Origin of the sequence: Agromyces sp. CCNWLW203 (genome assembly GCF_036576125.1) — a bacterium.
Lineage (GTDB): Bacteria > Actinomycetota > Actinomycetes > Actinomycetales > Microbacteriaceae > Agromyces.
Genome location: NZ_JAZHYX010000005.1, coordinates 280,885 through 336,629, shown reverse-complemented (window position 1 = coordinate 336,629; position 55,745 = coordinate 280,885). Strand labels below are relative to the sequence as shown.

Sequence of the window (55,745 nt, the reverse complement as noted above, 5' to 3'; positions counted from 1 at the left end):
TCCACCCGAGCTACCTGATCCTGTCGGCGGGCGTCTTCAACGCGTTCATCGCGGGCGACCTGTTCAACCTCTACGTCGGCTTCGAGATCCTGCTGTCGGCAAGCTACGTGCTGCTGACCCTCGGCGGCACGGGCGAGCGCATCCGCGCCGGTGTTACCTACATCATCGTGAGCCTCGTCTCCTCGCTGTTCTTCCTGAGCGCGATCGCCCTCATCTACGGCGCGACGGGCACGGTGAACATCGGACAGCTGTCAGTGCGTCTCGCCGAACTGCCCGCCGAGGTGCAGCTCATGCTCCACCTGCTGCTGCTCATCGCCTTCGGCATCAAGGCCGCGGTCTTCCCGCTCTCGTTCTGGCTGCCCGACTCGTACCCCACCGCGCCAGCACCGGTCACCGCGGTGTTCGCCGGATTGCTCACGAAGGTCGGCGTCTATGCGATCATCCGCACCGAGACGGTGATCTTCACCGAGAGCGACGTGACGGTGCTGCTCATGGTGATCGGCGGGCTCACGATGCTCATCGGCATCCTCGGCGCGCTCACCCAAGCCGACATCAAGCGACTGCTCTCGTTCACGCTCGTGAGCCACATCGGCTACATGATCTTCGGCATCGCGCTCGGCACGCAGCTCGGCTACACGGCGACGATCTACTACGTGGTGCACCACATCACGGTGCAGACGACCCTGTTCCTCACCACCGGACTCATCGAGCGATTCGGCGGCGCGACCTCGATCAACCGGCTCGCGGGCCTCCTGAAGGCCTCGCCGCTCCTCGGCGTGCTGTTCTTCATCCCCGCGCTGAACCTCGGCGGCATCCCGCCGTTCTCGGGCTTCCTCGGCAAGACAGGCCTCTTCGTCGCAGGCGGCGAGGAGGCGGCGGCCGATCCCGCGAACGCATGGCTCGTCTGGATCGTCATCGCCGCCGGCGCCATCACCTCGCTCATCACGCTCTACGCCCTCACCCGCTTCTGGAACATGGCGTTCTGGCGCGGGCGGCATGAGCTCGAGGGCTACGAGTCGGTGCTGCTCGGTTCGGTGCTCGAGGCCCCCGAGGGCGCCACGGTCACCGCGACCCGCACGACGCCGGTGCTCATGGTCGTCGCGACGAGCGCGCTCGTGATGCTCACGATCTGCCTCACGGTGTTCGCCGGCCCGCTCTTCGAGCTCACGGGTCGCGCCGCCGACGATCTGCTCGATGCCGGCGCCTACGTGTCCCTCGTCTTCCCCGGAGGCATCCGATGACGCATGCTGCAGCGGATGTCTCGCGCTGGCGTTCGGTCTGGCGCCAGTTGCCGCTCCTCGTCGCCCTCGTCCTCCTGTGGGTGTTCCTCTGGGACCAGGTCACCGTGCTCACGGTCGTCACCGGCATCCTGCTGGCGATCGGCGTGACCCGCGTGCTCTACCTGCCACCGGTGCTCCTGAGCGGCCGGTTCAACCCGTGGCGGGGTCTGCTGCTCGGCCTTCGCATGATGTTCGACGTCACACTCGCCTCACTGCAGGTCGCGTGGCTCGCGATGGACCCGCGTTGGAAGCCGCTGAACTCGATCATCGCGGTGCAACTGCTCACGCGCTCCGACCTCGTCACGACGCTGACCGCCGAGGCGATCTCGGTCGTGCCGGGCACCGTCGTCGTCGACATCGACCGCGAGCGGGGCCTGCTGTACCTGCACGCCCTCGACACCCGCACGGAGGCCGACATCGATCGGGTGCGCAGCGCCGTGCTCGGCACCGAGGAGCGCATCGTGCTCGCGATCGGCACTCACGCGCAGGCCGTCTCGGTGCGCGAGGCTCGTCGCGAACGCCGGTCGAGTAGCGCGGAGCGCGTATCGAGACCCAGCGGCTCATCGAAGGGATCGGCATCATGACCTTCCTCCAGATCGTCAGTCTGCTGGCCGGCCTGATGTTCGGCATCGGGGCTCTCGCGGCCGTCTACCGCATCATCCGCGGCCCGTCGATCCTCGACCGGGCCCTCGCGACCGACGTGCTGCTGGCCATCGCGATCTGCGCGCTCGGCGCAGAGATGGCGATCAACACGCACACCGACACCCTCGTGGTCATGCTCGTGCTCGCGATGTTCGCGGTCGTCGGCTCGATCTCGATCGCGCGGTTCATGGCGAAGCAGGATGCATCGTGAGCGCCGCCGAGATCGCCGTCGGACTCCTCATCCTGGTGAGCGGATTCCTCTCGATGGCTGCCGGCATCGGCATCGTGCGGTTCCCCGACGTGCTCACCCGGCTGCATGCCGCGACGAAGCCGCAGGTGCTGGGTCTCGCGACCGTGCTCGTCGCGATCGTCGTGCGGGTGCCGACGTGGGGCGTGCTCACGACGGTCGTACTCGTGATGACGTTCCAGCTGCTCACCCAGCCGATGACCGCGCACATGCTCGGCCGCTCGGCCTATCGCAGCGATCACGTGCGCCGCGATCTCCTCATCGAAGACGACCTCGACCGAGACATCGCCGAGCACGACCAGCATTGACGGCCGACGCGACCTCTGCGGGTTGAGGAGGCGCGCCAGCGCCGTCTCGAAACCCTCGCCAGGCGAGTCGGGGTTTCGAGACACTCGCTTCGCTCGCTCCTCAACCCACGGTCCGCTCGTTGCTCGATGCCCGGGGCGTCAGCCGCGCCCAGTGAAGACCGGCTTCCGCTTCTCCTGGAATGCGGCGAAGCCCTCGCGGTAGTCGGCGGTGTCGCAGAGCGCGGCCTGCGCCCGATTCTCCTCGGCCATCGACGCCCAGAGCCCGAGCCGATCGTCTCGGAGCGCGGCGACGAGCCGCTTCGAGGCGACGAAGGCTTGCGTGGCCCCGGATGCCGCGGCGCGGGCCGCGGAGCGGGTGGCATCCGTCACCTCGTCGGCGGGGAAGACCTGCGAGAACAGGCCCGCCGCGACCGCCTCGGCGCCCGACATGAGCCGGCCGGTGACGATGAGGTCCATGGTGCGGTGGGCGCCGAGACGCTCGACGAAGAGGGCGTGCCCGCCCGAGTCGAGCGTCGCCCCGAGGTTCGCGAACGGCGAGCCGACCTTCGCGGTGTCGGCGACGTAGACGATGTCGGAGGCGATGAGGAGGCCGAGGCCCACGCCCAGGCACGCGCCGTGCGCGACCGCGAACGTCGGAACCGGGATGCCGGCCATGCGCTGCAGGAGCGGCTCGACGAGGCCGCCGAGGTAGCCGAGCACGTCGTCCTCACGCGGATCGACGCCCGAGATGTCGCGCCCGGCGCAGAACGCGCGGCCCTCGCCGCGCAGCACGAGGGCACGGATGTCGCCGGCCTGCGCCATCCGCTCGGCCTCGGTGTAGGCGGTGGCGAGCACGCCGATCGCCGCCTCGCCCAATGCGTTGAGCTTGTCTGGGGCGTTCAGCACGACCTCGGCGACGCCGTCGGTCACGGTCAGATCGATCATGATGCTCCGTTCGCCGGGTCTTCGTCGACCCGTTCGCAGGGTATCGGCGTCAGATGTCGTAGTCGACGACGACCCGGTCGGACTTGGGGTGCGACTGGCACGTGAGCACGTAGCCGCGCTCGAGCTCGTCGGGTTCGAGGGCGTAGTTCTCGGTCATCGCGACGCTGCCCTCGATGACACGCGCGCGGCACGTGCCGCACACTCCCCCGGCGCACGCGAACGGCACGTCGGGCCGCACCCGCAGCGCGGCGTTCAGGATCGACTCGTTCGCGCTCACGGGGCTGTCGACGCTCGTCGACTGCCCATCGAGCGTGAACTCGATCGCGACCGTCGGCTCGCCGCGCTCGACGACGACGGGCCGTCCGTGGCGCGGCTCGACACGGTCGGCGTCGGTCGTGAAGAGCTCGTAGCGCACGTGCTTGACGGGCACCCCGCGCGCCTCGAGGGTGTCGCGGGCGAGCTGCACGAGCTCGAACGGACCGCAGAGGAACCACTCGTCGACGGTCTCGGGGCGAATGAGCACGTCGAGCATGCGTTCGAGCTTCTCGCCGTCGATGCGCCCCGACAGGAGCGGCGCCGTACGCTGCTCGCGCGAGAGCACGTGGTGCAGCGCGAGGCGCGACGGGTAGCGGTCCTTCAGCTCGGCGAGTTCCTCGAGGAACATCACGTCGAGCGTCGAGCGGTTCGTGTAGACGAGTTCGAACTCGGATGTCGCCGAGCGCGCCAGTACTGTATGGGCGAGCGCCATGAGCGGGGTGATGCCCGACCCGGCCGCGATGCCGACGATGTGCTTGCCGTCGAGGGCGTCGAGGCTCGAGGTGAAGGTGCCCTGCGGGCTCATCACGTCGAGGGTGTCTCCGGCGACGAGCTCGGTGTTCGCCCACGTCGAGAACTGCCCGCCGAGGTCGCGCTTGATCGCGACCGAGACGCTGCCGCGCACGGGCGGCCGGCAGATCGAGTAGCTGCGGCGCAGCTCGTGGCCGTCGAAGTCCTTGCGGAGCGCGACGTACTGGCCCGGCAGGTAGGTGTACTCGTCGGCGAGCTCGTCGGGCACGGCGAAGGTGACCTCGACGGCGTCGGCGGTGAGCGGGCGCACCTCGGCGACCTCGAGCGAATGGAAGCGCGCGCGGCGGCGCTTCGCAACGTGTTCGCCGCCGACGGTGCTCTGCAGGAACGCCGACGCGACCGCGGCATCGGGCGTCGGGGTCGCCGTCGACCCCAGGTTGCGGGCGGCCATCAGAGCACCTTGAAGTAGTCGAAGGGCTCGAGGCAGTCACGGCACTCGTAGAGGGCCTTGCACGACGTCGAGCCGAAGCGGGCGAGCTCGCGGGTGTTGAGCGAGTCGCAGCGCGGGCACTTCACGGCCAGCTGCACGCGCACCGGGCCCGCCGGGCGGGCGGCGGCGCTGCCCGTCGGCGCCTGGATGCCGTAGCGGCGCAGCTTCTCCTTGCCGGCCTCGCTCATCCAGTCGGTGGTCCACGCGGGAGCGAGCACGAGGTCGACCCGAACATCGTCGTAGCCCGCGTGCGTGAGCGCGAGCAGCACGTCGTCGCGCATGGCGTCGAGCGCGGGGCATCCGCTGTACGTGGGGGTCAACTGCACGCGAACGGCGCCGCCGTCGGCGACCTCGACGGAGCGCAGCACACCCAGGTCCTCGATCGTGAGCACCGGGATCTCGGGGTCGGTCACGGTCGCCGCGACCTCCCACGCGCGCGCGCCGGCGGGGTCGCTCGGCACGGGCCGGGCGACGGTCGCCTCGCGCACCGCGCTCACCACGACGCCCCCGGGTGCGCGCGAGCGAGCACCTGCATCTCGGCGAGGAGCGGCCCGAGGTGCTCGGTGTGGCGGCCGTGGCGGCCGCCGCCGGAGGCGATGAACGCGGTGCGACCGGTCGGACGCTCGAGCGCCGCCTCGGCGAAGACCTCGTCGATGACGGCGTCGAAGGCCGGGCGCAGGGTCGACGGCAGCACCGCGACCTCCGCCGTGGTGAGACGCTCGACGAGCTCGTCGTCGACGAACAGCTCGTCGACGTAGGGCCACGTGTCGGCGATCGCGAGCAGCATGCGTCGGCGCGACTCCTCGGTGCCTCCGGCGAGCCGGAGCACCCACTGCGTCGCGTGGTCGCGGTGGTAGTCGACCTCCTTCACCGACTTCGCGGCGATCGCCGCGAGCGTCGGGTCGGCCGAGGACGCGACCCGCGAGTACAGCTCGAACAGGTAGACGGATGCCGCGAGCTGCCGCGCGATCGTGTGGGCGAAGTCGCCGTTCGGCTGCTCGAAGAGCCAGGCGTTGCGGAACTCGGGCTCGTCGCGCCAGTAGGCGAGGTCGTCTTCGCTTCGCCCTGTCGCGGTGCCGGCGTAGTGCAGCAGCGAGCGGGCGTGCCCGATGAGGTCGAGGGCGATGTTGCCGAGCGCGACGTCCTCTTCGAGCTCGGGCGCGGCGGCGATCCACATGCCGAGCTGCTGGGCGAGCACGAGGGCGTCGTCGCCGAGGCGCAGCGCGTACTCCGCGGCATCCGCTGAGGCGACCGCCGTGCTGCCGTCGGCTGCGGTGCCCGCGAGCTCGTCGGCGAGCGCGAGCCGGTCGACGGAGACGTCACCGTGGGCGTCGCCGTGCGGGTCGAGGTCGGCGCCGCTCACAGGTGCTTCACCCCTTCGCTCTTCGTGTAGTAGACCGCGTGACGATAGTTCTTGCCCACTGGGCTCTCGAAGAACGCGCCCTTCGCGTCGGGGTCGCTCGTCGTGATCGCGTCGGCGGGCACGACCCAGATCGAGATGCCCTCGTTGCGGCGGGTGTAGAGGTCGCGCGCGTTGCGCACGGCCATGTCGGCATCGGGCGCGTGGAGCGATCCGACGTGCACGTGCGAGAGGCCGCGGTTGGCGCGCACGAAGACCTCCCAGAGGGGCCAGGCCTCGGTGCCGGTCTCACCGGGGGTGCTCATGCGGCGACCCGTTCGGCCTGCTTGCGGGCGTACTCGTGGGCAGCCTCGCGCACCCAGGCACCGTCTTCGTGGGCCTCGCGGCGTCGACGGATGCGCTCGGCGTTCGCCGGACCGCGCCCCGCGAGCACCTCGTCGAACTCGGTCCAGTCGATCTCGCTCATGTCGTACTGGCCGGTCTCCTCGTTGAAGCGCAGGTTCGGGTCAGGCAGCGTCACGCCCATGACCTCGGCCTGCGGCACGAGCATGCCGACGAAGCGCTGGCGCAGCTCGTCGTTCGAGAAGCGCTTGATGTTCCACGCCATCGACTGCGCCGAGTTCGGCGACTGGTCGTCGGGCGGGCCGAACATCTGCAGCGCGGGCCAGTACCAGCGGTTCACGGCGTCCTGCGCCATCTGCTTCTGCGCGTCGGTGCCCTGCATGAGCTCGAGCAGGATCTCGAAGCCCTGACGCTGGTGGAACGACTCCTCCTTGCAGATGCGCACCATCGCTCGCCCGTAGGGCCCGTAGGAGGCGCGGCAGAGCGGCACCTGGTTGCAGATCGCGGCGCCGTCGACGAGCCATCCGATCGCACCCATGTCGGCCCATGTCGGCGTCGGGTAGTTGAAGATCGATGAGTAGCGCGCGCGGCCGGTGATGAGCTGGTCCATCATCTCTTCACGCGTGATGCCGAGGGTCTGAGCGGCCGAGTACAGGTAGAGCCCGTGGCCCGCTTCGTCTTGCACCTTCGCCATGAGGATGGCCTTGCGCTTCAGGCTCGGCGCGCGCGTGATCCAGTTCGACTCGGGCTGCATGCCGATGATCTCGGAGTGCGCGTGCTGGCTGATCTGGCGGATGAGCGTCTTGCGGTACGCCTCGGGCATCCAGTCGCGCGGCTCGATGCGCGAGTCGGCGGCGATGAGGTCGTTGAACCGGGCCTCCTCGGCGGAGAGCTCCGGATCGACCACGCTGAGGTCTGCTGGAGAGGTCATCGTCGACTCCTGTGTCTGTGGACTCGGCATTACTAACCGATCGTTCAGTTAGTATATGCTCATCTCGAGCGCCACAGCAACGGCGCGCGAACGCATGAACTCGACGAGGAGCTTCACATGGCGGATGCCGCGACCACCCCCACTCGCGCGATGATGCAGCGCGACCAGGCCTCAGCGGCCCTCGGCATGGTCGTCGAGGTCGACGAGCCCGGCCACGCGGTCGTCTCGATGCGGGTGCGCGACGACATGACGAACGGCTTCCACATCACCCACGGCGGCTTGGTCTTCACCCTCGCCGACACCGCCTTCGCGATCGCCTGCAACGAAGACCACACGATCACCGTCGCTGCCGGCGCCGACATCAGCTTCCTGAAGTCGACCGTCGCCGGGCAGACCCTCACGGCGACCGCACTGCGGCGCGCCCGCAGCGGCCGCACGGGCCTCTACGACGTCACGGTCGTCGACGAGCAGGGCGACGCCGTCGCCGAGTTCCGCGGCCGTTCGATCTCCACCAACCGCACCATCTGACCCGCCACCAGGAGCCACCGTGTCGACGACGACCACCTCCCCCTCCGCTTCCGGCCTCGCGTCCATCTCCGGCCTCGCGCCGGCGGCACCGGCCGACCTCGACTCCGAAGAGCGGATGTCCCGCGCCGAGATCGAGGCGCTCCAGCTCGAACGGCTGCAGCAGACCGTGCAGCACGCGTACGACAACGTGCCCCTCTACACGAGGAAGTTCGACGAGGCCGGAGTGCACCCCCGCGACATCCGCTCCCTCGCCGACGTCGCGAAGCTGCCGTTCACGACCAAGGAGGACCTGCGCCAGACCTATCCGTTCGGCATGTTCGCCGTGCCGATGGAGCAGGTCGCCCGCATCCACGCCTCGAGCGGCACCACGGGCCGGCCGACCGTCGTGGGCTACACGAAGGGCGACCTCGACCGCTGGGCGACGCTCATCGCGCGATCGCTGCGGGCCAGCGGCATCCGCCCGGGCATGAAGGTGCACAACGCCTACGGCTACGGGCTCTTCACCGGCGGCCTCGGCGCGCACGCCGGCATCGAGAAGCTCGGGGCGACCGTCATCCCGATGTCAGGCGGCCAGACCGCCCGCCAGGTGCAGCTCATCCTCGACTTCGAGCCCGACGCGATCCTCTGCACGCCGAGCTACCTGCTGACGATCGCCGACTGCATGGTCGAACAGGGCATCGACCCGCGCTCGACCTCGCTGAAGGTCGCCGTGCTCGGCGCCGAGCCCTGGACGAACGAGATGCGGCACGAGCTCGAACAGCGCCTCGGCGTCGACGCGCTCGACATCTACGGTCTCAGCGAGGTCATGGGCCCGGGCGTCGGCAACGAGTGCCTCGAGACGAAGGACGGCCCGCACCTCTGGGAGGACCACTTCCTGCCCGAGATCATCGACGGCGAGACCGGCGCGCAGCTGGCCGACGGCGAGATGGGCGAGCTCGTCTTCACCTCCCTCACGAAGGAGGCGTTCCCGGTCATCCGGTACCGCACGCGCGACCTCACGCGACTGCTGCCCGGCACCGCCCGGCCCGGCATGCGCCGCATCGAGAAGATCACCGGCCGCAACGACGACATGATCATCCTGCGCGGCGTGAACCTCTTCCCGACGCAGATCGAGGAGATCGTGCTCGGCATCGAGCAGCTCACCCCGCACTTCATCCTCGAACTGCGCCGCACGGGCACCATGGACGACATGACCGTGCGCATCGAACGCCACCCCGACCTCTCGGTCGAGGTCTGCCAGGCCGCCACGGTCGTGCTCGCGAAGCGCATCAAGGAGGGCATCGGCTCGACCGTCGCCGTGCAGCTCGAAGAGCCGGGTGCGCTCCCCCGCAGCGAGGGCAAGTACAAGCGGGTCTACGACCTGCGTGGCCAATGAGCGGATGTCGCGTGGCTCGCGGCGCCCGCACCGGCGAAGTGACGCGAATCGACCTTCGCATCGCGGCGAAACCTCGACTCGCGTCACTTCACGGTGGGGCGCGCCGCGGATGGGAGACTGAGGGCGATGTCTGAGAACGGATCACTTCGACGGGGACGCCCCGGGTACGACCAGCAGGGGATCCTCGAGGTCGCCGTCGCGGCGTTCAATCAGTACGGCTACGACGCGACGTCGATGGGCGTGCTCGCCGATCGGCTCGGCCTCTCGAAGTCGGCGATCTACCACCACTTCGCCTCGAAGGACGAGATCCTCGAACGTGCACTCGACGACGCGCTCAGCGCCCTCGAGGGTGTGCTCGGCGAGTCGACCGCAACGCAGGGCCGCGCCGCCGACCGGCTCGAGGCGGTGCTCGGCGGCGCCGTGCACGTACTCGTCTCGAAGCTGCCGTCGGTCACCCTGCTGCTCCGCGTGCGGGGCAACACCGAGGTCGAGCGGCGCGCGCTCGCCCGGCGTCGCGCGTTCGACCGCGCCGTCACCTCGCTCGTCGAGGAGGCGCAGATCGAGGGCAGCCTCCGCTCCGACATCGACCCGAGCGTCGTCGCCCGCCTCGCGTTCGGCATGATCAACTCGATCGTCGAGTGGTATCGCCCGGGCGGCAAGGAGGACGCCGACCGGCTCGCCGGCGACGTCATCGCCATCGCGCTCGACGGCCTGCGCATGCCGACGTCGAACCGCGTCGAAGAACTCATCGAACGAGGGCGAGCATGATCGAACCGATCGCAGGCCTGCCCGACGGCGTCATCGGCTTCCGCGCCGTCGGCACCGTCGACGCCGCCGACTACCGCGAGGTGCTCATTCCCGCGATCGACGCCGTGCTCGCCGAGCACGAGCACGTCAACGTCGTGGCGGTGCTCGGCGACGACTTCGACCACCTCTCGATCGGCGCCATGTGGGAGGACGCGAAGCTCGTCGGCCTGCCGTTGTCGAGTTGGGGCCGCGCCGCGATCGTGACCGACCACGACGTGCTCGCCGGCGTCGCGACGGCCTTCGGCGGTCTCGTGCCCGGCGGCTTCCGGGTGTTCCCGCTCGGTGAGGAGCGTGCGGCGATCGACTGGGCGGCGGAGTACCCGCCGGCAGAGTAGCCTCCGGTCAGTCCTCGCTGCGCATGCGGTTGCTGCGCGCGAGGAACGTCGCCGCGACGATCGTCACGATGCACAGCACTGCCGGCACGATCGTCTTGCCGACGTCGCCCTGCACCGCACCGATGAACGAGTCGATGCCCTGCACGATGGTCATCGCGACCGCGATGGCGAGCAGGCCCGCGTCGGACCGGAACATCGGTGCCACGAGCGCCAGCACGATGAGTGCGACGCTGCGCGAGGTCGCGTACAGCGCGTCGCTCGCCTCGAGCCCGCCGTCGATCACGGCGAGCACCGAGTACGTGACGCTCACCCCCGCACTGATGACCGTGACCGCGTAGCAGATCCAGAAGGCCGCACCACGAGTGGCGGCGCGCGTCGTTTCGCTCATGGGTTCAGGGTGGTGGGCCCGGGGGCCGCGGTCAAGCGATCACGCCGCGGGGCGCGGCATCCGATTCGTCAGGTGCCGATGGGATGCCGCGTGGCGCGGTGCCCGCCCGGTCGCCGCCGCCCGCACGGCGGCCGAGGCGGCGTCTGCGGCGGCGGTTTCGGAGCGGCGTTCGAGCGCCACGCGACGGCGCTCGAGTTCGCCGGCGATGCGTTCGTCGTTCGCGGCGACGAGGTGGGGAAAGGTGAGTTCCGAAATCAACATGTGTCTGCTCCTGTGGGTCTGCATCGAGACTCCTCGCTAAGGCGGGGGTGAGACATCCGGAGATCGCCGTATATCAGGGCCCGCGCGACGCAAGGGCGGCCTCAGGTGCTTCAGCCGCCTCGGACCCCAGGAGCCTCAGTCACCTGAGAATCTCAGCGGTCGAGCTGCAGCCGCGACCAGGCCAGCGCGGCGAGCGCGCCGAAGGCGACGGGCACGCTCGGCACGATGGCGAGGCTCACGAGCGGCACGGCTGCGGGATCGATCGCCAACAGGGCCGGCGCCACGATCGGCACCCAGGCGCCGATGCCGACCACGGCCATGACCTGGGCGAGCACGAGCAGCACCACGGTGGCGGCGATGCCCGGCAGCAAGCCGCGCCCGAGGGTGGCGATCCACGCTGCGGGCACGGCGATGAGCGCGGTGAGCACGACGAGCACGGGAATGCGCAGGAGCTCGACGACACCCGAGGGGTCGGTGGCGCCGTAGCCGAAGGCGAGGCCGAGGATCGCGACCACCGCGGTGAGCAGCACCGCGACTCCCGCTGCCCAGACGACGTAGACGGCGAGCTTCGCGAGCGCGATGGTCGAGCGCCGCACCGGCAGCGCGAAGAGCCCCCCGATCGTGCCGTCGGCGAACTCGCGACCGAACAGCCAGCTGAGCGCCACCCCGAAGGCGAGCAGGCCGCCCGCCGAGGTGATCTGCGACACGACGCCCACGAGGCCGACCCAGCCGCCCAGCCGGGCGAGCGGTCCGAGCTTGGCGAGCAGCTGTTCGTCGCCCGAACCTGCACCGATCAGCATGCCGAGCGCGAGCAGGGCGACGCCGACCAGGAGGATGACCGTGATCGAGGCCATCACCCGCGACGCCGCGGCCTTTCGGGCCTCGACTGTTATGGCCGTGCCGAAGCCGGCGGTCATGCGGCCGCCTCGCGCTCACGATCGCCCGCTGGGTCGTCCGCACGGTCACGCGCGCGGTCGTCGTCGAGCAGCATCGCGAAGAACGCGCGCTCGAGATCGACCCCGCCCGGGTCGAGCGAACCGATCGTGCGGCCCGCGTTGACGACGGTGATGCGGTCGGCGATGCGCGCGACCTCGTCGAGATGGTGGCTCGAGACGAGGATGCCGGCGTCGGCGCCGGCACGCCGGAGGAGCGCCTCGCGGAGCAGGATCACCCCGGCCGGGTCGAGCGCGTTCGTCGGCTCGTCGAGCACGATGAGCGCCGGATCGTGCTGCAGCGCTGCGGCGAGGCCGAGCCGCTGGCGGTTGCCGAGCGAGAGCCGGCTCGCCCGAACGCTCGCGTAGCGACCGAGATCGAACTCGGCGATGGCGCGGTCGACGAGCGCGCCGGCGGCCCGTCGCTCGGCACCGTGCAGGCGGGCGGCGACGATGAGGTTCGACCGGCCGTCGAGCTCGGCGTAGGCGAGCGGATGCTCCACCAACTGCCCGACGCGCGACCACCTCGAGGCCGCACCCCGCGCGATCTCGATCCCGTCGATGCAGACGCTCCCCGCCGTCGGACGCAGCATTCCGAGCAGCAACCGCATCAGCGTCGTCTTGCCCGCACCGTTGAGACCGACGATGGCATGGATCTCTCCGGGCTCGACCGTGAGGTCGACGCCGTGCACCCCGGCTCCGCCTGCGAACTCCCGCACGAGGCCGCGTGCCTCGAGTCGCGTCGCGACCGGAACGGTCACCGCCGTCATCGCCGCACCTCGATGACATCGAGGGCGTGTTCGATCGCCTCGGCGAGCGAGAGGTCGTCGCGCTCCGCCCACGAGTACAACCCGGCGACGAGCGCAGCGAGCACGGATGCCGCAGCGACGCGTGCGACCTCGAGTGTCGCGCCGTCGACCACCAGCTGCTCGACGATCGCTCGTTCGGTGTTGCCCGTCGATCGCCACATCGCGCCGCGCAGCGATGGCGTCCGTGCGATGATCCGCACCCGCCGCCGGATGATCGGCGTCTCGGGTTCGGGCAACGCCCGCCACGCAGCGCGCACGCCGCCGGCAGCACGCAGGAACGGTGGATCGGTGCGCGCCTGCCGGCCGATGGCCTCGATCAGCACCGGGTCGTAAGGGTCGTCGAGCAGCAGGTGCTCCTTGGCCGGGAAGTAGCGGAAGAAGGTCATCTCGGTGACCCCGGCGGCGCGGGCGATCTGGGCGACCGTCGTCTGCTCGTAGCCGTGCAGCTCGAACAACTCCAGCCCGGCGTCGATGAGCGCCGCGAGCGTGCGCTCCCGCTTCGTGGTGGGCTCGGGGTCGAGGCGCTGCGCGTCGGTCACGGCTAAATGTTAGCCGCTAACATTTAGCCCCGCAAGCGGCTGCTGCTGCTCGGCGTGAGGAAGGCCGGGCCGCGCGTTGGGGGATGCGCGACCCGGCCTTCCGTCGTGGATCGCTACGCGCGGCGGCGGCGAACCGCGGCCATGAGCAGCAGCGCGGCGCCCAGCGCGAGCACGAGTGCACCGCCGACCACCGCCGGCATGACCCCCTCGACGCCCGTCGAGGCGAGTCCTGGCGCCGGGTGCCGCTCGAGCGTGTTGGTCAGCTCGATCTCCGCGACGGTGCCGTCGCCGATCACGACGACATCATCGCTGAACACGGCGCCGGCCCAGTCGGCGCCCTCGACCGCGGCGGGGGCGAGCTCGGTGAGCGTCACCACCGCACCGAACGGAATCGCCTCGCTCGTCACGGCAGCGCCGTCGGCCGACAGCGCGAGGAGGCCGGCACCGCCCGAGAAGCCGGTGCCGGCCGGGTACTCGTAGCGCACGGTGAAGGTGGCATCGCTCGGCAGCATCGAAGCGCCCGAGCCCACGATCGCCTTGCGCACCGAGAGGAACCCGTCGTTCAGGTGCAGGGTGTTCACGGCGAGCACCTCGGTCTGCTCGTCGTGGCCGATGACGAAGGTGTTCGACTCGCTGAACTCCACCAGGTCCCAAGTGCCGCCGACGACGGCGTCCGGTTCCACCTCCCGCACGGTGACGACGGCCCCTGCGGGGATGTCGCCGATCGTCACGGTCGTGCCGTCGGCCGGCACCGCGACCTCGGTCGGCTCGAGCGCGTCGAAGCTCGGGCCGGCGGGGTACTCGTACGTGAACGTGTACTCGCGGTCGGTGCCGACGAGGTGCGATCCGCTCCCCTCGACACGCTTCTGCAGGCTGAACGCGCCGACGTCGCGGGTGATCGTGTTGGTGAGCACGACGTCGACCGTCGTGCCGTCGCCGATCGTCACGCTGTCGGTCGAGAAGACCGGCACCTCGCCCCAGGTTGCGCCGAGCACGGGCTGCGGAGCGAGCTCTGTGAGCTGCAGCACCGCCCCGTAGGGCAGCGGGCCGCTCGTGGCCGTCGATCCATCGGCGCCCACGACGAGCTCGCCGTCACCGGCGGCGAAGCCGATGCCGGCCTCGTAGCGGTAGTGGATGGTGAACGCGTCGGTGGCCGGCACGAGCTTCGCACCGGTCCCCTCGAGCACCTTGCGTGCCGAGAAGTAGCCGGCGTTCAGCGTGAGCTCGTTGTCGAGGTCGATCGTGACGCGGTTTCCCGCGACGACGGTGAACGTCTTCTCGCTGAACACGGGCTCTGCCCACGTGCCGCCTTCGACTCGCTCGAGCACCTCTTCGAGCGTGACCGTCGCACCGGCGGGCAAGTGCTCGACGGCGGCGGGCGCACCGCCGGCGGTCACCTCGACGACGCCGTTGCCTGCTTCGTAGACGCCGCGGTCGGGGTCGGCCGGGTACGACCACTCGACCGTGAAGGTCGGGTCGTCGACGAGACCGGCGGCGTTGCCGTCGAGGCGCTTCACGATCTCGAAGTCGCCGAAGTCACGCATGAGCGTGTTGGTCACGGTGACGTCGACCTCAGCGCTGGAGCCGTCGACGACGACTCGAGCGGGCTCGATCACCGGCGTCTGCCAGCTCGCACCGGGCACTGCGGTCGGCGTGCTCTCGGAGAAGTCGACGACCGCCCCGATGGGAAGGTTCGGGATCTCGATGCGCTCGCCGTCCAACGGAAGCTCGACGGAGCCGCCGCCCTGCGGGATGCCCTTGGCCGCGTCAGCGGCCCAGCGGTAGTTCAGGGTGAACGTCGCGTCGGAGGGGATGCGCATGCCGTCGTCGTTCACCACGGTCTTGTGGGCCGAGAGCGAACTCTTCTGCAGGGTCGCGCGGTTCTGCAGCCGGATCTGCGTGACGGCCCCGAGATTGCCCTCGGCCGACGAGAAGGTGAGCTCGAGGCGCTCGCTCTCGGTGCCGTCTGGCAGCACGAAGACCGGGTCGGCCCACGTGACGTTCGAGGGTTCGTCGGGCGTGATCTCGTCGAGCGTGATGGTGGTGCCCTTGAAGAGCTCATCGCTGAGGAACGACTCGCCCGCGCGCAGCTCGACCGTGCGCCGTTCGGTGACGGTTCCGTCGAGCGTCGCCGTGTAGTTCACGGTGAAGCGGGGCGTCAGGGAGGTGTCGCCCGCGAGCTCCTTGGTGAGCTGGAACTTGCCGAAGTTGCGCCCGACCACGCTGCCCGAGCCCGATACGCGGGTCGCGGTGCCGGTCGTGGTGCCGGGCTCGACGCCCTCGACGCTGTAGTTCGCCGTGTTCTGGTAGATCTTCGCCTTGCCCTCGTCGAGCACCTTCACGGTCCACACGACCTCGTACATCGAGCCGGTGATGCCCTGCTGGCCTTCGGGCGCCCGGTTGCCGAGACCGCGCACCGAGGTGAAGTCGACGCGTAGCCCGTCGGCGGAGACGGTCACCTCCGACGCCGGCTTGGCAGCGAAGACCGGGTTCTGACGGCCGAGGGAATCGTAGGCGAGCGAGCGAGCCTCGTAGACGACGGGGTCGCCGACGAGTTCGAAGGCGCCGAGGTCGAGCTGGTCCTCGACCACGATGTCGCGGCCCGCGGGGATACCGTCTGCGCCGGCCGGCACGCCGACCCACCAGGTGATGGTGTCTTCGAGGTTGCGGTACGAACCACTCTTCCACGCGTCCCAGCCGCCGAACTCGCAGTTCTCGAAGCAGCGGCCCGGGTTCGGGCCGACGATGACGGTGTCGCTGACGTCGCCGAACTCGAAGACCCGCTCCTCGGTCTCGAGGTTCTCGAGCCACACGTTCACCCGGAAGGTGAACTCGCCCCGCATGTCGAGCTCGTGCCCGTCGATGTAGGCGGGGTCGACCGTGCACGTGATGTTCGAGCTCGAGACGACGCACTCGCCCGCGGCCTCGCCATCTGGGTCGATCATGGCGAAGCGGTCTTCATGGCCGCTCAGCCCGTCGGGCAGGTCGACGGTCACGTTGACCGGGTTCGCGGCCTCGCCCGGCACGCTCCACTTGACGGTGATCTCCTGCTGGCTGCCGTCGTCGAACTCGTCGTGCACGAAGGCGACGTCGTCGATCGAGATCGGCGTGCCACCGGCCGCGTGGGCGGCCGTGCCGATCATGAGCACGTTGGCGGCGACACCGAGCACGAGGCAGATCGCGAACGCCAGCAGTGTCTGCAGGCGCCGAGCACGATCTCGGGATGACCCGATCGCGATGTTCATCACTGTTGCTTCCCTTTCTCCACGGACGTCTCACGTGGGGCGCGACGCGGCTGCGCCGGCACCACATCCGGGAGGTCGGGCACGACGGACAGCGCCTGCGCGTCGGGTTCGCGCAAACGTGCCGGTGCAGGGCGCGCGGTGGCGCCGATGCTTGGCGTGCGGTGCACGCCGGTCGGGCACATCCTCTCGGGTGAGGACGGGTGGCGGTTCGTTGCCACCAACCAAGAGATGGCGGATGACGCGATACATGACGTGTGATCAGCTGTGAAACTCCTGACTGCGTCTCCACAGCGTCGGTCTCGGGTGTGCTGGGCTCCCGACATCCGATCGCCCAGCCGTCTGTCGGCGGCGTGCAGCAGAGTGGATCCCATGACCCTTGCCGCGCCGCCCGCCGACACCCGATCCGCGGCACTCGCCGCCCTGCGCGAACTCGTCGGCCGCGACGACGCCGAGTTCCACGATGGGCAGTTCGAGGCGATCGAGGCACTCGTCGAGGGCCGTCGGCGCGCGCTCGTCGTGCAGCGCACGGGGTGGGGCAAGTCGGCCGTGTACTTCGTCGCGACGCTTCTGCTGCGTCGACAGGGCGCGGGGCCGACCGTGCTCGTCTCACCGCTGCTCGCCCTCATGCGCGACCAGATCGCGGCGGCCGAACGCGCGGGTGTGCGCGCCGTCGCCATCAACTCGACGAACGCCCACGAATGGGGCGACGTGCTCGCCCAGCTCGACCGCGACGAGGTCGACGTGCTGCTCGTCTCGCCCGAGCGACTGAACAATCCCGCGTTCCGAGAGCAGCAGCTGCCAGCGCTCGTGCGGCGCATCGGCATGCTCGTGGTCGACGAGGCGCACTGCATCAGCGACTGGGGTCACGACTTCCGGCCCGACTACCGGCGGCTGAGAGATCTCATCTCGCAGATGCCCGCCGAAGTACCGGTGCTCGCGACCACGGCGACGGCGAACAGCCGGGTGGTCGCCGACGTCGCCGAGCAGCTCGGCACTGGCGCGGCCGACGGCGCCGCTGCAGGCGAGGCTGCCGCGCCCGAAGTCCTCACGATCCGCGGGCCGCTCGCCCGGGCGTCGCTGCGGCTCGGCGTGCTGCGCCTGCCCGATTCGCCGAGTCGCCTTGCCTGGCTCCTCAGTCACCTCGATGACCTGCCGGGCTCGGGCATCATCTACACGCTCACGGTCGCGGCCGCCAACGACACCGCGCGACTCCTGCGCGAGCGCGGCCATGAGGTGCGCGCCTACACCGGCCAGACCGATACCGACGAGCGCACCGAGTCCGAGGGCATGCTGAAGCGCAACGAGGTCAAGGCGCTCGTCGCCACGAGCGCGCTCGGCATGGGCTTCGACAAGCCCGACCTCGGCTTCGTGCTGCACCTCGGCGCCCCCTCGTCGCCCGTGGCCTACTACCAGCAGGTCGGCCGCGCGGGCCGCGCGAGCGAGAGCGCCGATGTGCTGCTCCTCCCCGGCACCGAGGATGCCGCGATCTGGCACTACTTCGCGACCGCATCGATGCCCGATCAGGGGCGTGCGGAGCGCGTCATCGGTGCCCTCTCCGACGTGCCCGTCTCCACACCCGCCCTCGAGGCGATGGTCGACATCCGCCGCACCCCGCTCGAGTTGCTGCTCAAGGTGCTCGACGTCGACGGCGCCGTGCGCCGAGTGCAGGGCGGCTGGGTCGCCACCGGCACGCCGTGGTTCTACGACGCCGAGCGTTACGAGCGCATCGCCGCCGAGCGGCTCGCCGAGCAGCAGCACATGATCGAGTACGAGCAGACCGACGGATGCCGCATGGAGTTCCTCCAGCGATCGCTCGACGACGACACGGCGGCGCCCTGCGGGCGATGCGACAACTGCGCTGGCGTCTGGTTCCCACGTGAGATCGCGGCATCCGCGACCGCGACTGCTGCCGAGTCCCTCGACCGCGTCGGCGTGCCCGTCGAGCCGCGCCGCGCGTGGCCGACCGGCGCCGACCGTCTCGGCGTGCCCGTCAAGGGGCGCATCGCGCCAGCGGAGCAGGCGGGCGAGGGCCGAGCGCTCGCGCGCCTCACCGACCTCGGGTGGGGCGGCACCCTGCGCGAGCTGTTCGCAGCGGGCGCGCCCGATGCCCCCGTGTCGCCGCAGGTGCTCGCCGCGTGCGTGCGCGTTCTGGCCGACTGGGGATGGGCCGAGCGCCCGGTCGCAGTCGTCGCGATGCCGTCGCGCTCGCGCCCGCAGCTCGTCGACTCGCTCGCCCGCGGCCTCGCCGAGGTCGGGCGACTCCCCTACCTCGGCGCCCTCGACTTCCGGAACGGCGGTCCGACCGGTCAGCCGGGCGGCAACAGCGCGTTCCGGCTCGCGGGCCTGTGGGATCGGTTCTCAGCCGAGGGCCTCGACGTTCCGGCGGGCGGGGTGCTCCTCGTCGACGACCAGGCCGACAGCCGGTGGACCCTCACGATCGCCGCGCGCGAGCTCCGCCGGGCGGGCGCGACCGAGGTGCTCCCGTTCGTGTTCGCTCTCCGGGGCTGAGCCGCGGCGTCTCGCCTAACATCGAGGTGTGAGCACGTCTCGACTCGGGCACGGCCGCGCCGCTCCGATCGCAGCGCCGTTCGCGGTGCTCATGGCGGTGCTGCTCGCTCCGGCGTTGTCGGCCTGCAGCGCCTCGCCGGGCTCCTCCTCGGGCTCTTCGCCGGCGAGCACCGACGCGGCTCCGACTGCGTCCACCACCCGCGGAGTGTCTGTGATCCTCTCCCCGGCACAGGTCGCCGGGGGTGCCGAGGTGCTCATCATCGGCGACTCGTACACCGAGGGTTACGGGATCACGCCCGGCACCGACTGGGCCCACCTCGTCGTCGCCGATCGAGGGTGGGACGCCACCATCGACGGCATCAGCGGCACCGGGTTCACGCAGGGCGCCGCTGCCGACGGCCGCACCGGCATCGACTACGCCAGCCGGCTTCGCAGCCACGCCGACGACGACTCCAGTTACGACCTGGTCGTCCTTCAGGGCGGTCTCAACGACCTCTTCGTGCCGGCCGCCGAACAGCGCGACAACGTGGCCGCGGCGGTCCGGGCGGCGCACGCGGCGTGGCCCGAGGCCGGCGTCGTCGTCTTCGGTCCGATCGCCCCGTTCGGCGGCTTCGGCGACCGCGACGATGCCGGCATCATTCGAACAGCAGCGGGCGAAGCCGGCGCGCTGTACATCGACCCCGTCTCGCCGAGTCTGTGGCTCGACGAAGCCAACAGCCCTGAGTTCGACCTCGGTGACGGCCTCCACGTGAACGAGGCGGGTCAGGAGCACCTCGCAGAGAGGTTCGTCGAGGCCCTGCTGGACGCCGTCGAGTAGTCCGCGAGCTCCGTCAGGAGTCAGCGACCGGGATTCGGGCGGCACTTCGGCACTTCGGCACCGGCTTTCGAACCGAGACGCCCTCCGGGGCGCCCGTGCCTCGCTCGGGTTCCGGTTCGGCTCGAAGCACGCCCGGGTGATGCCGTAGGTGACGCCGTAGGTGAATTCCCGCTGGTGGCATCCGCTGCCGGCCCGCAGCTTCATAGTCTGGGCCTACATCGGAGCACACGCATCGGCGTCACGGAGCCCATCGGATTCGGCAGTGCGCCAGTACGTCAGTGCGAAGAACGTCAACGAAGAAGGGATGTGCGAGAGCCATGTGCACACGAGTTGTTTGGTCGGATGCCAACGGATCGGTCATCGTCGGCCGGAACATGGACTTCCACATGGATCTCCTCACCAACCTCTGGAAGTACCCGCGCGGCATCGAACGCACGGACGGAGTGCAGGGCAACCTCCGCTGGCGTGCGAAGTACGGGAGCGTCGTCGCCACCGCGTTCGACCTCATCGCGACAGACGGCATGAACGAAGAGGGCTTCGCCGGACACATCCTGTGGCTCGCCGAGTCGGACTACGGCAAGCCCGAAGCATCCGCGACCCAACTGAGCCAGGCCGTCTGGCTGCAGTACTATCTCGATAACTTCGCCACTGTTGCGGAAGCCGTCGAGTGGACCACGCAGTCGCAGGTCGAGATCGCGCAACTGTTCGATCCGACCGGGCACCTGGTGCCGACGCTGCACCTCGCGATCAACGACGCGACCGGTGATTCCGCGATCATCGAATACACCGACGGCAAGCCCAGCGTCTATCACAGCCGTGATTACAAGGTCATGACCAATTCGCCGACGTACGACAAGCAGCTCGAACTGGTCAAGGTCTACCAGGGCCTCGGCGGTGACCAGCCGCTTCCCGGGTCGACGCTGGCGAGCGACCGCTTCGCCCGCGCGCTCTTCTACGTGGATCACCAGGTCCAGCCGAAGACCCAGGTCGACGCGATCGCGGCCATGTTCAGCATCATCCGGAATGCGGCGCAGCCGTTCCGCACACCCGAGCCCGGCAAGCCGGATGCCTCCCAGACCATCTGGCAGGTCGTCCTCGATCTCACGAACAAGCGCTACGTGTTCGAGTCGACGACGCGCCCCGGCATGGTCTGGGTCGACTTCGACGAGGTCAGCTTCAACGAGGGGACCAAGAGCCTGCGGCTCGACCTCGTGAGTCGACTGGCGCTCGAAGGGGGCCTCGCGGGCGACGTGAGCCACAGGTTCACCGACGTCGGAGAACTCGCGAGCGACGCGCTCGCGACGGGCGTGCGTGCGCTGGAATTCGTCGCCGAAAAGCAGGATGCGTTCGAGGCGATCAAGAAGGACGTTCAGGCCCTGGTCGGCAAGAAGAAGTAGCGAGGGCACCGGCGAGCGACTCGACGCCTCCGCTCGCAGGAGTCTCGTCGAGCCCCTACTCGACCGGCGCGAGCTCTTTCGCCACGAGCGTGAGCACGTCGTACGACGCGACGAGCTCGTCGTTCTGGTTCTTCAGCACCGCGTCCCACCGCACCTCGCCGTACTCGTCGGTCTCGCGCGGCGTGATCTGCTTCGCCGTGAGCTCGACGCGGATCGAGTCGCCCGGCGACACCGGCGTCACGAACCGCAGGTTCTCGAGCCCCGAGTTCGCGAGCACCGGCCCAGGCGCAGCGTCGACGAAGAGACCGGCGGCCCACGACACGAGCAGGTAGCCGTGCGCGACTCGGCCCGGGAAGAACGGGTTCGCGGATGCCGCCTCCTCGTCCATGTGCGCATAGAACGTGTCGCCCGTGAACGCGGCGAACGTCTCGATGTCGTCGAGCGTCACGGTACGCGACGCGCTCACGACCTGGTCGCCGATCTTCAGCTCGGCGAGCGACTTGCGGAACGGGTGCACGCCGCCGGGCTGCGATGACGCACCCGAGTGCCACACGCCGGTGAGGGCGGTGAGCATCTCGGGCGAACCCTGCACCGCGGTGCGCTGCATGTGATGCAGCACGGCACGGATGCCGCCGAGCTCCTCCCCGCCGCCGGCGCGACCCGGACCGCCGTGCACGAGGTTCGGCAGCGGCGAGCCGTGGCCGGTCGAGGACCGGGCGTCGTCGCGGTCGAGGAAGAGCACGCGGCCGTTGTACGCCGCGATGCCGGAGGCGAGTGCCACGGCGACCTCGGGGTCGTGGGTCGCGACGCTCGTCACGAGCGATCCGCCGCCGCGTGCCACGAGTGCTGCGGCTTCGGCGACGGTGTCGTACCCGATGATCGACGAGACCGGGCCGAACGCCTCGACCTCGTGCAGCGCGGGGCTCGCGGCATCCGCGAACCGGAGCAGCATGGGCGCGACGAACGCGCCGTCGGATGCCTCGCCGGTGGCGCCGTCGGCGAGCGTGACCGCCGGGGCATCCGTCGAGCCGATGACGAGCTCGCCGCCGCCGGCCTCGAGTCTGCCGACCTGGCGCAGCACCTCGTCGCGCTGGGTGAGCGAGGCGAGGGGGCCCATCGTCACGCCCTCGGCGCGCGGGTCGCCGAGCACGACGCGCTCGGCGATGCGGGCGCGAACGGCGTCGATGACCGAGTCGACGGATGCCGCGGGCACGATCGCCCGGCGGATCGCCGTGCATTTCTGCCCCGCCTTCGAGGTCATCTCTGCGACGAGCTGCTTCACGTAGGCGTCGAACTCGGGCGTGCCGGCGACCGCATCGGTGCCGAGCACGCTCGCGTTGATCGAGTCGGTCTCCACGGTGAAGCGCACCCCGCCGGTCTGCACCGACGGGTGCCGACGCAGCTTCTCGGCGGTCGACGCCGAGCCGGTGAAGGCGACGAGGTCGCCGAGGCGCAAGTGATCGAAGAGGTCGGGCACGCTGCCCGAGACGAGCTGCAGCGACCCGGCGGGCAGGAGGCCCGACTCGACGAGGATGCGCACGAACGCCTCGGCGAGATAGCCCGTCGGGGTTGCCGGCTTCACGAGGGTCGGCACGCCGGCGAGGAAGGCGGGTGCGAACTTCTCGAGCGAGCCCCACACCGGGAAGTTGAAGGCGTTGATCTGCACGGCCACGCCGGGCAGGCGGGTGTAGATATGCCGTCCGAGGAATGAGCCGTCCTTCGAGAGGTTCTCGACGGCGCCGTCGACGTAGACCTTCGAGTTCGGCATCTCGCGACGCCCCTTCGACGAGTACGTGAAGAGCACGCCGATTCCGCCGTCGATGTCGACCCACGAGTCCTGCTTCGTCGCGCCGGTGCGCGCCGAGAGCTCGTAGAGCTCGGCCTTGCGCTCGGTGAGCGCGAGCGCCATCTGCTTGAGCAGCACCGCCCGCTGGTGGAAGGTGAGCTCGCCGAGCGAGGCCTGTCCGACCGTGCGGGCGTGCTCGAGCGCGGCGCCGAGGTCGAGCCCCTCGGTCGAGACGCGCGTGACGAGCTCGCCGGTCGAGGCGTCGCGCACCTCGGTAACCTCTGCGGCCTGAGCCGGAGCCCACCACTCGCCGTTCACGTAGCTCGGCAGGATCGTGTTCATAGATGTTCCTTTCACGGGGCGTCCCAGAGGTAGAAGCCCTCGCCGGTCTTGCGGCCGAGCTTGCCCTCGGCGACCATTCGGCGGAGCAGCGCGGGTGGGGCGAAGCGCTCGCCGAGCGTCGAGGAGAGGTAGTCGGCGATGCCGAGTCGCACGTCGAGGCCGACGATGTCGGTCAGGCGCAGCGGGCCGATCGGATGCTTGTAGCCGAGGCTCATCGCCGCGTCGATGTCTTCGGCCGAGGCGACGCCGTCTTCGAGCATGCGGATCGCCTCGAGCCCGAGCGCGACGCCGAGCCGCGAGGAGGCGAAGCCCGGGGCATCCGCGACGACGATGGGCGTCTTTCCGATCGCGTGCACCCAGGCGCGGGCGTGCTCGACGAGGGGCCCGTCGGTCGCGTCGCCGCGCACGATCTCGACGAGCGTCGACGCGGGCACGGGATTGAAGAAGTGCAGGCCGAGGAACCGCGACGGGCGCTCGAGCAGCGCCGCGAGCTGGTCGATCGAGATCGATGAGGTGTTCGAGGCGAGCGCCGCGTCGGCGGAGATCACGGCCTCGACGCGAGTGAGGGCGTCGATCTTCAGCTCGAGGTCTTCGGGCACGGCCTCGACGACGAGATCGCAGCGGGCGAAGTCGGCGACCTCCGTCGAGGCGGCGAAGCGGGCCGCGATCGCCGCCTCCTCATCGTCGGCGGTGCCGCGAGCGACGGAGGCCGCGACGGACTCGAGCACCCGCGTCGAGGCCGCAGCAGCGGCGTCGGCGTCGCGTTCGACGACGGTGACCCGCGAGCCGGCGAGCAGGAAGGCGTGCGCGATGCCGGCGCCCATGCGCCCCCCGCCCAGCACGCCGACGTCGGCCGGAGCCCCGGTGTCGGTCTCGTTCACGGTCACTTCTGCTTCCTCTCGAGGAACTCGGTCATGCGGCGCAGCTTCTCGGGGCTCTCGAACAGCACGGCCTGCTCCTCGAGGTCGACGGCCGGGTGCGCGTCGCGCGGGGCGCGGAACACGCGTTTCGTCGCGATCGTCGCCGCACGGTCGTTGCGTGAGATGCGATCGGCGATCGCGTGCGCGGCGGGCAGCAACTCGTCGGCAGGGTGCAGTTCGCTCACGAGCCCGATCTCGAGCGCCTCCGCCCCGGTCACCGTGCGCCCCGTGAGCAGCAGTTCGATCGCGCGGGCGTCGCCGACGATCTCCTTCAGCCGCCAGCTCGCCCCGGCCGCGGCGATGATGCCGAGGCCCGTCTCGGGGTTGCCGATCTTCAGCGCTGGCGTCGCGATGCGGATGTCGGCGGCGTAGGCGAGCTCGGCCCCGCCGCCGAGCGCGTACCCGTCGAGGGCGGCGATGACGGGCATCGGCAGCAGCGCGAGACGCACGAACGCGTTCGCGTTGATGCCGGCGCGCGCGTCATCCGCTCGCCGTTCACGGAGCTCTGCGATGTCGGCGCCCGAGGCGAAGACGCCGCCGGCTCCCGTGAGGATGAGCGTGCGCGGGATCGCCTCGAGCTCGGCGCACAGGAGGTGCAGGGCGTCGATCGTCGCCTGGTCGATGGCGTTGCGCTTCTCGGGCCGGTTGAGGGTGGCGATCACCCGGTCGTCGCGGCGCTCGACGAGCAACGGCCCCTCGTCGGTCGAGTAGCGAGCGCCGGCGAGCGTATCGAGACCCTTCCCCATCAGACGCGCTCCACGATGAGCGCGCTGCCCTGGCCGACGCCGACGCACATCGTCGCGAGGCCGTAACGCGACTGCTCGCGCTCCATGCGGCCGAGCAGCGTCACGACGAGCCGCGAACCCGACGAGCCGAGCGGATGCCCCAGGGCGATCGCTCCCCCGTCGGCGTTGACCCGCTCGGGGTCGAGCCCGAGGCGGCGCATCGACGCGATCGACTGCGTCGCGAACGCTTCGTTGAGCTCGACCGAACCGATGTCATCGAGGTCGATGCCGGAGCGCTCGAGCGCCTTCTCGGTCGCGGGCACCGGTCCGAGGCCCATGATCTCGGGCGGGAGCCCGGCCGATGAACCGACGACGACGCGGGCGCGCGGGGTGAGGCCGTAGCGTTCGACGGCCGCGGCGCTCGCGACGAGGATCGCCGAGGCGCCGTCGTTCAGTGCGCTCGAGTTGCCGGCCGTGACGACGGACCCGCCGTGCACGACGGGGCGGAGCCCTGCGAGCGCCTCGAGCGTGGTCTCGGGGCGAGGACCCTCGTCGACGAGCACCTCGCCGCGATGGGTCGCCACACCCACGATCTCGGCCTCGAACCGGCCCGCGGCGATCGCCGCGGCTGCTCGCTGCTGCGAGCGGAGCGCGAAGGCGTCGGCGTCGTCGCGGGTGATGCCGTCGATGCGAGCGACCTCTTCGGCCGTCTCGGGCATGGAGAAGGTCGCCTTGTCGCGGGCGACGAGCTTCGGGTTCGGGAATCGCCAGCCGATCGAGGTGTCGTACGCGGCACCCGGCTTCGCCCACGCGCGATCGGGCTTCGCCTGCACCCAGGGTGCGCGGGTCATCGACTCGACGCCGCCGGCGATGATGAGGTCGGAGTCGCCGGCCCGGATCGCCTGCGCGGCCATCGTGATCGCCGACATTCCCGAGGCGCAGAGCCGGTTGACCGTGATGCCCGGCACCTCGTCGGGCAGGCCCGCGAGCAGCACCGACATGCGGGCGACGTTGCGGTTGTCCTCCCCGGCCTGGTTCGCGCCGCCGAGGATCACCTCGTCGATCGCGCCGAGCTCGCCGGCCTGGTCGAGGCGGGTGCGCCGCACGAGTTCGCCGACGACGAGCGCCGCGAGATCGTCGGGCCGCACGCCGGCGAGGGCTCCGCCGTAGCGTCCGACGGGCGTTCGCACGCCACCGACGAGGTAGGCCTCAGCCATGGTTCACTCCTGACCGCACTGTCTTGGTGGAACGCTGCACTCAGCCTAGGCAAGGTGCTGCGGCATCCGCTGGTCGGAATTAGTGACCGACCGTTCAGGAAGTAATTATGGCAAACGGATGTCTCGCGCGCCACCCGGCCCGTTCGACGACGTCCCAGGAGACGACGAAGGCCCGCGTCCGCGGGACGCGAGCCTCCGATCGTTCACCTCAGCAACGGAGCGTCAGTCGCAGCTGTTCGCCGGGTACGCGGCGGCCAGCGACACCGACACCGGCTGGCCGTCGATGCTCGCCTGCGCCGTCACGTCGACAGTGCCCGCAGGGATGCTCGTCTGGCGCGTCGTGAACGCGTGCACCGCGTTCTTGCCCGGGGCGACCGCCGCGAACGACTTCGTGCCGTAGTCGGAGGCGAACGCGATCGACACCGGCACCGCCTCGCCGTTCGTGGCGCGCACCGACAGCACGACCTTGCCGCCGATGCACCGGGTCGCCGCCGTCACGGCGACGTCGAGAGCCGGTTCGAGCGGCGGACGCGTGGTGACGGCGACGCCGGGCTTCAGCGAGACGACCGTCCACCGATAGGTCTGGCTGTCGCCGTTCGAGGCGATCGTTCGAGCTTGGATCACGTTGGGGCCGGCCGAGAGCGGCACATCGATCGCGCCGGTGCCGAACTCGACTGGGCGGTCGTCGACGGTCACGACGACCTGCGTGCCGTCATCGACCGGGGCGAGGGTGGTCGTGACGTGCTCGACGTCGGCGGGCACCACGGAGAGCCACGACCGCGGCGCCACGGGGGCACCGAAGTCGACGCCCTGCCACGACGGATCCTCGAGTGCGGCTGCCAGACGCAGCTCGACAGGCTCCGGCACGGAGTCGAAGAACGGCGCCGCGGTGCCGTCGACGTTCAGCCCGCTCATGACGAACGCCGCCGGCGTCGACACGAACGGTCCGGCAGCCATGACGCCGACGCGTGGCACGGCCCCGGCGACGGCGGCGTTGGTGATCGTGCCGATCGCGGTGTAGTCGGTGCCGTTCAGCGAGTACGAGGCAGTGAACGTGTTGCCGCCGCGGACGATCTTGAGCCACAGATCTTCCTGCGCCGGCGAGTTGATCCGCGTGTTCTCGTTGGGCGAGCCGCCCGCTTCGGTGACCAGCGCGAGCTGGGGGTTGCCGTTGGCGTGCTTGCGCTGGAGTGCCACGTAGTTGTCGTCGTTCACGTAGAAGATGAGGCCCGCCTCCTCGTACGACGACTTGGTGGAACCGGTCATCTTCACGACCGCCTCGGTGGGTGCGGTCGAGCCCGAGTCACGCAGCAGCATGCTCGCGGCGTTCTGCGTCGCCCACAATCCGTTTCCGCCTGAGAGCAGTCGGATCGAGTCGGTCGCCACGGCCGACCATCGCGACGGCTCCTCGCGGACCCAGCTGAGACCGGCAGCAAGTGGCACGGTGGGCACCTGCGTCATCGCGTCGGCGTTGACGGCGAACGGGTCGTTGCCGGTCACCTCGGATGCCGCGGTGTTGGTCGAGACCCGCACGTTGAACCCGGGCGCGTAGGTGTTGTCGCTGAACTCGAAGCGGTGGCTGCCGTTCATCGAGAACAGCGCGGTGCGCGACGACTTCGCCGGGTCGGTGGTCGTCGTGGGCCCGTACCATCCGACCGTGTTGTTCGTGAAGGTCAGGTCGGAGACCGACTTCGCGTTCAGCAACTGCGTGCCGGGCAGCAGGTTGAACCGGTTGTCGTCGATCAGCACGTTGCGGTGCACCGTTCGATCGGGTTCGGTGGCACCGTTCGTCGGGTCGAAGTAGATCACCGGGGCGCTCGTGGTGGGACGATCGAAGATGTTCTCGCGGATCGTGAGGTCTTCGACCCCGCCCGACTCGTACCAGTTGGCTGCGTCGCCCGAGACGTAGATGCTCGCCATGCTCATCTGGTCGAACAGGTTGCGCTCGATGAGCACGGGCTTCGGCGTCGTGACGAGGATGCCGCGCGTCGGGACCGACGCGAAGGTGTTGCCCGCGATGCGCACCTCGGGCGTGTAGGTCAGGCTCTCGGCGGCGTGCGTGTCGACCTGGATGCCCTCGGGCGCCCGGTCGAGCGTGACGGTCATCTGGGTGAGGCTGCCGTCGTGGTCGTAGCCGCTCGGGCCGGCGACATCCGTCACCGTGAAGTTCTCGCCGGCCACCGGCAGCATCGTGCCGCGCGTCACGAAGCGCAGCGTGTCGCCCGGGTAGAACTGCGGGAACCCGGCCGTCTGGTGGTGCATGTACTGCAGGGTCACCTTCTTGTTGGCGACGTCGACGCCCTTGACCTGCACGTACGTGCCGTGGATGTTGATGGGGTCGTCGTGCGGGTTGTCGAACAGGGTGTTGAGCACCTGCACCTTGCCGCCGACACCCGACATCTGCAGGTAGTCGGCGAAGCCCGAGGTCTGCCGCCATGTGCCGTTCTCGGTCTTGAACCGCACGCCGTCGACCGTGACGTTGTGCGACATCTGGGCGACCATGCCGAAGCCGTGCAGGTAGCCGAATTCGAGGTCGACGAGATCGGTGTTAACGGCCTCGAACGCGAAGACGCCGGGGGTGTCGCGATAGGTCGGACGCAACTCGTAGACCTCGCCGCGGCCGCCCGGGTCGGTCGTGCCCGAGTAGGTCACGCGAAGCCGGTTGTCGCCGAGCTCCGAGACGCCGGTCGAGTTCGTCCACACGGGCGCTGCGGTGCGATAGGTCTGACCGGTCGCGAGGTGGCGCCGCTGGTTGTGGCCCTGCGTCGCCGAGCCGGGTTCGTACCGCCAGTACGGCTGGCCCGTCACCGGACTCGCTTCGCCGAGGAATGCCGCCTTGCCGTTCGCGATCTCGTAGCGGGTGCCGGGCGGCACCTGGATGTCGCGGAACGGCACGCCGTTCGCGACGCCGGTGCCGAGCACCGTCAGGTCGATCGTGTTCGGGGCGACCCAGTCGGTGCTGAACCCCGTGAACGTGACGTTCTCGGTGCGGATCGCCGCGAACTGCGTCTGCAGGCCGTGGAAGTTGAACTTCGACCCCTCACCGTCGACGATGACGTCCGCCATGTCCTCGATCAGGATGCCGATGTTCTTCACGCGCGGACCGGCATCGGCGCCGGTGGTGTTCGAGACGTACAGCTCGCGCTTCTCGGTCTGCTCGGGATAGATCTCGTACGTGCCGTACGGGAACCGGATCGTGACCGGTGAATCGAGCCCCTTGGCATGCTCGACCGCATCGGCGATCGCGGCGGCCGAATCGCTCTCGCCGCTCGGGTCGGCGCCGAAGTCGGTCACGTCCACGATCGTGCGGGCGACGGCGTGAACCGCCATCGTCGTCGTGTCGGCCACGGCGGGGTTCGCGGAACCGTAGCCGACGGTCGCGGGGGTGACGGGGATCTCCTCGGCATGAGCTGCATGCGGCAGCACGAGAGCCGAGGAAGCGAGGGCCGCAATTGTCGCAAAGGTCAGGACAACGGCATGCCGGCGAAGAGGGAACGACGACGGTGTCGGATGCATGAAAGTTGACGCTACTGGGGAAGCCGCGGTTCGGCAAGGGCCAATGTGACCGTGCGCATGCCTGTAATAACGGGCTTGCGGGAATCCGCCCGAATCTCTGTGCTTCCAGCTGTCGAGTGGAACCGCTCTCATGGCCGGTGGAGAAGCGGCGCCCGAAACATCAGATCTTCCTGCCACGATCGATGGAACGGGACCAGAACGACGAAGGCCCGCGTCCATCGGACACGGGCCTTCGGTCGATCAGTTCGCGACGGGTCAGCCGGCGAGTTCCTCGTCGGCCGCGGCCGACTCGATCTCGACGATCTCGATGGTCTCCTCGACCTCGATGATCTCGACGACGTCATCGATCTCGACGACCTCGACCGTGTCGGCAGCCGCGTCGAGGGACTCGACGGCGACTGCAGCGGCCGTGCCGCGCGCGAGCTCGCCCGCGAAGTCGTCACCGAGGCGCATGTCGACGAAGTCGACGTCGATCTCGGCACGGTCGAGGAGCTCGACCATGCGACGCTGGCGGTTGCGCGGAATGAGGGTGACGACCTGACCGGTCTTGCCCGCGCGGCCGGTGCGGCCCGAGCGGTGCAGGTAGGTCTTGTACTCGTCGGGCGCGTCGGCCTGGATCACGAGGTCGATGTCGTCGACGTGGATGCCGCGTGCCGCGACATCCGTCGCAACGAGCACATTGACCCGGCCGCTCGTGAGCTGCTGGAGGTTGCGCGTGCGGCGCGACTGGTTCAGGTCGCCGTGCAGGGCGACGGCACGGATGCCGTAGTCCTCGAGGTGCTCGGTGAGGTCTTCGGCGAACGCGCGGGTGCGGGAGAAGACGAGCGTCTTGCCCTCGCGGTTCGCGAGCTCGGCGACGATGTCGCGCTTCTCGTGGTTGCCGATGACGAACACACGGTGCTCGATCGTCGAGGAGGCCTGGTCTTCACCGGCGACCTCGTGCACGGCCGGGTCGACGAGGAACTCGTCGACGAGGGCGGCAACACCCTTGTCGAGCGTGGCCGAGAAGAGGAGCTTCTGGCCGCCGGCCGCGGTGTGACGGATGATGCGCTGCACCGGCTCGAGGAAGCCGAGGTCGCACATGTGGTCGGCCTCGTCGAGCACGGTGATGACGACCTCGGAGAGGTCGAGTCGACGCTGCTCGATGAGGTCCTCGATGCGGCCGGGGGTGCCGATCACGATGTCGACGCCGCGCTGGAGCGCGCCGACCTGACGCTGCTGCGGCACGCCGCCGTAGATCTGCGTGGTGAAGAGGCCGACGCTCTGCGCGATGGGCTGCACCGTGCGGTCGATCTGCAGGGCAAGTTCGCGGGTGGGGGCGAGGATCAGCGCACGGGGCTTGCGGCCCATCTGGCGCTTGCCGCCGGCCTTGCCGGACTCCGCCCAGAGCTTCATGAGGCGCTCGACGGTCGGGGCGCCGAAGGCGATGGTCTTGCCCGAACCGGTCTTACCGCGGCCGAGAACGTCGCGACCCTCGAGCACGACCGGGATGGTCGCGGCCTGGATCGGGAACGGCGACTCGGCGCCGAGCTGACGGAGCGCGCTCACGACGTTGCCGCCGAGGCCGAGGTCGGCGAAGCTCACGCCGTCGGCGTCGGTCGCCTGGATGGCCTGGGCCTCGAGGCGCTCGAGCACGACGTCATCGGTCTTCGCGTGACGGTTGCCCTGGTCCTTGGCCGGGTAGAAGCTCGAGTCGCGGCGACCCGACTCCTTGAAGCCGGGGCGGTCGAAGTCACGGCGCGGAGCGCGGTCGTCGCGGTCGTAGGAACGCGCCGGACGGTCGGGACGGTCGAACGAACGCGCGGGACGGTCGCTCCGGTCGTTCCGGTCGAACGAACGCGCCGGGCGGTCGTTCCGGTCGTTCCGGTCGTTCCGGTCGAACGAACGGGGAGCGCGGTCGTTCCGGTCGAACGAACGCCCCGGGCGGTCGTTCCGGTCGTTCCGGTCGAACGAGCGGGGAGCGCGGTCGTCACGGTCGAACGAACGCGCGGGACGGTCGTTGCGATCGAACGAACGCGGCGCGCGGTCGTTGCGATCGTTCGAACGAGGTGCGCGGTCATCACGGTCGAACGAACGGGCCGGACGGTCGTTGCGATCGAACGAACGCGGCGCGCGATCGTTGCGATCGTTCGAACGAGGTGCGCGGTCATCACGGTCGAACGAACGCGCCGGGCGGTCGTTGCGATCGAACGAACGGGCCGGACGGTCATTGCGGTCGAACGAACGCGGTGCACGGTCGTTCGTACGAGGTGCGCGATCGTCGCGGTCGTACGAACGCGCCGGGCGGTCGTTGCGGTCATTGCGGTCGTACGAGCGGGGAGCGCGCTCGTCGCGGCCGCCGCGCTCCGAGCGGTGCGGGGCGCGGCCGGTGGCGACGCGCTCGTCGCGCGACCAGCGCTCCTTGACGGGGGCGTCGGCCTCGGGGCGGTAGCCGCGGTGGCCTTCGCTGCGCGATCCGGCCTTGGGGGCTCCGGCGCGCGCCGGGCCGCCCTTCGAGCCGCCCTTCGCGTACGAAGGATCGAAGTTCTTGGCGGGCCTGCCGCCTTGGGGCTTCTTGTTCTTGGGCATGGTGACTTCCTGGGTTGTACTCGTGTACATGGCAGCGCCACTGCAGGCGCAGCACACTGAGAACCCGGAGCATCGTCGACCGGGGCCGTTCACATACGGTGACTATCCGAGGCCTGTGCCTCGAAACCGGCCCTTTGGACTCACAAACCCATCCGCGCACAGCGCGGTGTCCAGAACCGACTCGGCCACGATACCGGAATCGTCTGGGAAAGTCCCGCACGCGGCATCCGCTCACGTGCCTGCCGAGCGGATGCCGCGGCTGGGGTCAGCCCTCGGGCGCCGGTGTCGGCTCGGGAGGGGCAGTCGCCGAGGGCACCCACGTGCCACCGGTGCACTCGTAGAAGGTCACCGTCTCGGTGTCGATGAACACGTCGCCATCCGTCGTGCAGGTGCCCGGGGCTGGTTCGCCGACCCCCAGCACCACCTGCGTTCCCGGTGCGCCGGGGGCCCCGGTCTCGCCCGGCTTGCCCTTCGCACCCGTGTCGCCCGTGGCACCTGTGGCACCCGTCGCCCCGGTCGCGCCCGTGAGATTCTCCGCAGCCGAGACGCGGATGTTGCCGACGAGCGCCCAGTCGCCCTCGGAGAAGAGGTACACGTCCGACGTGGCGATGTCGATGTAGACGTCACCGTCGTAGCCCTTGCCGGACTCGGGCACTCCCGAGCCGGCGCGCACCGCGGACCCCGCGGGAAGGATCTCGGCGAGCGCCTCCTCGTACGCCGCCTCGTCGACCTCTTCGGCGGTCGGCGTGGGCGTGGCGACCGCCTCGTCCGCGTCACCCGAGCGGGCCAGCGTGGCCCCGAGGAATGCGGCCACGAAGCAGAGGATCACGACCGCGGCGCCGACCCAGAGCAGCATCGCGCGGCTCACACCCGCGGGGTTCGCGGGCGGCGCGGCGGCGGTCGTCGGCTGCGACGTCGCAGCCGTCGTCTCCGATGGTGCGTTCTGCGGGTTCCGGTCATCGGTCATTGCGTGCGCCCCTCACGTCTCGCGCTCCGGTCGACCCGTGACGGCACGGTGCAGAGCGACGTCGGGCCCAGCGTAGCGAGCACGGCCCTCGATCGATCGCGACGCGCGGGCACGCAGCGGGCTCCGAAATCGACCCGAAACACTCGCGACGTAGGCTCTGCGGATGCCGCAGCACCCCGCCCCCGTCACGGTCAGCGTCGAACCGCCCCGCCAGCCCGAGGTCGAGCGCCTCCTCGACGGCAGCACCGCCTTCGCCCAGAGCCTGTACCCGCCCGAGAGCAACTTCCTGCTCGACATCGCGACGCTCGAACGGCCCGAGGTCGTCTTCTACGTCGCGCGCGACGGCGAGCGCGCGGTGGGCATCGCCGCACTGGTCGCCGAGGCCGATGCCGAGCGCGGCGAGCTGAAGCGCATGTTCGTCGACCCGGCAGCACGCGGGCGCGGCGTCGCTGCGGCACTGCTCGAGCGCATCGAAGCGGATGCCGCGGCGCGCGGGCTCGCCGAGATCGTGCTCGAGACCGGCGACCTGCACGATGCTGCGCAGGCGCTCTACACCCGCCACGGGTACCGGGAGATCCCGCAGTTCGGCCAGTACGTCGGCGAGGCGCACTCGGTCTGCTTCGCGAAGCCGCTCGCCGCTAGACGGGAAGCGTTTCCACCCGTGGAGAACGTGAGGTAGCATCACTCCACCCCTGAACCCGGAGCCCGGTGTGACCTCGACCCGACGCACAGGCGGCTTCGGCACTCGCGCCCGGCGAGTGGTGTGGGCCGTTGCGGCCGCTGCAGCCGCCATCGCGAGCGTGAGCGCGCTCTCGGGCTTCCACCTGCCACTGCAGGAGATCGATCCGCGCGGCGTCGACGCCGTGAGCGAGGTGGCCGGCACCGAGGTCGTCGGCATCCGCACCTTCACGGCGCCGAGCCGCATCGCCGTCGAGCCCGACCTCGAGTACGGGGCGCGCGAAGACGGCACACTGCTCACGCTCGACGTCTGCACGCCCCCCGGAGCCGAGCTCACCGACGAACCGCTTCCCGCGGTCGTCTCGGTGCACGGCGGCAGCTGGGCCCGTGGCGACAAGGCCAACGCCGACTGGCGGAACACGTGCCTCTGGCTCGCGAGCGAGGGCTTCGTCGCGGCATCCGTCAACTATCGACTCGTGCCCGACGCGGTCTTCCCCGCGGCGATCGACGACGTGGCGCTCGCCGTCGAGTGGCTCCGCGACTCCGAACAGGCCGAGCGCTTCGGCATCGACCCCGCTCGCATCGGGGCCTTCGGCGGGTCGGCGGGCGGCAGCCTCGCGGCGCTGCTCGGCACGACCGGCGAGGGCCCGCTCGACACCGGATCCCGCGTCGCGGCGGTCGCCGAGCTCTCGGGGCCGGTTGGGCTCGGGTCGGCCGAGCTCGCGGCCGACGCGGCCTCCGACTGGCTGCGCGGCATCGTCGGCGACTACCTCGACTGCGTCCCCGGTGCGAGCGACGAGCAGTGCCCCCAGGCGGCGGATGCCTCGGCGGGAAGCCACGCGGATCCGAGCGACCCGCCCTTCTTCATCGGCCATGCCGTGGCGGAGGCCGTGCCGCTCGGGCAGTCGGAGCGGCTCGCCGCCACCCTGGCGGCCGCCGGCGTGCCGACGGAGCTCGCAGTCGTCCCGGGCGCCGGTCACTCGATCGGCATCCTCGATGCGGAGATGCGCGCCCGCGTCGCCGCGTTCCTGCACGCGCACCTCGGTTGAACGCAGTCGCCTGATCGGGCGACCGCCGCTCGTGACCCGACGCCGCTCGGCAACCCCCTGTGCCGATGACGCGGTCGCCCGTAGGCTCGGGGCGTCTGCACGGGAGGCCACATGCCTGAACACGATCCGACCGACCGCGATCCAGCCGAACACGATCCAACTGGGCGCGATGCATCCGGGCGCGATGCATCCGGGTCGTCGGACGACGACTCGCCGGTGCAGCTCTCGCGCGCCGACTGGCGCATCATCCTCACGCGCACGGTGCACGAGTACCGCATCAACCAGGCGCACGACATCGCAGCCGCCCTCACGTTCTACGGCCTGCTCACGGTCTTCCCCGCCCTGCTCGCGGCGTTCGCGCTGCTCGGCATCTTCGGCAGCGCCGAAGCCGTGGTCGCCGACGCGTTGCGCGTCGTCGAGGATCTCGGCGGGGCATCCGTCGTCGATGCCCTCCGCGAGCCGCTCGACCAACTGCTGAACGCGTCGCACGCGGGACTCGCCTTCGCGACCGGCCTGATCGCGACCCTGTGGGCGGCGTCGGGCTACGTCGGCGCGTTCGGCCGCGGCATGAACCGCATCTACCAGGTCGAGGAGGGCCGCCCGTTCTGGGAGATGCGCCCGGCGATGCTCGCGGTCTCGGCCGTCGTGGTCGTGTTCGGCGCGATCGCCGCCGTCGGCCTCGTCGTGACCGGCCCGGTGGCCGAGGCCGCGGCCCGCGTGCTCGGCCTCGACGAAGGCGTCGCGTTCTGGTGGGATCTCGGCAAGGTGCCGGTGCTCGCCGCGATCGGCATCTTCGTGATGGCAGTGCTCTATTGGGCCGCGCCGAACGTGCGGCGCCGGCACCTGCGCTGGTTCAGCGTCGGAGCGATCGTGGCCCTGCTCGCCTGGGTCCTGACGACGACCTTCTTCGCGGCCTACGTCTTCGGCGTCGGCAGCTACGTGCGCGTCTACGGCGTGCTCGGCGGGGTCGTGGCCTTCCTGCTGTGGGTGTGGCTCTCGAACCTCGCGATGCTGTTCGGCGCGGTGCTCGACACCGAGGTCGAACGGGCGCGTCAGTTGCGCGCCGGCGTCGCCGCCGCCGAGGAGCAGGTACGCCTGCCGCTGCGCGACGAGCGCGTGATCGCCGTCAATCGTGCCCAGCGGATGCGCGACGTGCACGCCTCGGCCGGCATGCGCCCCGACGCGGCCGTCGACGGCGTGACCCCGCCGGCCGGGGTCCGCCCGCACGGGTGACCGGCACAGTACCCGCGTACGGCCCGCGAATCGTCCTCGGGAGGGATGCAGCGCCCCGCACGGCGTGATTGGCTACTGGCATCATGGCGCGAACCCATCATTCCGAGCAGAGCCCGGCGGATGCCGCGGCACAGGCCCGCCCCGCACGTGAGGCCCGGCCCGCACCCCGTCCCCCTGCGGCGCCGCTCCCGCCTGCGCCGTCGATCCCTGCTGCGCCGGCCCGGCTGGCGCGCATCACGGCCGACGAGCGGCAGTTCCGGGCGTGGATGCTCGTGTCGACCTCGCTCATCGCGGTCATCATCGTCTCGGTCTCCGTGCCGCTCGCGGCAACCATCTACGGCGTCGAGCTGCTCGCGGCGTTCGGCACGTGCCTCGCGCTCGCTGTCGCGCTGCCGCTCGCGGTGCGATGGCCGTGGGTCGCAGCGAGCGTCTCGGGGGCCGGGCTCCTCGCCTTCGCCCTGCTCTCCATGAACTCCGACGGCGCCCCGTGGCCGTGGCCGGTCACCTCGATCGTGAGCCAGGGTGTGCTGCTCATCGTCATCGGGCTCATGTGGGAGTGGCGCCTCGGGCTGATCGCCTGGGGCATCGGGGTCGTGGTCACCCTGCCGTTCGCGTTCGTCGACACCGGTTCGGCCGCGAACATGATCACTGGGGCCGCGGTCACGGCGCTCGCCTGCGCCATCTCGATGCTGCTCGCGCAGCGCCGAGTGATCGGCGTCGAGCTCTTCCGCGAACGCGCGCACTCGGCCTCCGAGCAGCAGCGGCGCGTGCTCGTCGAGGAGCGCAACCGCATCGCCCGCGAGCTGCACGACGTGGTCGCGCACGGCCTGTCGATCATCCACGTGCAGGCGACGAGCGCGCCGTACCGAGTCGAGGGGCTGAGCGACGACGCCAAGACGGAGTTCTCCGAGATCGCGGCGTCCGCCCGCTCGGCGATGACCGAGATGCGGCAACTGCTCGGGGTCCTCCGCAGTGCCGACACGGCGGCGGAGACGGCGCCGCAGCCCGGGCTCGCCCAGCTGCCCGAGCTCGCGGCATCCGTCGAGCGTGCCGGCGTGCCGGTGACCCTCACCGTCGATGCCTCGGTGCACGATGGCGGGCTCGCCGCCACCGCGGCCTACCGCATCGTGCAGGAGGCCCTCAGCAACGTCGTCCGCCACGCCCCCGGTGCGCCGACCTTCGTCTCGGTCGAGGTGCTCGCCGACGACCTCGTCGTCTGCATCGACAACGATGCGGCGACGGATGCCCCTGCCCCCGACGCCAAGGGCGGCGGCCACGGTCTCGTCGGCATCGGCGAGCGCGCGGCCCTGCTCGGCGGGCGCGCCGAGTTCGGTGAACGGCCCGATGGCGGCTACCGTGTTCTCGCGACCCTTCCGCTCGGGTCGGACGGAGGCACGGTGTGACGATCTCGGTGCTCATCGCCGACGACCAGGCGATGGTGCGAGCCGGTTTCGCGGCCGTGCTCGGCGCGCAGCCCGGCATCGAGGTCGTCGGGCAGGCCGCTGACGGCGACGAGGCTGTGGCCATGGCGCGCGAACTTCGACCCGATGTCGTCGTGATGGACGTGCGCATGCCCGGCCGGAACGGCCTCGAGGCGACGCGCGACCTGCAGACGCCGCCACGCTCGAGCGACTACGTGCCGCGCGTGCTCATGCTGACGACGTTCGACATCGACGACTACGTCTACGAGGCGTTGCGCGCCGGGGCGAGCGGGTTCCTCCTGAAGGACGCGACGCCCGAAGAACTCGTCACCGCCGTGCGCATCGTCGCCTCGGGCGACGCCCTGCTCGCGCCGAGCGTGACGCGCCGCCTCATCGAGGACTTCGCCCGTTCGGCTCCACCGCCTCGCATCGACGCCACCCGCCTCTCCGAGCTCACCGAGCGCGAGCGCGAGGTACTGACCCTCGTCGGTCGCGGGTTCTCGAACACCGAGATCGCGAAGGCGCTCTTCATCGCCGAGCAGACGGTCAAGACCCACGTCTCGAAGATCCTCTCCAAGCTCGGACTGCGCGACCGCGTGCACGCCGTCGTACTCGCGTACGACACGGGGCTCGTGCAGCCGGGTTCCTGACCGTACCCCGGTACCGGCCAGAACCGCTCCTGAGGGTGATGAGCAGCGCGACATCGCGTTCCTAACCTGCCTCCGAGGGCGGAGACGCCGCCCCCGATGGAGGCGGAAATGACCGACGTACTCGCACGCTCGTCCGGGATCGGTCGCGTGGATCGCACGACTCGCCACGCGGCATCCGCTCGCCCCTCGAACGCGGTCGCCCGCGACTCGAGCGTCGACGCCGTTCGCGTGGGCCTGCTCGTGGTGGTCTTCGCCCTGCACGCGATGATGGTCGGCGTGAGCCTCGGGCCGGACGGCCCGGTGCTCGAGAACGCCCTCGAGGGTCGGCCGTGGTTCGCCGCCGTGAGCTGGGTCGTGCAGATCATGCCGCTGTTCTTCATCGCGGGCGGGTTCTCGAGCCTCCACCACTGGCGTTCGATGCGGGCACGGGGAGCGAGCAGCACCGACTACGTGCGAGCTCGGCTCGAGCGACTCGTACGACCGGCAATCGTGCTCGTCGCGGTCGTCGCCGCCGCCCTCGTCGCGCTCTCGCTCGCGGGTCTGCCGGCCGAGATGGTGGCGACGGCGGGCTTCCGCATCGGACAGCCGCTCTGGTTCCTCGGCGTGTACCTCGCGACCTCCGCACTCGTGCCGCTCATGGTGCGCGCCCACGAGCGAGCCCGGGTGCTGACGCCCGTCGCCCTGCTCGCGGGGGTCGTCGCCGTCGACGTGCTGCGCTTCTCGACCGGCCTCGACGGCATCGGCTTCCTGAACCTCCTCCTCGTGTGGCTGCTCGTGCAGCAGCTCGGCTTCCACCTCGCCGACGGTGCGCTCGATCGCCTCGCGCCGTCCGCACTCTGGTCGATCGCCCTCGGCGCCCTCGCGCTGCTCGCCGTGCTGACGGCCACGACCCCGTACTCGGCCGACATGTACGAGAACCTCAACCCGCCGACCGTGTGCCTCGTCGTGCTCGGCGTCGCGCAGCTCGCCCTCTTCCAGCTGGCGCGCCCGCGCATCAGGGCCTGGGTCGAACGAGCGGATGCCTCGCGGCCGATCTCGGCTGTCGGCGAGCGCGCGATGACCGTCTACCTCTGGCACATGCCCGTGCTCGTGGGTCTCGCGGGGGCGCTGCTCGTCGCGAACGCCGCGTTCGGGCTCGCTCTGCCCGAGCCGATGAGCGCCGACTGGTGGGCGACCCGGCCGCTGTGGCTGAGCGCCGCGGCAGCGGTCGTCGTCGCGGTCACGCTCGTGTTCGCCCGATTCGAGCGGGCGCGGCGCCGGGCTCCAGAGCTGGCTGCGGGGGCCGCGCCGGTGTCGGCCCCCGCCCCGGTGCGTCGTCGTACCGTCGCCCTCGATGCCGTCTGCGGCGTGGCCGGCGTCGCCGTCGTGCTCGTCACCGGGTTCGGCCCCGTGCAGGCCGCCATCGCGCTGGTGCTGCTGACGATCTCGCTCTGCGGCAGCGCGAGGCTCGGCGCGCTGCTCACGCGGGGGGCGACCGTTGTTGCCGGCACCACCGCGACCGCGCGGGCGACCGCGACCGCACGCACTCAGCGCAGGTCGCGGCGCAACGGGATCGCGATGGCGAGCCACGCCGCGACGACGGCGTAGCCGAGCAGCACGAGCGCTCCCACGATCGGCGAGGTCGTCGACGCAGCTGCCATCGGCAGTTGCTCGGCGATCGCGTCGCCGAGGAACGTGAAATCCGTGAGCGCCGCGGTTGCGCCGCCCGGCAAGAACGGGTGGATGACGTTGACCCCGGGAATGATCATGAGCACGTGCTCGAGGAAGTAGAAGTAGCCGAGCACGATGCCGACCGCGAGCAGCTGGTGCCGGGCGAGGGCACCGATCGCGACGCCGAGCACCATGTAGACGGCCGCGGCGAGGGCGAGTCGCGCGAGCAGCGCGAGGAGCGCGCCGACCGAGACGCCGAGCTCGACGCCCTGCACCGCGGCGCCCGCCACGACGGCGAGCCCGGCGAAGAGCGAGGAGACCACTCCGTACGCGACGCCGAGGGCGCCGAAGACGAGGAGCTTCGCGGCGAGCACCCGGCCGCGACGCGGCGCAGCGAGGAAGGTCGTGCCGATCGTCCGATGCCGGTACTCGCCGGTCACGGCGATCGTGCCGATGAGTGCCGGCACGAAGAGCAGGAGCCCGCTCATGCCGACGACGATCCCGACGCCCTCGGGGGTGTCCAGCCCGGGAAGGGGCGGTGTGGCGTTCTCGGGTCCGATGAGTGAGAGGAGCGCGGTCAGGCCGCCGCCGCAGAGCGCGGCGGTCACGAGCGACCAGAGCGGAAGCCGGGTCGCGAAGAGCTTCGCAACCTCTCCGCGGAGCAGGCGGGTCATGCGCGGATCCCTTCGATGGCGGTGGCGGTTGCGTCCGCGGTCGGGACCGGCGACGACTCGGCCCCCGAGGTGAGCTCGAGGAAGGCGGCCTCGAGGCTCGTGCCGTGTGACGTGAACGCATCGAGCGGCCCCGACCAGGTCGTGCGACCGCGATCGATCAGCACGAGGTCGTCGATGCCGTGCTGCAGTTCGGTGAGCACGTGGCTCGAGATCAGCACGGTGCCGCCCTTCGCCGCGAACTCGCGGAGGAAGGTGCGCAGCCAGACGATGCCCGCCGGGTCGAGGCCGTTCGACGGTTCATCGAGCACGAGCACCGCGGGGTCGCCGAGCAGGGCCGTCGCGAGCGAGAGCCGCTGCCGCATGCCCGTCGAGAAGCCGCCGACGCGGCGATCGAGGTACTCGGCCATGCCGGTGAGACCCGCGACCTCCTCCACGCGCTCGGCGCGGTGCCCGCCGAGGGCGGCGAAGCTGCGCAGATGGCCGCGAGCGGTCATCGCGGGGTGCGCTCCAGCGAGGTCGAGCACGGCCCCGACGGTGCCGGTGGGGTCGGACAGTTCGGCGTACCGGCGGCCGCCGATGAGCGCTGCGCCCGAATCGGGGCGCGCGAGTCCCAGCAGCATCCGGAGCGTCGTCGACTTGCCGGCGCCGTTCGGGCCGAGGAAGCCGGTGACACGGCCGGGCGCCGCGACGAACGTCGCGTCTCGCACGGCCTCGACGTCGCCGATGCGCTTGGCGAGCCCGGAGACTTCGATCTGGGCGGTGATCATGGAGCTGGTCCCTTCGGTGGCATACTCGGTCGAGAGTAATTGAGAATGTTCTCATCATGAGAATAATCATCTGGAGGACCGATGCGCAACCCGTCGCCCATCGCCGACGTCGTCATGCACCCCGTTCGGCTGCGCATCATCCAGCAGGTCGGCACACGCGAGATCACCACGGCCAGCCTGCGCAGCGCACTGCCCGACGTCGCCCAGGCGACCCTCTACCGGCACATCGCCGCGCTCGTCGACGCCGACGTGCTCACCGTCGTCGACGAGCGGCGCGTGCGCGGTGCGGTCGAACGCACCTTCGCACTCGGCGAGCGGATGGCGCACGTCGATCACGCCGAACTGCTCGAGATGGGCACCCGAGAGTTGCAGCAGGCCTTCCTGACCTTCCTCGCCCATCTGGGCGAGAGCTTCGATCGGGCGAGCGCCGCCGACGATCCCCGGTTCCGCGACTTCCTCGGGTTCGGCGAGACGACGCTGCACGTGACGACCGACGATCTCGCCGCGATCCAGACGGGGCTCGGCGAGCTGCTCGCGCCCTACCTGGTCGCTTCGGGCGAGGGTCGCCGCGCGGTCACGCTCGCGACGGCCGTCATCCCGACCGACGGCGCCGCGCCGGCCGCCTGAACGCCGACGGCGCGGGGCCAGTTCCACGCGGAACGCAGGATGAAGGCCAGGAGCAGCACCTCGACACCGATGGAGAGGGCGTAGAAGAAGGACCAGTCCCACGACGCCCCTGCCGCATTGAACACCGAGTAGGGGATGTAGAGGGATGCGATGACGAGGTTCGCGGCGCGGCTCGCACGGGCGGGCAGCACAGTGGAGAGCACCACCATCAGGGCGGGGATCGCCACGGAGGCGAGCATGACGGTCAACAATGTCGAGCTGACGTCGAACCTCCAGACGAGGCCGTCGAGGATGCCCTCCACGACGCCCGGCTTGTACAGGTTGAAGAAGTCGACGTAGAGGTAGAGGAACATGAAACTCGCCCATGCGGCGGCGAGCCTGGCCCGCACGGGCGCCGGCGCGTCGTCGAGCCGGCGCTGGGTCTTCGTTCGGTTGGTCATCGGTTCTTCCTTCGAGAGGAGCGGTCCGTCCGCCGGAGCGGCGGAAGGTCCGGCATGCGGACGCGAGAGCGCTCGTACACCGTACGCGTACACTGTACGCGTACGGCGTACTCTGCCGCGTACGCTGTACGCTTGTCAAGCCGGTCGAGAGAACGAGGAGACCCGTGTCTGCGAAGGAACAACGCGAGGTCGCGTCGGAAGCGGGGCTGAGCAGGCAGCGAGTGGCGGTCGCGGCGGTCCGCCTCGCCGACCGCGAGGGGGTCGACGGGCTGAGCATGCGCCGGCTGGCCGGTGAGCTCGGCGCGGGAGCGATGACGCTCTACCGCTACGTGGCGAGCAAGGAGGAATTGCTCGACGCCATGATCGACATCGTGTTCGAAGAGATCGAGCCGGTGCCCGACGAGGCCGACTGGCAGTCGGCGATGCGACGCGAGGCGCTCTCCACCCAACAGGTGCTCGCACGCCACCGGTGGGCGATCTCCCTCATGGAGTCGCGCACGACCCCGGGCCCCGCGAACCTGCGCCACCGCGAAGCGGTCACCGCGTGCCTTCGACGGGCCGGCTTCTCGGTGCTGATGGCGACGCACGCCAACTGGCTGCTCAACAGCTACGTCTACGGTCACGCCCTGCAGGAAGCAGGCCTGCCGTTCGACACCGCCGACGAACTCGCGGAGATGACCGAGGACGTCTACCTGCCGCAGCTTCCGCCTGACGAGTTCCCGTACCTCAACGAGTCCGCCAAGGCGCTCGTCGCCGCCGGTTACGACCCGGCCCAGGAATTCGAGTTCGGCCTCGATCTCCTCCTCGCCGCCCTCGAGCCCCTGCGAGACTCCGCGTAGCGCAGCCGGTCGGAGGCCTCAGTGCTCGTGGCCACCGGGCGCACCGGGCGCCGGGGCGTCGCCGTCGTGGGTGCCGTGCGGCACCGCCGTCTCGCCGGCCTCGGTCGCGGCGAGCGCGGGGGTCGCGAGCGCCGCGACGAGCGCGGCACCGGCGACCAGACCGAGAAGACGAGCGGTGTCGGATGCCGCGCCGTCACGCCTGCGGTCCGCGGCAGCGCGGGCCGAGCGTCGCGTGCGACCGCGAAGCTCGAGGCCCGCTGAGAGCGCCACCACCACGATGAACACGGATGCCGCGGCGAGCGGGCCCGGCGCGACATCCGTCCTCTCGGCAGCACCCGTCGAGACCACCGCCGCCATCCCCACGAGGGCGGCAGCGGCCACGACGAGCGTTGCGGACGGAGCGATCACTCGCCCCGCCCTGAGCGCGAGCCCGCCCCAGCCGAGGGCGGCGACGCCGGCCACGACGAGGGCAGGCTGCATCGCTCCCCCGGCACCGGCGGCGAGCGCGGCGAGCACGAGCCCGGCGCCGAACGCCGCGAGCATCGGCCAACTGCGCAGGGCCGCCACCAGTGCGTGCATGGCCGGGCCCCTACGCCGTGGCCACGCGTCCGGAGCGCTCGAACCCGAGCGCGACCCCCAGCAGCACGATCGCGCTCGCGAGGTGCAGGAAGTGGTCGGCCGTGTTCAGCGCGAGGATGTTCGCCGCCGTGCCCGCGAGGAAGAATCCCACGATGCCGAGCAGCAGGTATGCGGCGCCGACCGTCGCATTGACGGCCTTCGCGGCGGTCGCCGAGACGATGCCGCCGATCAGCAGCGCGGCTCCGATCAGCAGGTGCGCCACGTTGTGGAGCGGGTTCACCTCGAAGACGCCGAGGAGGAGTCCTCCCTCGGTCGCAATGAACCCGACGCCGCCGGTGACGGCGAATCCGAGCAGTCCGACGAGCAGGTAGACCGCACCGAAGATGGTCGCGACGATGCGGTTCGGGGAGTTTCGCATGAGGTTCCTCCTTCTCAAGGCACGGCGTCCACCGTGCTCGAGGGGTTCGGAACGGTTCCGCGAGCGGATTGGTCCGGATTCATGGTCACGGCCACCGCCGCTCGAAGCAACCTCGAAACCCGACCCGGATACACTCGCAATCGGCCAGGACCAGCCCGCCACCAGCGAAACGGCCGAAATCCAGAGTTCCGCGCACACACCCGCGGGATTCGCGAGTGCCCCGGGGGCGGCCCATGACCAGCGAACCGATCACCGTCTCGATCCGACGCGAGGTCGACCCCGAGCGCATCTCGGAGGCGACCGCCTGGGTGCAGACCGGCGTCAACCTCGCCGCCAAGTACCCGGGATTCCTCGGCTCCGGGTGGGTGCGCGCCGGCGAGGCCTCGCAGGTCTGGCACATGCTCTACCGGTTCGCGAGCGAGGAGACCCTCGAGGCCTGGGAGCGCTCGGCCGAACGCACCTGGTGGCTCTCGATGGGCGAGGGCTTCGTGCGCTCCGAGCGCAGCCGGCGACGCACCGGCATCGAGGGCTGGTTCGACGACCCGGCGACCGGTTCGGTTCCAGTGGCGGATGCCGCGGCATCCGCTTCGCTCGACGATCTGCCGCCCGCACCGCCGCGCTGGAAGCAGGCGGTGACGATCTGGCTCGGCTTCTTCCCGGTGAACCTCGTCTTCACCCTGCTCGTGACGTCGTTCGTGCCCGGGTGGAACGAGCTCGAGGTGGTCTGGAAGGTGCTCGTCACGACCCTGCTGCTCACGCCGGTCATGACGTTCTGGGCGCTGCCCTTCGTGACCCGGATGCTGCGGCGCTGGCTCGCGCCCGCCCCGCGCTGACGACGCGGCAGTCGGGGTCGGAGCCGCAGCGGCTGCCGGCTACGCCGAGGCTTCGTCGACCAGCCGTCGGTGCTCGAGGATCCGGCGGATGACGAGCACCGCGAGCGCGACGGCGATCACGCCGTAGACGACCCAGTCGAGGTACTGCAGGTACTCCTCGAGCAGCGCGTGCTGGGTGCCGAGCGCCGCACCGACGCCGATGAGCAAGGTGTTCCAGAGGCCCGAGCCGATGGCGGTGAAGAAGCAGAAGGAGAGCAGCGGCATGCGATCGGCTCCCGCGGGCAGGGAGATCAGGCTGCGGACGCCCGGGATCATGCGGCCGACCAGCACCGACCAGCGGCCGTACCGGTGGAACCACTCCGCACCGCGCTCGAGGTCGGTGAGGCTCACGAGACGCGTCCAGGCGATCCAGCGGATGGCGCGTTCGAGGCCGACCGCGGCGCCGAGGCCGTACAGCACGAGCCCGCCGATGACGGAGGCGAGCGTCGACCAGAGGATGAGCCATCCGAGGTGGAGTTCGCCCGACTGGCTGAGGTAGCCCGCGAACGGCAGGATGACCTCGCTCGGGATCGGCGGGATCAGCACCTCGAGGAACACCAGCACGCCGACGCCGATGTCGCCGAAGGAGTTCAGCACGTCGGCGGCGAATCCCGTGAGGCCCGTGAACCCGTGGTCGTCGGCGGTCGTCAGCAAGGTCATGTCTCGGCTCTCGGTCGGGGTCGATGATCGGTGCTCGGCGGCGGCTTCACGTTACCCGGCGCCGGGTGGACGGAAGCTGGGTGCGGGTGCTCGGCGGGGTGCGCGTCAGCGCGGCGTGCCGATGCGGCGGGCGAGCGTCGACGCCGACTCCTGCACGGCCGACACGTATCGGGCGACCTGTGCCTGCACCGCGGCATCCGGATAGGTCACCGCGACGGCCGCCGCCGGCCAGCCGACGTGATCGCGCACGACGGCGCCGACCGAGGCCAGGCCGCCCGTGACCTCGCCGTCCTCGCCGGCCCAGCCCTGCTCGCGCACGACGGCGAGCACGCGCTTCAGGCGTCCGTAGCTCCACTCCTCGTCGGCGCCGTCGATCGCGGCCCGACCGGCGAACGCCGCCCGGTCGGGGTAGAGCGCCCGAAGCTGCGCGGGCGGCAGCACGGCGAGCATCGCCCTGCCGGTGGCGGTGAGGTGGGCGGGCAGCCGCACCCCGACGTCGGTGACGAGCGAGGGACGTCGCGGTGCGCGCTCCTCGACGAGGTAGAGCACGTCGCGCCCGTGCAGCACCGCGAGATGGCCGCTCTCGCCGAGGCGGTCGACGAGCGCGGCGACGAGCGGGCGGCCGAGGCGGGCGAGGGGCTGCTGGCGCGAGAAGCCGCTCGAGAGCTCGAAGGCGGCGATGCCGAGGCCGTAGCGACGCTCCTCGGGCAGGTGCACGACGAAGCCGCGCTCCTGCATCACGGCGAGCAGGTGGTAGACCGTCGACCGCGGGATGCCGAGCGCCGAGGCGATCGTCGCCGCAGGCACAGGCCCGCGCTGCGCCGCGAGGTGCATGAGGATCGCGAGTGTCTGGTCGGCCGCGGGCACCTTCGAGCTCGCGCCCTCGGGCTTCGCCGCCCGGTCGAGCGGACGCGTGTCGTCGGTCTGCGAAGTGGGTTCCGACAACTGGCGTCCTCTCGACGACGGGTGGCTCTCCCAGCCTACGCCCGAGTCTGGGATACCGGACGGCTACCCCGCCCACACGCTTCCCGCAGGAGTGGGGGCGGTGTGGAATCGGAGTATGAGCAGCAACGACTCCGCCACCGCGCGCGCCGCGGCATCCCTTCGACAGGCTCAGGAGGGCGCCGTCACTGTCGGCACCGGCCCCCTCGGCATCGATGACGTCGTCGCGGTCGCCAGGCACGGGGCGACGGTCGTGCTCGACCCGGCCGCCCTCGACGGCGTCGCCGCGAGCCGCGCGATCGTCGAGGGCCTCGCCGCCGACCCCGAGCCGCACTACGGCATCTCGACGGGCTTCGGTGCGCTCGCGACGACGTTCATCGCCGAAGACCGGCGCGCGCAGCTGCAGGCGAGCCTCGTGCGCTCGCACGCCGCCGGCTCGGGCGCCGAGGTCGAGACCGAGGTCGTGCGCGCCCTCATGCTGCTTCGCCTCTCGACGCTCATGACCGGCCGCACGGGGGTGCGCCGCGAGACCGCCGAGACCTATGCGGCCATCCTCAACGCCGGCATCACGCCGGTCGTGCGCGAGTACGGCTCGCTCGGATGCTCCGGCGACCTCGCCCCCCTCGCGCACTGCGCGCTCGTGGCGATGGGCGAGGGAGAAGTTCGGGTCGCCAACGGCTCGACCGACCCGGTGACGGATGCCGCGAGCGCCCTCGCCGCGGCCGGCATCACGCCGCTCCGCCTCGCCGAGAAGGAGGGCCTCGCCCTCATCAACGGCACCGACGGCACGCTCGGCATGCTCGCGCTCGCGATCGACGACCTCCGGATGCTCCTCACGACCGCCGACATCGCTGCGGCGATGAGCGTCGAGGGACTCATGGGCACCGACGCCGTCTTCGCCGCCGACCTGCACGCCCTTCGTCCGCAGCGCGGCCAGGCGGTCTCGGCGTCGAACCTGCGGCGCCTGCTCGCAGACTCCCCCATCGTCGCGAGCCACAAGGGCCCGGAGTGCACGCGCGTGCAGGACGCGTACTCGCTCCGCTGCGCTCCCCAGGTGCACGGCGCCGCCCGGGACACGGTCGCGCACGCGGCATCCGTCGCCGACGCCGAACTCGCGAGCGCCGTCGACAACCCCGTGCTCACGCTCGACGGCCGCGTCGAGTCGAACGGCAACTTCCACGGCGCACCGGTCGCGTACGTGCTCGACTTCCTCGCGATCGCGGTGGCGGATGTCGCGTCGATGAGCGAGCGACGCACCGACCGGTTCCTCGACCGGGCGCGCAACCAGGGCCTGCCGCCGTTCCTCGCGCACGAGGTCGGAGTGGACTCGGGCCTCATGATCGCGCAGTACACGGCCGCGGGCATCGTGAGCGAGCTGAAGCGGCTCGCAGTGCCGGCCTCCGTCGACTCGATCCCGTCGTCGGCCATGCAGGAGGACCACGTCTCGATGGGCTGGGCGGCCGCCCGCAAGCTCCGTCGTTCGATCGACGGGCTCTCCCGCGTGCTCGCGATCGAGGTCATGACGGCGGCTCGGGGGCTCGCGCTGCGGGCGCCCCTCGAGCCGGGCCCGGCGACCGGCGCGGTGGTCTCGCTCGTCGCAGAAGTCGGCGCGGTGCCGGGGCCCGACCGCTTCCTCTCCCCCGAGATCGAGGCGATCTCGGACATGGTCGCTCGCGGCGGCGTCGTCGCGGCGGCGATGTCGGGGGCCGGCGCGCTCGACTGAGGCGAGCCCGCGTGTGCCCCGAACAGGGTGCGAGATCGACGCGATCAAAGGTTGTGTCGACCCGCCTGCGCTGAGAGACTGAGGGAGATGTCGGCCCCCGAAGCCGGCGTATGAACGGAACCCTATGTCGATGATGCAACGATCGCCCGGCCTGCACGACCCGTTCCGAGTGCGACGCGCTCGGCCCGACGGTCTCGCAGTGGCCGCCGCAGCGGCCGTCATCGTGCTCGGCATCTCCGGCATCACCGGTGCATCGGCAGAAGAGATCGTCGCGACGGATGCTGCGGTGGCGACATCGGAGACCACCGCCGAGTCGACCGACACGACGACCGACACGGGCGGCGAGTCGACCGGCGAAGGCGACGCGACCGAGCCGGCCCCTGAGTCGCCGGCGCCGACTGAGACCGAGCCCCCGACACCGACCGAGACCGCCACGCCGACGCCGACGCCGACGGAAACCCCGACGCCCACCGAGACGCCGACGCCCACTGACCCGCCGGCCACGACGCCGCCGCCGACGACGCCCCCGGCCACGACGCCGCCGGCCACGACCCCTCCGCCCACGACAGCGCCGCCGGCCCAGCCGCCCGCACCCAGCGCTCCCGTCACGGCACCCGGCACGAAGCTGCTCGTCGGCACAGGCCCGTACGCCCGCATCTCGAGCGGCAACGACCCGCAGCTGAGCTCCCTGCTCGGCGCCCGCACGGCGCTCGATCGGGCGACGTCGGCGCTGCGCACCGCTGAGGCGGAGCTCGAGGCCGCCCTTTCGAACCGAACCGTGGCACGCGCCCTGGCGAACCAACTGCTGGAGCGGGCCGAAGAGGCTCGCGCCGATGCCGACGCGGCCGGAGCCGCCGCCTTCGCCGCGTCGCGCGGCGGTGACTCGTCGCTCACCTCGATGGCCGCCGCTTTCGGCTCGGGCAAAGACCTGCTCGCCGGTCTCGGCGGCGTCGCCCGCGTCGACCAGATCACCGGTGACGCCGAGAAGCTGCAGAAGATCGCCGAGAAGCGTTCCGCCGAAGCCGATGTGGCAGAGGAACGTGCCGCCGAGGCATGGGCCGCCGTCGACGCGGTGCCGGTCGAGGCAGCCCAGACCGCCGTCGCCGAGGCCGAACGCGCCGTGGCATCCGCTCGCTCCGACCTCTCCGGTCTGCGCACGAAGGTCGCCGCGACGAGCGTCTCGTTCATCGACTCGCTCCCGCGCGACGCCGGGCAGCTGAGCGAGCAGGGCTGGGCTCCCCCGGTCACCGGCAACCAGACCGACGGATTCGGCCCGCGACCCAACAAGCCGCTCGCCGGCGTCAACGAGTTCCACCGCGGCACCGATGTCGCGGCGAGCTGCGGATCCCCCGTCTTCGCCGCGACCGGCGGCATCGTCGTCGAGGCCCGCCCCAACGGCAGCTACGGCAACTGGATCCTGCTCGAGCACGGCTCTGGCGTGCAGACCGGGTACGCGCACCTCACCGACGGCGGCATCCTCGTCAGCCCGGGCGACGCGGTCGCGGCAGGCCAGCTCATCGGCGCCGTCGGCAGCACGGGGGCTTCGACCGGTTGCCACCTGCACTACGAGGTGCGACTCGACGGCACCGCCGTCGACGCGGTGCCGTTCATGGCGGCCCGCGGCATCCGCATCGGCTGAGGCTCTGCACTCCGGGGTCTCGTCAGGCTCGACCCGCAACGGTCTCACATACGGGGTCTTGACAGGCTCATCCCGCAGCGTCTGGAATCCCAGACAGTAGGGCCGCGACATCCGTTGTCGGTGACGGCTCGGTGCGCGAGCATCGGAGCATGACCGACGCCTCCACCCCCGCAACCTCCGGCCCCCGCACGGTTCGTGCCGCTCGCGGTACCGAACTCACCGCGAAGAGCTGGCAGACCGAAGCACCGCTGCGCATGCTCATGAACAACCTCGACCCCGAGGTCGCCGAGCGGCCCGACGACCTCATCGTCTACGGCGGCACCGGCAAGGCCGCCCGCAACTGGGAGTCGTTCGACGCGATCGTGCGCACGCTCGAGGGCCTCGAGGCCGACGAGACCCTGCTCGTGCAGTCGGGCAAGCCCGTCGGAGTCTTCCGCACGCACGAGTGGGCGCCGCGCGTGCTCATCGCCAACTCCAACCTCGTCGGCGACTGGGCGACGTGGCCCGAATTCCGCCGGCTCGAGCAGCAGGGCCTCACGATGTACGGCCAGATGACGGCCGGGTCGTGGATCTACATCGGCACGCAGGGCATTCTGCAGGGCACGTACGAGACCTTCGGGGCGATCGCGCGCGCGTCGTTCGGCGGCAGCCTCGCCGGCACGCTGACGCTCACGGGCGGCTGCGGCGGCATGGGCGGCGCTCAGCCGCTTGCCGTCACCATGAACGGCGGGGCGGTGCTCATCGTCGACGTCGACGAGACCCGGCTGGCCCGCCGTGTGGAGCACGGCTACCTCGACGAGTACACCACCGACCTGGAGGCCGCGATCACGCGCGTGACCGCCGCGAAGGCGGCCGGCGAGGCCCTGTCGGTCGGCGTCGTCGGCAACGCCGCCGTCGTCTTCGGCGACCTTCTGCTGCGGCATCGCGCCGGCGAGCTGCAGGTCGACATCGTGACCGATCAGACGAGCGCCCACGACCCGCTCGCGTACCTGCCGGTCGGCGTCGCATTCGAGGACTGGCGCGCCGAGGCCGAGCGCGACCCCGAGAGCTTCACCGACCGTGCGCGGGGCAGCATGGCCAAGCAGGTGGCCGCGATGGTGGGATTCCAGGACACCGGTGCCGAGGTCTTCGACTACGGCAACTCGATCCGCCGCGAAGCGGAGCTCGGCGGCTACGACCGCGCGTTCGAGTTCCCCGGCTTCGTGCCCGCCTACATCCGGCCCCTGTTCGCCGAGGGCAAGGGACCGTTCCGCTGGGCGGCGCTCTCGGGAGACCCGGCCGACATCGCCGCGACCGACAAGGCGATCCTCGAGCTCTTCCCCGATGATGAGCATCTGCGCCGCTGGATCACGCAGGCCGGCGAGAAGGTGCACTTCGAGGGCCTGCCGGCGCGTATCTGCTGGCTCGGCTACAAGGAACGCCACCTCGCGGGGCTGAAATTCAACGAGATGGTCGCCTCGGGCGAGCTCAGCGCGCCCGTCGTCATCGGCCGCGACCACCTCGACTCGGGAAGCGTCGCGAGCCCGTACCGCGAGACCGAGGCCATGGCCGATGGCTCCGACGCGATCGCCGACTGGCCCCTGCTCAACGCCCTGCTGAACACCGCCTCGGGCGCGACGTGGGTGTCGCTCCACCACGGCGGCGGCGTCGGCATCGGCCGCTCGATCCACGCGGGTCAGGTGATCGTCGCCGACGGGACCGAGCTCGCCGCCGAGAAGATCGCCCGCGTGCTCGTGAACGACCCGGGCACCGGCGTCATGCGCCATGTCGACGCGGGCTACGACCGCGCGATCGAGGTCGCTCGCGAGCGCGGCCTGCGCGTGCCTATGCTCGAGGCATGAGCGACGGGGGCGCCGCGGGGCGCATGCTGCTGACCGGCATCGGCGAGCTCGTCACGAACGAACCTGCGCCCGATCGCGAGGCGGGCCCGCTCGGCATCGTGCGCGACGCCGCCGTGCTCGTCGAAGACGGCCGCATCGCGTGGATCGGCAGCGCGAGCCACGCCGACGAGCGCCTCGCGCACCGGGTCGAGCGCGACGACCGCCGCGACGGTGACGAGCACCGCTCGCTCTGGGACGCCGAGGTCGAGGTCGTCGACGCCGGCGGCCGGGCCGTGATGCCGGGCTTCGTCGACAGCCACTCGCACCTCGTCTTCGGCGGCGACCGCGCGGCGGAGTTCGCCGCACGCATGGCCGGGCAGCGGTACGAGGCCGGCGGCATCCGCTCGACGGTCGCTGCGACGCGCGCCGCGAGCGACGACGAACTGCGCGCGCGGCTCGCCGGATTCGTCGCCGAGCTGCACGCGCAGGGCACGACGACCTTCGAGATCAAGTCGGGCTATGGCCTGAGCGTCGCCGACGAGGAGCGGCTCGTGCGCCTCGCCCGCGAGGTCACCGACGAGGTGACCTTCCTCGGCGCGCACGTCGTGCCGTTCGAGTTCCGCGAAGACCCGGCGTTCGGCGGCGATGCCGACCGCGCCGCCGAGGCGTACGTCGACCTCGTCGTGGGCGAGATGCTCGCGGCGTGCGCTCCGCACTCGCGCTGGGTCGACGCCTTCTGCGAGCGCGGCGCGTTCACGGCCGAGCAGTCGCGGCGCGTGCTCGAGGCGGGGGCTGCCGCGGGCCTCGGCGTGCGGGTGCACGGCAACCAGCTCGGCGAGGGGCCGGGAGTGCGGCTCGCGGTCGAGCTCGGAGCGGCCTCGGTCGACCACTGCACCTTCCTGAGCGATGCGGATGTCGCGGCGCTCGCGTCATCCGAAACGGTGGCGACCCTCTTGCCGGGCGTCGAGTTCTCGACCCGCCAGCCCTACCCCGATGCACGCCGGCTCATCGACGCCGGCGTGACGGTGGCCCTCGCGAGCGACTGCAACCCGGGCTCGAGCTTCACGAGCTCGCTGCCCTTCTGCATCGCCGTCGCGGTGCGCGACATGGGCATGACCCCGGCCGAGGCCGTCTGGGCGTCGACCGCGGGCGGCGCAGCGGCACTCCGGCGAACGGATGTCGGTGCCATCCGCCCCGGCATGCGTGCCGACCTCGTCGAACTCACGGCACCGAGCCACGTGCACCTCGCCTACCGGCCGGGAGTGCCGCTCATCTCACGCGTCTGGAAGGACGGCGGGCTCGTCGCGCAACGCTGACGCGGCGGCATCCGCTCACTCGTCGCTGCGATGCAGGCGACGCCTGGCCGAGAGCAGGGTGATGTCGGGCCGGCCCGCGACGAGCCGTTCGGCCCGGTCGAGCGTGTCGGTGACGCGATCGGCACCCGACGCCACGACGCCGACGCCGATGACCGCGCGACGATGGAGATCCTGCTCGCCGACCTCCGCGACACTCGCCTCGGTCGCTCGGCGAAGCTCGGCCATGATCGGGCGGATGACGGCGCGCTTGCCTTTCAGCGAATGCACGTCGCCGAGCAGCAGGTCGAACTCGATCCAGCCGATCCACATGGGTTCACCCCGACGCGGGTCGTGGCCGGGCCACCTCGATCGCGCTGACGCCGCTGAAGCCGATCCAGGCGCGGTCGCCGGTCTCGACGAGGGTCGCCAGCACCTGGTCGCACGAGGCGCAGCGCACCACGGTGCCGGCGCCGCTGCGGTAGACCATCGCGCGGGCGAGCTCCGCGATGCTGCCGCATCCGTTGCAGCGGGCGATCGCCGCCGTCACGTCGAACGAGAAGTAGTCGGCGAGCTGGCCGGCCAGGGCATTGCCGTCGAGGTGCTGCATCAGGTGCCTCCGAATCGCTCGGTGCGGATCGAGCCTGCGTCGTGGCCGAGTTCGATGAGCCACGACGCGACCCGTTCGACGAACCCGGTCGAGCCGCACACGTAGACGATCGGCCGTTCGGCGGCGGGGATGACGGCTGCCGCGAGCGCATCTCGCATGATGCGGCCCGGCGGCGTCGGCCAGGCGTCGGGCGCGCGCCGCGTGTAGACGAGGTCGAGGCGGAACGCGTCGGATGACCCGGCGAGCGCCATCAACTCGTCGGAGAAGTACACGTCGTCGGGCGTGCGCACCGAGTAGAGCATGCGGAAGGGCGTGAGGTCGTCGGCGTCGGCATGCGCCCGGGCCATCGCGAAGAGCGGCACGACGCCCGAGCCGCCGGCGATGAGCTGCACGGGCCGTGCGGGAACGGGCGAGCGCTGCTCGACCGGCTTCCACACGAAGAAGGCGCCGAGCGGGCCGTGCACCTCGAGCAGGTCGCCCGGGCGCAGCTCGTCGACGAGGAACGGCGACACCTCGCCGTCGGGCAGCCGGTCGACCGCGAGCACGACGCGCGCGCTCGGCCCCGACGACGCGATCGAATAGGAGCGGGTGGCGGTGTACCCGTCGGGGGCGGTCAGGCGCACATCGAGGTGCTGGCCGGCGGCGTTGCCGGGCCATCCGTCGACCTCGAGCTCGAGGCGAGCGGCGCTCGGCGTCTCACGGGTGACGGCGACGACCGTGGCCGTGTGCCACCCCGCCCTCGGCACGGCACCCGCAGCAACAGGCGCGGGAGAAGCAGCCGCGGGAGCGGGATCAGCAGCAGGCGTGCCGCTGGCGGGCATCGCGCGCGCCGCGGCATCCGTCGCCGTGCTCGGCCCGTCGTTCACCAGTACCGCTCCTCCTTCCACGGGTCGCCGTGCAGGTGGTAGCCGTTCTGCTCCCAGAAGCCCGGCTCGTCGTCGCCCTGCATGACGAGGCCGCGCACCCACTTCGCGCTCTTCCAGAAGTAGAGGTGCGGCACGATCAGCCGAGCGGGCCCGCCGTGCTCTGGGTCGAGCGGCTCGCCGTCGAACTCGAACGCGATCCAGGCCTTGCCGTCGAGCAGCTCCTCGAGCGGAACGTTCGTCGTGTACCCGCCGTAGCTGTGCGCCATGACGAAGTCGTACTGGGTCTCGACATCGGCGAAGAGCGTGTCGAGCGAGACGCCGCGCCACCGGGTGCCGAGCTTCGACCAGTGCGTGACGCAGTGGATGTCGGTCTCGACCTCTTCGATCTCGAGCGCCATGAACTCGTCCCAGTTCCAGCGATGCTCGCCGCCCGTCTCGGTGATGATCGAGAACTCCCACTCCTCGGTGTCGACCTCGGGCGTCGGCCCGGCCGAGAGCACCGGGAAGTCGTGCACGAGCGTCTGGCCGGGCGGCAGCCGTTCGTCGCGCTCACGACTGCGCCCGCTGAACCCCCTGGTGATGAACGACATGCCGCTCCCTCCGTTGCCATCGACACTAGTGACGCCGCGGGCCGCTGTCACCGGTTGCGGGTGCGGTCGGGGGCGTCGAAGGTCACGCCGATCGGCGCCACGGCGACATTGCCCGTGCTCGTCGCCGTTCGCACCTCGGCCCAGGATGTCGCGTCGAAGGTGAACACGGCGATCGCCGCAGTCGGCATCGACTCGGCCGACTTCGAGAACCGGGTCGCGAGCTCGGTCATCTCGGGGTTGTGGCCGACGAGCATCGCACGCGATATTCGGTTGTCGAGCGAGCGGATGACGCGAAGCATCGTCTCGACGGATGCCGCGTACAGCCGCTCCTCGACGAGGATGCGGCGGGCGGGGGTGCCGAGTTCACCGGCGACGAGTTCGGCCGTCGACCGGGCTCGCTGCGCCGTGCTCGTG

General features: G+C 70.8%; 55 protein-coding genes (2 of these 55 only partly in view). 24 read left to right on the top strand and 31 right to left on the bottom strand.

Annotation, left to right across the window (positions count from 1 at the left end; all coding sequences use genetic code 11):
• The 4 genes in view from VPH61_RS13780 to mnhG are tightly spaced (each overlapping or abutting the next) and all read left to right on the top strand, a layout consistent with a single transcriptional unit that may run on beyond the window.
• Positions 1 to 1,241, top strand: partial view of a Na+/H+ antiporter subunit D gene (locus tag VPH61_RS13780; RefSeq protein ID WP_332064072.1) — the 3' portion only. 340 nt of this gene lie to the left of the window's left edge; the window shows 1,241 of its 1,581 coding nt (coding positions 341-1,581); its start codon lies off the left edge, out of view; it ends in the stop codon at positions 1,239 to 1,241.
• Positions 1,238 to 1,864 (top strand): Na+/H+ antiporter subunit E, encoded by a 627-nt coding sequence (locus VPH61_RS13775; protein WP_332064071.1) that lies wholly within the window; start codon positions 1,238 to 1,240, stop codon positions 1,862 to 1,864. The genes VPH61_RS13780 and VPH61_RS13775 overlap by 4 nt, the downstream gene beginning before the upstream one ends.
• Positions 1,861 to 2,133, top strand: a complete 273-nt coding sequence (locus VPH61_RS13770) for a monovalent cation/H+ antiporter complex subunit F (protein WP_332064070.1) — start codon at positions 1,861 to 1,863, stop codon at positions 2,131 to 2,133. Before VPH61_RS13775 ends, VPH61_RS13770 begins: the two co-directional genes overlap by 4 nt.
• Positions 2,130 to 2,477, top strand: coding sequence for a monovalent cation/H(+) antiporter subunit G (gene mnhG, locus VPH61_RS13765; RefSeq protein ID WP_332064069.1), 348 nt, complete (start codon positions 2,130 to 2,132; stop codon positions 2,475 to 2,477). The genes VPH61_RS13770 and mnhG overlap by 4 nt, the downstream gene beginning before the upstream one ends.
• A 138-nt stretch (positions 2,478 to 2,615) precedes the next feature.
• Here mnhG and VPH61_RS13760 read toward each other — a convergent pair whose 3' ends face one another.
• The 6 genes from VPH61_RS13760 to paaA are packed head-to-tail and all read right to left on the bottom strand — an operon-like array spanning position 2,616 to position 7,310.
• Complete coding sequence (locus tag VPH61_RS13760) at positions 2,616 to 3,401, bottom strand: enoyl-CoA hydratase/isomerase family protein (protein ID WP_332064068.1); 786 nt, start codon at positions 3,399 to 3,401, stop codon at positions 2,616 to 2,618.
• A gap of 49 nt (positions 3,402 to 3,450) precedes the next feature.
• Positions 3,451 to 4,638 carry a 1,2-phenylacetyl-CoA epoxidase subunit PaaE gene (gene paaE / locus VPH61_RS13755; protein WP_332064067.1) on the bottom strand — a complete coding sequence of 396 codons (1,188 nt, stop codon included), beginning with the start codon at positions 4,636 to 4,638 and terminating at the stop codon, positions 3,451 to 3,453.
• Entirely contained in the window at positions 4,638 to 5,165 is a 528-nt protein-coding gene (paaD, locus tag VPH61_RS13750; RefSeq protein WP_332064113.1) for a 1,2-phenylacetyl-CoA epoxidase subunit PaaD, read from the bottom strand. The genes paaE and paaD overlap by 1 nt, the downstream gene beginning before the upstream one ends.
• A 5-nt stretch (positions 5,166 to 5,170) precedes the next feature.
• The gene (gene paaC, locus VPH61_RS13745) at positions 5,171 to 6,040 is read right to left on the bottom strand and encodes a 1,2-phenylacetyl-CoA epoxidase subunit PaaC (RefSeq protein ID WP_332064066.1); all 870 of its coding nucleotides are present in this window, start codon (positions 6,038 to 6,040) and stop codon (positions 5,171 to 5,173) included.
• Entirely contained in the window at positions 6,037 to 6,342 is a 306-nt protein-coding gene (gene paaB / locus VPH61_RS13740) for a 1,2-phenylacetyl-CoA epoxidase subunit PaaB (protein WP_332064065.1), read from the bottom strand. Before paaB ends, paaC begins: the two co-directional genes overlap by 4 nt.
• Entirely contained in the window at positions 6,339 to 7,310 is a 972-nt protein-coding gene (gene paaA / locus VPH61_RS13735; RefSeq protein ID WP_332064064.1) for a 1,2-phenylacetyl-CoA epoxidase subunit PaaA, read from the bottom strand. The genes paaB and paaA overlap by 4 nt, the downstream gene beginning before the upstream one ends.
• A 117-nt stretch (positions 7,311 to 7,427) precedes the next feature.
• Between paaA and paaI the strand changes: the two genes are divergently transcribed.
• From paaI to VPH61_RS13715, 4 genes are all read left to right on the top strand, one after another.
• Positions 7,428 to 7,838 (top strand): hydroxyphenylacetyl-CoA thioesterase PaaI, encoded by a 411-nt coding sequence (paaI, locus tag VPH61_RS13730; protein WP_332064063.1) that lies wholly within the window; start codon positions 7,428 to 7,430, stop codon positions 7,836 to 7,838.
• A gap of 115 nt (positions 7,839 to 7,953) precedes the next feature.
• Positions 7,954 to 9,213, top strand: coding sequence for a phenylacetate--CoA ligase PaaK (paaK, locus tag VPH61_RS13725; RefSeq protein WP_332064112.1), 1,260 nt, complete (start codon positions 7,954 to 7,956; stop codon positions 9,211 to 9,213).
• Between the two features lie 126 nt (positions 9,214 to 9,339).
• Positions 9,340 to 9,981: a TetR/AcrR family transcriptional regulator gene (locus VPH61_RS13720; RefSeq protein WP_332064062.1), complete on the top strand. Its 642-nt coding sequence runs from the start codon at positions 9,340 to 9,342 to the stop codon at positions 9,979 to 9,981.
• On the top strand, positions 9,978 to 10,355 hold the full coding sequence (locus VPH61_RS13715; protein ID WP_332064061.1) for an STAS/SEC14 domain-containing protein: 378 nt from the start codon (positions 9,978 to 9,980) through the stop codon (positions 10,353 to 10,355). The genes VPH61_RS13720 and VPH61_RS13715 overlap by 4 nt, the downstream gene beginning before the upstream one ends.
• Positions 10,356 to 10,362: 7 nt before the next feature.
• Here the strand turns inward: VPH61_RS13715 and VPH61_RS13710 are convergent, their stop codons facing one another.
• The 6 genes from VPH61_RS13710 to VPH61_RS13685 form a co-directional block, all read right to left on the bottom strand.
• Positions 10,363 to 10,743, bottom strand: coding sequence for a hypothetical protein (locus VPH61_RS13710; RefSeq protein ID WP_332064060.1), 381 nt, complete (start codon positions 10,741 to 10,743; stop codon positions 10,363 to 10,365).
• A gap of 39 nt (positions 10,744 to 10,782) precedes the next feature.
• A complete protein-coding gene (locus VPH61_RS13705) occupies positions 10,783 to 11,004 on the bottom strand; it encodes a hypothetical protein (RefSeq protein WP_332064059.1) in 222 nt (73 codons plus the stop codon).
• 152 nt (positions 11,005 to 11,156) lie between these two features.
• On the bottom strand, positions 11,157 to 11,921 hold the full coding sequence (locus tag VPH61_RS13700) for an ABC transporter permease (protein WP_332064058.1): 765 nt from the start codon (positions 11,919 to 11,921) through the stop codon (positions 11,157 to 11,159).
• On the bottom strand, positions 11,918 to 12,706 hold the full coding sequence (locus tag VPH61_RS13695) for an ABC transporter ATP-binding protein (protein ID WP_332064057.1): 789 nt from the start codon (positions 12,704 to 12,706) through the stop codon (positions 11,918 to 11,920). The genes VPH61_RS13700 and VPH61_RS13695 overlap by 4 nt, the downstream gene beginning before the upstream one ends.
• Positions 12,703 to 13,284 carry a TetR/AcrR family transcriptional regulator gene (locus tag VPH61_RS13690; protein ID WP_332064056.1) on the bottom strand — a complete coding sequence of 194 codons (582 nt, stop codon included), beginning with the start codon at positions 13,282 to 13,284 and terminating at the stop codon, positions 12,703 to 12,705. The genes VPH61_RS13695 and VPH61_RS13690 overlap by 4 nt, the downstream gene beginning before the upstream one ends.
• A 113-nt stretch (positions 13,285 to 13,397) precedes the next feature.
• Positions 13,398 to 16,529 carry a DUF5979 domain-containing protein gene (locus VPH61_RS13685; protein ID WP_332064055.1) on the bottom strand — a complete coding sequence of 1,044 codons (3,132 nt, stop codon included), beginning with the start codon at positions 16,527 to 16,529 and terminating at the stop codon, positions 13,398 to 13,400.
• A 369-nt stretch (positions 16,530 to 16,898) separates the two neighbouring features.
• On the opposite strand from VPH61_RS13685, the gene VPH61_RS13680 reads away from it, so the two are divergent.
• The 3 genes from VPH61_RS13680 (at position 16,899) to VPH61_RS13670 (ending at position 21,251) form a co-directional block, all read left to right on the top strand.
• Positions 16,899 to 19,037, top strand: coding sequence for a RecQ family ATP-dependent DNA helicase (locus tag VPH61_RS13680; RefSeq protein WP_332064054.1), 2,139 nt, complete (start codon positions 16,899 to 16,901; stop codon positions 19,035 to 19,037).
• A gap of 28 nt (positions 19,038 to 19,065) precedes the next feature.
• Entirely contained in the window at positions 19,066 to 19,854 is a 789-nt protein-coding gene (locus VPH61_RS13675) for an SGNH/GDSL hydrolase family protein (RefSeq protein ID WP_332064053.1), read from the top strand.
• A gap of 317 nt (positions 19,855 to 20,171) precedes the next feature.
• Positions 20,172 to 21,251, top strand: a complete 1,080-nt coding sequence (locus VPH61_RS13670; RefSeq protein WP_332064052.1) for a linear amide C-N hydrolase — start codon at positions 20,172 to 20,174, stop codon at positions 21,249 to 21,251.
• A gap of 55 nt (positions 21,252 to 21,306) precedes the next feature.
• On the opposite strand, the gene paaZ is transcribed toward VPH61_RS13670, so the two are convergent.
• The 7 genes from paaZ to VPH61_RS13635 form a co-directional block, all read right to left on the bottom strand.
• Positions 21,307 to 23,379, bottom strand: coding sequence for a phenylacetic acid degradation bifunctional protein PaaZ (paaZ, locus tag VPH61_RS13665; protein WP_332064051.1), 2,073 nt, complete (start codon positions 23,377 to 23,379; stop codon positions 21,307 to 21,309).
• Between the two features lie 11 nt (positions 23,380 to 23,390).
• Positions 23,391 to 24,260, bottom strand: a complete 870-nt coding sequence (locus tag VPH61_RS13660; protein ID WP_332064111.1) for a 3-hydroxyacyl-CoA dehydrogenase family protein — start codon at positions 24,258 to 24,260, stop codon at positions 23,391 to 23,393.
• Positions 24,261 to 24,262: 2 nt separating this feature from the next.
• Positions 24,263 to 25,045, bottom strand: a complete 783-nt coding sequence (locus VPH61_RS13655) for an enoyl-CoA hydratase/isomerase family protein (RefSeq protein WP_332064050.1) — start codon at positions 25,043 to 25,045, stop codon at positions 24,263 to 24,265.
• Complete coding sequence (locus VPH61_RS13650; protein ID WP_332064049.1) at positions 25,045 to 26,241, bottom strand: acetyl-CoA C-acyltransferase; 1,197 nt, start codon at positions 26,239 to 26,241, stop codon at positions 25,045 to 25,047. The genes VPH61_RS13655 and VPH61_RS13650 overlap by 1 nt, the downstream gene beginning before the upstream one ends.
• A 222-nt stretch (positions 26,242 to 26,463) precedes the next feature.
• Positions 26,464 to 29,667, bottom strand: a complete 3,204-nt coding sequence (locus VPH61_RS13645) for a DUF1349 domain-containing protein (protein ID WP_332064048.1) — start codon at positions 29,665 to 29,667, stop codon at positions 26,464 to 26,466.
• Positions 29,668 to 30,012: 345 nt separating this feature from the next.
• Positions 30,013 to 32,325, bottom strand: a complete 2,313-nt coding sequence (locus VPH61_RS13640; protein WP_332064047.1) for a DEAD/DEAH box helicase — start codon at positions 32,323 to 32,325, stop codon at positions 30,013 to 30,015.
• Positions 32,326 to 32,590: 265 nt separating this feature from the next.
• Positions 32,591 to 33,292 carry a hypothetical protein gene (locus tag VPH61_RS13635; protein ID WP_332064046.1) on the bottom strand — a complete coding sequence of 234 codons (702 nt, stop codon included), beginning with the start codon at positions 33,290 to 33,292 and terminating at the stop codon, positions 32,591 to 32,593.
• Between the two features lie 163 nt (positions 33,293 to 33,455).
• On the opposite strand from VPH61_RS13635, the gene VPH61_RS13630 reads away from it, so the two are divergent.
• The 6 genes from VPH61_RS13630 to VPH61_RS13605 all read left to right on the top strand — a co-directional run bounded on the left by VPH61_RS13630 (position 33,456) and on the right by VPH61_RS13605 (position 39,910).
• The gene (locus tag VPH61_RS13630) at positions 33,456 to 33,971 is read left to right on the top strand and encodes a GNAT family N-acetyltransferase (protein WP_332064045.1); all 516 of its coding nucleotides are present in this window, start codon (positions 33,456 to 33,458) and stop codon (positions 33,969 to 33,971) included.
• A 31-nt stretch (positions 33,972 to 34,002) separates the two neighbouring features.
• Complete coding sequence (locus tag VPH61_RS13625; RefSeq protein ID WP_332064044.1) at positions 34,003 to 35,019, top strand: alpha/beta hydrolase; 1,017 nt, start codon at positions 34,003 to 34,005, stop codon at positions 35,017 to 35,019.
• 111 nt (positions 35,020 to 35,130) lie between these two features.
• Positions 35,131 to 36,252, top strand: coding sequence for a YihY/virulence factor BrkB family protein (locus VPH61_RS13620; protein WP_332064043.1), 1,122 nt, complete (start codon positions 35,131 to 35,133; stop codon positions 36,250 to 36,252).
• 83 nt (positions 36,253 to 36,335) lie between these two features.
• Entirely contained in the window at positions 36,336 to 37,655 is a 1,320-nt protein-coding gene (locus VPH61_RS13615; RefSeq protein WP_332064042.1) for a sensor histidine kinase, read from the top strand.
• Positions 37,652 to 38,323 (top strand): response regulator transcription factor, encoded by a 672-nt coding sequence (locus VPH61_RS13610; protein ID WP_332064041.1) that lies wholly within the window; start codon positions 37,652 to 37,654, stop codon positions 38,321 to 38,323. Before VPH61_RS13615 ends, VPH61_RS13610 begins: the two co-directional genes overlap by 4 nt.
• Before the next feature lie 147 nt (positions 38,324 to 38,470).
• Positions 38,471 to 39,910 (top strand): acyltransferase family protein, encoded by a 1,440-nt coding sequence (locus VPH61_RS13605; RefSeq protein ID WP_332064040.1) that lies wholly within the window; start codon positions 38,471 to 38,473, stop codon positions 39,908 to 39,910.
• Here VPH61_RS13605 and VPH61_RS13600 read toward each other — a convergent pair.
• Both VPH61_RS13600 and VPH61_RS13595 read right to left on the bottom strand, forming a co-directional pair.
• The gene (locus VPH61_RS13600; RefSeq protein ID WP_332064039.1) at positions 39,850 to 40,647 is read right to left on the bottom strand and encodes an ABC transporter permease; all 798 of its coding nucleotides are present in this window, start codon (positions 40,645 to 40,647) and stop codon (positions 39,850 to 39,852) included. The two genes, VPH61_RS13605 and VPH61_RS13600, sit on opposite strands and share 61 nt — an antisense overlap.
• Entirely contained in the window at positions 40,644 to 41,414 is a 771-nt protein-coding gene (locus tag VPH61_RS13595; protein ID WP_332064038.1) for an ABC transporter ATP-binding protein, read from the bottom strand. Before VPH61_RS13595 ends, VPH61_RS13600 begins: the two co-directional genes overlap by 4 nt.
• Before the next feature lie 81 nt (positions 41,415 to 41,495).
• Here VPH61_RS13595 and VPH61_RS13590 point away from each other — a divergent pair, with 81 nt between their 5' ends.
• Positions 41,496 to 42,041: a helix-turn-helix domain-containing protein gene (locus VPH61_RS13590; protein ID WP_332064037.1), complete on the top strand. Its 546-nt coding sequence runs from the start codon at positions 41,496 to 41,498 to the stop codon at positions 42,039 to 42,041.
• Here the strand turns inward: VPH61_RS13590 and VPH61_RS13585 are convergent.
• Positions 41,954 to 42,481 (bottom strand): DUF6326 family protein, encoded by a 528-nt coding sequence (locus VPH61_RS13585; protein WP_332064036.1) that lies wholly within the window; start codon positions 42,479 to 42,481, stop codon positions 41,954 to 41,956. The two genes, VPH61_RS13590 and VPH61_RS13585, sit on opposite strands and share 88 nt — an antisense overlap.
• A 164-nt stretch (positions 42,482 to 42,645) precedes the next feature.
• On the opposite strand from VPH61_RS13585, the gene VPH61_RS13580 reads away from it, so the two are divergent.
• Positions 42,646 to 43,320, top strand: a complete 675-nt coding sequence (locus tag VPH61_RS13580; RefSeq protein ID WP_332064035.1) for a TetR/AcrR family transcriptional regulator — start codon at positions 42,646 to 42,648, stop codon at positions 43,318 to 43,320.
• An 18-nt stretch (positions 43,321 to 43,338) separates the two neighbouring features.
• Here the strand turns inward: VPH61_RS13580 and VPH61_RS13575 are convergent, their stop codons facing one another.
• Positions 43,339 to 43,899 (bottom strand): hypothetical protein, encoded by a 561-nt coding sequence (locus tag VPH61_RS13575; protein ID WP_332064034.1) that lies wholly within the window; start codon positions 43,897 to 43,899, stop codon positions 43,339 to 43,341.
• 10 nt (positions 43,900 to 43,909) lie between these two features.
• Positions 43,910 to 44,317, bottom strand: a complete 408-nt coding sequence (locus VPH61_RS13570) for a DUF4383 domain-containing protein (protein ID WP_332064033.1) — start codon at positions 44,315 to 44,317, stop codon at positions 43,910 to 43,912.
• Positions 44,318 to 44,550: 233 nt separating this feature from the next.
• On the opposite strand from VPH61_RS13570, the gene VPH61_RS13565 reads away from it, so the two are divergent.
• Positions 44,551 to 45,150 (top strand): antibiotic biosynthesis monooxygenase, encoded by a 600-nt coding sequence (locus tag VPH61_RS13565; RefSeq protein ID WP_332064032.1) that lies wholly within the window; start codon positions 44,551 to 44,553, stop codon positions 45,148 to 45,150.
• A gap of 39 nt (positions 45,151 to 45,189) precedes the next feature.
• Here the strand turns inward: VPH61_RS13565 and VPH61_RS13560 are convergent, their stop codons facing one another.
• The gene (locus VPH61_RS13560) at positions 45,190 to 45,849 is read right to left on the bottom strand and encodes a DedA family protein (RefSeq protein ID WP_332064031.1); all 660 of its coding nucleotides are present in this window, start codon (positions 45,847 to 45,849) and stop codon (positions 45,190 to 45,192) included.
• Between the two features lie 105 nt (positions 45,850 to 45,954).
• Positions 45,955 to 46,683 (bottom strand): IclR family transcriptional regulator, encoded by a 729-nt coding sequence (locus VPH61_RS13555; protein WP_442879103.1) that lies wholly within the window; start codon positions 46,681 to 46,683, stop codon positions 45,955 to 45,957.
• A gap of 226 nt (positions 46,684 to 46,909) precedes the next feature.
• Between VPH61_RS13555 and hutH the strand changes: the two genes are divergently transcribed.
• The 4 genes from hutH (at position 46,910) to hutI (ending at position 53,289) form a co-directional block, all read left to right on the top strand.
• Entirely contained in the window at positions 46,910 to 48,514 is a 1,605-nt protein-coding gene (hutH, locus tag VPH61_RS13550; protein WP_332064030.1) for a histidine ammonia-lyase, read from the top strand.
• Between the two features lie 130 nt (positions 48,515 to 48,644).
• Positions 48,645 to 50,153 carry a M23 family metallopeptidase gene (locus VPH61_RS13545; RefSeq protein WP_332064029.1) on the top strand — a complete coding sequence of 503 codons (1,509 nt, stop codon included), beginning with the start codon at positions 48,645 to 48,647 and terminating at the stop codon, positions 50,151 to 50,153.
• A gap of 149 nt (positions 50,154 to 50,302) precedes the next feature.
• On the top strand, positions 50,303 to 51,994 hold the full coding sequence (hutU, locus tag VPH61_RS13540; protein WP_332064028.1) for a urocanate hydratase: 1,692 nt from the start codon (positions 50,303 to 50,305) through the stop codon (positions 51,992 to 51,994).
• A complete protein-coding gene (gene hutI, locus VPH61_RS13535) occupies positions 51,991 to 53,289 on the top strand; it encodes an imidazolonepropionase (RefSeq protein ID WP_332064027.1) in 1,299 nt (432 codons plus the stop codon). Before hutU ends, hutI begins: the two co-directional genes overlap by 4 nt.
• Before the next feature lie 15 nt (positions 53,290 to 53,304).
• Here the strand turns inward: hutI and VPH61_RS13530 are convergent, their stop codons facing one another.
• The 5 genes in view from VPH61_RS13530 to VPH61_RS13510 are tightly spaced (at most 47 nt apart) and all read right to left on the bottom strand, a layout consistent with a single transcriptional unit that may run on beyond the window.
• Positions 53,305 to 53,598 (bottom strand): DUF503 domain-containing protein, encoded by a 294-nt coding sequence (locus tag VPH61_RS13530; protein WP_332064026.1) that lies wholly within the window; start codon positions 53,596 to 53,598, stop codon positions 53,305 to 53,307.
• A gap of 4 nt (positions 53,599 to 53,602) precedes the next feature.
• Positions 53,603 to 53,875, bottom strand: a complete 273-nt coding sequence (locus VPH61_RS13525) for a DUF6510 family protein (protein ID WP_332064025.1) — start codon at positions 53,873 to 53,875, stop codon at positions 53,603 to 53,605.
• A complete protein-coding gene (locus VPH61_RS13520; protein ID WP_332064024.1) occupies positions 53,875 to 54,741 on the bottom strand; it encodes a ferredoxin reductase in 867 nt (288 codons plus the stop codon). Before VPH61_RS13520 ends, VPH61_RS13525 begins: the two co-directional genes overlap by 1 nt.
• Complete coding sequence (locus tag VPH61_RS13515) at positions 54,738 to 55,331, bottom strand: sulfite oxidase-like oxidoreductase (protein WP_332064023.1); 594 nt, start codon at positions 55,329 to 55,331, stop codon at positions 54,738 to 54,740. The genes VPH61_RS13520 and VPH61_RS13515 overlap by 4 nt, the downstream gene beginning before the upstream one ends.
• A gap of 47 nt (positions 55,332 to 55,378) precedes the next feature.
• Positions 55,379 to 55,745, bottom strand: the 3' portion of a protein-coding gene (locus VPH61_RS13510; protein WP_332064022.1) for a SixA phosphatase family protein. The gene runs 155 nt beyond the window's last position; only the last 367 of its 522 coding nucleotides appear in the window; its start codon lies beyond the right edge, outside the window — the gene reads right to left on this strand; the stop codon is at positions 55,379 to 55,381.

Coding starts and splice junctions, on each gene's coding strand:
- VPH61_RS13620 (WP_332064043.1), top strand. CDS start 35,131: ATGCCTGAACACGATCCGACCGACCGCGATCCAGCCGAACACGATCCA.
- VPH61_RS13635 (WP_332064046.1), bottom strand. CDS start 33,292: ATGACCGATGACCGGAACCCGCAGAACGCACCATCGGAGACGACGGCT.
- VPH61_RS13565 (WP_332064032.1), top strand. CDS start 44,551: ATGACCAGCGAACCGATCACCGTCTCGATCCGACGCGAGGTCGACCCC.
- hutI (WP_332064027.1), top strand. CDS start 51,991: ATGAGCGACGGGGGCGCCGCGGGGCGCATGCTGCTGACCGGCATCGGC.
- VPH61_RS13585 (WP_332064036.1), bottom strand. CDS start 42,481: ATGACCAACCGAACGAAGACCCAGCGCCGGCTCGACGACGCGCCGGCG.
- VPH61_RS13570 (WP_332064033.1), bottom strand. CDS start 44,317: ATGCGAAACTCCCCGAACCGCATCGTCGCGACCATCTTCGGTGCGGTC.
- VPH61_RS13545 (WP_332064029.1), top strand. CDS start 48,645: ATGATGCAACGATCGCCCGGCCTGCACGACCCGTTCCGAGTGCGACGC.
- hutU (WP_332064028.1), top strand. CDS start 50,303: ATGACCGACGCCTCCACCCCCGCAACCTCCGGCCCCCGCACGGTTCGT.
- VPH61_RS13555 (WP_442879103.1), bottom strand. CDS start 46,683: ATGCACCTCGCGGCGCAGCGCGGGCCTGTGCCTGCGGCGACGATCGCC.
- VPH61_RS13525 (WP_332064025.1), bottom strand. CDS start 53,875: ATGCAGCACCTCGACGGCAATGCCCTGGCCGGCCAGCTCGCCGACTAC.
- paaI (WP_332064063.1), top strand. CDS start 7,428: ATGGCGGATGCCGCGACCACCCCCACTCGCGCGATGATGCAGCGCGAC.
- paaK (WP_332064112.1), top strand. CDS start 7,954: ATGTCCCGCGCCGAGATCGAGGCGCTCCAGCTCGAACGGCTGCAGCAG.
- VPH61_RS13700 (WP_332064058.1), bottom strand. CDS start 11,921: ATGACCGCCGGCTTCGGCACGGCCATAACAGTCGAGGCCCGAAAGGCC.
- VPH61_RS13595 (WP_332064038.1), bottom strand. CDS start 41,414: ATGATCACCGCCCAGATCGAAGTCTCCGGGCTCGCCAAGCGCATCGGC.
- VPH61_RS13515 (WP_332064023.1), bottom strand. CDS start 55,331: ATGTCGTTCATCACCAGGGGGTTCAGCGGGCGCAGTCGTGAGCGCGAC.
- VPH61_RS13530 (WP_332064026.1), bottom strand. CDS start 53,598: ATGTGGATCGGCTGGATCGAGTTCGACCTGCTGCTCGGCGACGTGCAT.
- VPH61_RS13775 (WP_332064071.1), top strand. CDS start 1,238: ATGACGCATGCTGCAGCGGATGTCTCGCGCTGGCGTTCGGTCTGGCGC.
- VPH61_RS13710 (WP_332064060.1), bottom strand. CDS start 10,743: ATGAGCGAAACGACGCGCGCCGCCACTCGTGGTGCGGCCTTCTGGATC.
- VPH61_RS13670 (WP_332064052.1), top strand. CDS start 20,172: ATGTGCACACGAGTTGTTTGGTCGGATGCCAACGGATCGGTCATCGTC.
- paaA (WP_332064064.1), bottom strand. CDS start 7,310: ATGACCTCTCCAGCAGACCTCAGCGTGGTCGATCCGGAGCTCTCCGCC.
- VPH61_RS13560 (WP_332064031.1), bottom strand. CDS start 45,849: ATGACCTTGCTGACGACCGCCGACGACCACGGGTTCACGGGCCTCACG.
- hutH (WP_332064030.1), top strand. CDS start 46,910: ATGAGCAGCAACGACTCCGCCACCGCGCGCGCCGCGGCATCCCTTCGA.
- VPH61_RS13680 (WP_332064054.1), top strand. CDS start 16,899: ATGACCCTTGCCGCGCCGCCCGCCGACACCCGATCCGCGGCACTCGCC.
- VPH61_RS13685 (WP_332064055.1), bottom strand. CDS start 16,529: ATGAACATCGCGATCGGGTCATCCCGAGATCGTGCTCGGCGCCTGCAG.
- VPH61_RS13575 (WP_332064034.1), bottom strand. CDS start 43,899: ATGCACGCACTGGTGGCGGCCCTGCGCAGTTGGCCGATGCTCGCGGCG.
- paaE (WP_332064067.1), bottom strand. CDS start 4,638: ATGGCCGCCCGCAACCTGGGGTCGACGGCGACCCCGACGCCCGATGCC.
- paaZ (WP_332064051.1), bottom strand. CDS start 23,379: ATGAACACGATCCTGCCGAGCTACGTGAACGGCGAGTGGTGGGCTCCG.
- VPH61_RS13640 (WP_332064047.1), bottom strand. CDS start 32,325: ATGCCCAAGAACAAGAAGCCCCAAGGCGGCAGGCCCGCCAAGAACTTC.
- VPH61_RS13695 (WP_332064057.1), bottom strand. CDS start 12,706: ATGACGGCGGTGACCGTTCCGGTCGCGACGCGACTCGAGGCACGCGGC.
- VPH61_RS13615 (WP_332064042.1), top strand. CDS start 36,336: ATGGCGCGAACCCATCATTCCGAGCAGAGCCCGGCGGATGCCGCGGCA.
- VPH61_RS13630 (WP_332064045.1), top strand. CDS start 33,456: ATGCCGCAGCACCCCGCCCCCGTCACGGTCAGCGTCGAACCGCCCCGC.
- VPH61_RS13760 (WP_332064068.1), bottom strand. CDS start 3,401: ATGATCGATCTGACCGTGACCGACGGCGTCGCCGAGGTCGTGCTGAAC.
- VPH61_RS13655 (WP_332064050.1), bottom strand. CDS start 25,045: ATGGGGAAGGGTCTCGATACGCTCGCCGGCGCTCGCTACTCGACCGAC.
- VPH61_RS13705 (WP_332064059.1), bottom strand. CDS start 11,004: ATGTTGATTTCGGAACTCACCTTTCCCCACCTCGTCGCCGCGAACGAC.
- VPH61_RS13600 (WP_332064039.1), bottom strand. CDS start 40,647: ATGACCCGCCTGCTCCGCGGAGAGGTTGCGAAGCTCTTCGCGACCCGG.
- VPH61_RS13715 (WP_332064061.1), top strand. CDS start 9,978: ATGATCGAACCGATCGCAGGCCTGCCCGACGGCGTCATCGGCTTCCGC.
- VPH61_RS13770 (WP_332064070.1), top strand. CDS start 1,861: ATGACCTTCCTCCAGATCGTCAGTCTGCTGGCCGGCCTGATGTTCGGC.
- VPH61_RS13720 (WP_332064062.1), top strand. CDS start 9,340: ATGTCTGAGAACGGATCACTTCGACGGGGACGCCCCGGGTACGACCAG.
- paaB (WP_332064065.1), bottom strand. CDS start 6,342: ATGAGCACCCCCGGTGAGACCGGCACCGAGGCCTGGCCCCTCTGGGAG.
- VPH61_RS13590 (WP_332064037.1), top strand. CDS start 41,496: ATGCGCAACCCGTCGCCCATCGCCGACGTCGTCATGCACCCCGTTCGG.
- VPH61_RS13650 (WP_332064049.1), bottom strand. CDS start 26,241: ATGGCTGAGGCCTACCTCGTCGGTGGCGTGCGAACGCCCGTCGGACGC.